This is a genomic window from Kutzneria sp. NPDC052558 (assembly GCF_044547355.1).
In the GTDB taxonomy this organism is placed as follows: Bacteria; Actinomycetota; Actinomycetes; order Mycobacteriales; family Pseudonocardiaceae; genus Kutzneria.
On record NZ_JBIUAG010000001.1, the window covers coordinates 1 to 56,032 of the forward strand.

The 56,032-nt window shown below is 70.3% G+C and carries 47 protein-coding genes, 1 tRNA gene and 1 pseudogene (1 of these 49 cut by a window edge); 22 read left to right on the top strand and 27 right to left on the bottom strand.

All coding sequences use genetic code 11. The features are described from left to right. Positions 1 to 18: 18 nt before the first annotated feature. Both ACIG5F_RS00005 and ACIG5F_RS00010 read left to right on the top strand, forming a co-directional pair. The gene (locus ACIG5F_RS00005) at positions 19 to 1,221 is read left to right on the top strand and encodes a hypothetical protein (RefSeq protein WP_396514930.1); all 1,203 of its coding nucleotides are present in this window, start codon (positions 19 to 21) and stop codon (positions 1,219 to 1,221) included. A gap of 739 nt (positions 1,222 to 1,960) precedes the next feature. After that, complete coding sequence (locus ACIG5F_RS00010) at positions 1,961 to 3,661, top strand: recombinase family protein (protein WP_396515672.1); 1,701 nt, start codon at positions 1,961 to 1,963, stop codon at positions 3,659 to 3,661. Here the strand turns inward: ACIG5F_RS00010 and ACIG5F_RS00015 are convergent. From ACIG5F_RS00015 to ACIG5F_RS00025, 3 genes are all read right to left on the bottom strand, one after another. Continuing rightward, positions 3,618 to 3,700: transfer RNA gene (locus tag ACIG5F_RS00015), tRNA-Leu, on the bottom strand. The genes ACIG5F_RS00010 and ACIG5F_RS00015 overlap by 44 nt on opposite strands. 194 nt (positions 3,701 to 3,894) lie before the next feature. After that, the gene (locus ACIG5F_RS00020) at positions 3,895 to 4,353 is read right to left on the bottom strand and encodes a hypothetical protein (protein ID WP_396514932.1); all 459 of its coding nucleotides are present in this window, start codon (positions 4,351 to 4,353) and stop codon (positions 3,895 to 3,897) included. Between the two features lie 85 nt (positions 4,354 to 4,438). Continuing rightward, complete coding sequence (locus tag ACIG5F_RS00025) at positions 4,439 to 4,747, bottom strand: hypothetical protein (RefSeq protein ID WP_396514934.1); 309 nt, start codon at positions 4,745 to 4,747, stop codon at positions 4,439 to 4,441. Between the two features lie 117 nt (positions 4,748 to 4,864). Between ACIG5F_RS00025 and ACIG5F_RS00030 the strand changes: the two genes are divergently transcribed. Further along, a complete protein-coding gene (locus ACIG5F_RS00030; RefSeq protein ID WP_396515673.1) occupies positions 4,865 to 5,119 on the top strand; it encodes an amidohydrolase family protein in 255 nt (84 codons plus the stop codon). Between the two features lie 39 nt (positions 5,120 to 5,158). Here ACIG5F_RS00030 and ACIG5F_RS00035 read toward each other — a convergent pair whose 3' ends face one another. Beyond that, positions 5,159 to 7,345 (bottom strand): discoidin domain-containing protein, encoded by a 2,187-nt coding sequence (locus tag ACIG5F_RS00035; RefSeq protein WP_396514935.1) that lies wholly within the window; start codon positions 7,343 to 7,345, stop codon positions 5,159 to 5,161. Between the two features lie 487 nt (positions 7,346 to 7,832). On the opposite strand from ACIG5F_RS00035, the gene ACIG5F_RS00040 reads away from it, so the two are divergent. Together ACIG5F_RS00040 and ACIG5F_RS00045 are read left to right on the top strand one after the other, a co-directional pair. Continuing rightward, positions 7,833 to 8,606, top strand: a complete 774-nt coding sequence (locus ACIG5F_RS00040; RefSeq protein WP_396514937.1) for an SDR family NAD(P)-dependent oxidoreductase — start codon at positions 7,833 to 7,835, stop codon at positions 8,604 to 8,606. A 24-nt stretch (positions 8,607 to 8,630) separates the two neighbouring features. Continuing rightward, positions 8,631 to 9,437, top strand: coding sequence for an Fpg/Nei family DNA glycosylase (locus ACIG5F_RS00045; RefSeq protein WP_396514938.1), 807 nt, complete (start codon positions 8,631 to 8,633; stop codon positions 9,435 to 9,437). A 77-nt stretch (positions 9,438 to 9,514) separates the two neighbouring features. Here ACIG5F_RS00045 and ACIG5F_RS00050 read toward each other — a convergent pair whose 3' ends face one another. Then, entirely contained in the window at positions 9,515 to 10,291 is a 777-nt protein-coding gene (locus ACIG5F_RS00050) for an SDR family NAD(P)-dependent oxidoreductase (protein WP_396514940.1), read from the bottom strand. 112 nt (positions 10,292 to 10,403) lie between these two features. Here ACIG5F_RS00050 and ACIG5F_RS00055 point away from each other — a divergent pair, with 112 nt between their 5' ends. After that, the gene (locus tag ACIG5F_RS00055) at positions 10,404 to 11,729 is read left to right on the top strand and encodes a PQQ-dependent sugar dehydrogenase (RefSeq protein WP_396514941.1); all 1,326 of its coding nucleotides are present in this window, start codon (positions 10,404 to 10,406) and stop codon (positions 11,727 to 11,729) included. 12 nt (positions 11,730 to 11,741) lie between these two features. Here ACIG5F_RS00055 and ACIG5F_RS00060 read toward each other — a convergent pair whose 3' ends face one another. Then, entirely contained in the window at positions 11,742 to 13,124 is a 1,383-nt protein-coding gene (locus tag ACIG5F_RS00060) for a sugar porter family MFS transporter (RefSeq protein ID WP_396514943.1), read from the bottom strand. A gap of 847 nt (positions 13,125 to 13,971) precedes the next feature. Here ACIG5F_RS00060 and ACIG5F_RS00065 point away from each other — a divergent pair. Further along, positions 13,972 to 15,606 carry a GMC family oxidoreductase gene (locus ACIG5F_RS00065; RefSeq protein WP_396514945.1) on the top strand — a complete coding sequence of 545 codons (1,635 nt, stop codon included), beginning with the start codon at positions 13,972 to 13,974 and terminating at the stop codon, positions 15,604 to 15,606. Continuing rightward, positions 15,603 to 17,177, top strand: a complete 1,575-nt coding sequence (locus tag ACIG5F_RS00070) for a succinic semialdehyde dehydrogenase (RefSeq protein ID WP_396514946.1) — start codon at positions 15,603 to 15,605, stop codon at positions 17,175 to 17,177. The genes ACIG5F_RS00065 and ACIG5F_RS00070 overlap by 4 nt, the downstream gene beginning before the upstream one ends. A 42-nt stretch (positions 17,178 to 17,219) precedes the next feature. Here the strand turns inward: ACIG5F_RS00070 and ACIG5F_RS00075 are convergent, their stop codons facing one another. Continuing rightward, positions 17,220 to 17,975 (bottom strand): IclR family transcriptional regulator, encoded by a 756-nt coding sequence (locus ACIG5F_RS00075; protein WP_396514948.1) that lies wholly within the window; start codon positions 17,973 to 17,975, stop codon positions 17,220 to 17,222. Positions 17,976 to 18,061: 86 nt separating this feature from the next. On the opposite strand from ACIG5F_RS00075, the gene ACIG5F_RS00080 reads away from it, so the two are divergent. Further along, positions 18,062 to 19,642 (top strand): thiamine pyrophosphate-binding protein, encoded by a 1,581-nt coding sequence (locus ACIG5F_RS00080; RefSeq protein WP_396514950.1) that lies wholly within the window; start codon positions 18,062 to 18,064, stop codon positions 19,640 to 19,642. On the opposite strand, the gene ACIG5F_RS00085 is transcribed toward ACIG5F_RS00080, so the two are convergent. The 8 genes from ACIG5F_RS00085 to wecB form a co-directional block, all read right to left on the bottom strand. Beyond that, a complete protein-coding gene (locus ACIG5F_RS00085) occupies positions 19,639 to 20,265 on the bottom strand; it encodes a rhomboid family intramembrane serine protease (protein ID WP_396514952.1) in 627 nt (208 codons plus the stop codon). The two genes, ACIG5F_RS00080 and ACIG5F_RS00085, sit on opposite strands and share 4 nt — an antisense overlap. A 14-nt stretch (positions 20,266 to 20,279) precedes the next feature. Continuing rightward, positions 20,280 to 20,945 carry a gamma-glutamyl-gamma-aminobutyrate hydrolase family protein gene (locus tag ACIG5F_RS00090; RefSeq protein ID WP_396514954.1) on the bottom strand — a complete coding sequence of 222 codons (666 nt, stop codon included), beginning with the start codon at positions 20,943 to 20,945 and terminating at the stop codon, positions 20,280 to 20,282. Further along, entirely contained in the window at positions 20,942 to 22,408 is a 1,467-nt protein-coding gene (locus ACIG5F_RS00095; RefSeq protein WP_396514956.1) for an aldehyde dehydrogenase, read from the bottom strand. Before ACIG5F_RS00095 ends, ACIG5F_RS00090 begins: the two co-directional genes overlap by 4 nt. Further along, positions 22,408 to 23,205 carry an acetoacetate decarboxylase family protein gene (locus ACIG5F_RS00100; protein WP_396514958.1) on the bottom strand — a complete coding sequence of 266 codons (798 nt, stop codon included), beginning with the start codon at positions 23,203 to 23,205 and terminating at the stop codon, positions 22,408 to 22,410. Before ACIG5F_RS00100 ends, ACIG5F_RS00095 begins: the two co-directional genes overlap by 1 nt. Positions 23,206 to 23,209: 4 nt before the next feature. Next, complete coding sequence (locus ACIG5F_RS00105; protein ID WP_396514959.1) at positions 23,210 to 24,103, bottom strand: 3,4-dihydroxyphenylacetate 2,3-dioxygenase; 894 nt, start codon at positions 24,101 to 24,103, stop codon at positions 23,210 to 23,212. Next, a complete protein-coding gene (locus ACIG5F_RS00110; protein WP_396514961.1) occupies positions 24,096 to 25,562 on the bottom strand; it encodes an aldehyde dehydrogenase in 1,467 nt (488 codons plus the stop codon). The genes ACIG5F_RS00105 and ACIG5F_RS00110 overlap by 8 nt, the downstream gene beginning before the upstream one ends. A 169-nt stretch (positions 25,563 to 25,731) precedes the next feature. Then, positions 25,732 to 27,039: a glycosyltransferase family 2 protein gene (locus ACIG5F_RS00115; protein ID WP_396514963.1), complete on the bottom strand. Its 1,308-nt coding sequence runs from the start codon at positions 27,037 to 27,039 to the stop codon at positions 25,732 to 25,734. Positions 27,040 to 27,041: 2 nt separating this feature from the next. Continuing rightward, positions 27,042 to 28,178, bottom strand: a complete 1,137-nt coding sequence (wecB, locus tag ACIG5F_RS00120; RefSeq protein WP_396514964.1) for a non-hydrolyzing UDP-N-acetylglucosamine 2-epimerase — start codon at positions 28,176 to 28,178, stop codon at positions 27,042 to 27,044. A 207-nt stretch (positions 28,179 to 28,385) separates the two neighbouring features. On the opposite strand from wecB, the gene ACIG5F_RS00125 reads away from it, so the two are divergent. The 3 genes and pseudogenes from ACIG5F_RS00125 (at position 28,386) to ACIG5F_RS00135 (ending at position 30,348) form a co-directional block, all read left to right on the top strand. After that, complete coding sequence (locus tag ACIG5F_RS00125; protein ID WP_396514966.1) at positions 28,386 to 28,988, top strand: hypothetical protein; 603 nt, start codon at positions 28,386 to 28,388, stop codon at positions 28,986 to 28,988. A 780-nt stretch (positions 28,989 to 29,768) separates the two neighbouring features. After that, positions 29,769 to 29,876, top strand: a pseudogene (locus tag ACIG5F_RS00130) (SDR family NAD(P)-dependent oxidoreductase); the annotation flags it as partial. 22 nt (positions 29,877 to 29,898) lie between these two features. After that, positions 29,899 to 30,348 (top strand): SDR family NAD(P)-dependent oxidoreductase, encoded by a 450-nt coding sequence (locus ACIG5F_RS00135; protein ID WP_396514968.1) that lies wholly within the window; start codon positions 29,899 to 29,901, stop codon positions 30,346 to 30,348. On the opposite strand, the gene ACIG5F_RS00140 is transcribed toward ACIG5F_RS00135, so the two are convergent. From ACIG5F_RS00140 to ACIG5F_RS00155, 4 genes are all read right to left on the bottom strand, one after another. Next, positions 30,349 to 31,290: a chitinase gene (locus ACIG5F_RS00140; protein WP_396514970.1), complete on the bottom strand. Its 942-nt coding sequence runs from the start codon at positions 31,288 to 31,290 to the stop codon at positions 30,349 to 30,351. It abuts the gene before it with no gap. Beyond that, positions 31,287 to 32,213 (bottom strand): glycosyl hydrolase family 18 protein, encoded by a 927-nt coding sequence (locus tag ACIG5F_RS00145; RefSeq protein ID WP_396514972.1) that lies wholly within the window; start codon positions 32,211 to 32,213, stop codon positions 31,287 to 31,289. The genes ACIG5F_RS00140 and ACIG5F_RS00145 overlap by 4 nt, the downstream gene beginning before the upstream one ends. A gap of 42 nt (positions 32,214 to 32,255) precedes the next feature. Continuing rightward, positions 32,256 to 33,113: a family 16 glycosylhydrolase gene (locus tag ACIG5F_RS00150; RefSeq protein ID WP_396514974.1), complete on the bottom strand. Its 858-nt coding sequence runs from the start codon at positions 33,111 to 33,113 to the stop codon at positions 32,256 to 32,258. Between the two features lie 153 nt (positions 33,114 to 33,266). Continuing rightward, positions 33,267 to 33,569 carry a LysR substrate-binding domain-containing protein gene (locus ACIG5F_RS00155; RefSeq protein ID WP_396514976.1) on the bottom strand — a complete coding sequence of 101 codons (303 nt, stop codon included), beginning with the start codon at positions 33,567 to 33,569 and terminating at the stop codon, positions 33,267 to 33,269. Between the two features lie 25 nt (positions 33,570 to 33,594). On the opposite strand from ACIG5F_RS00155, the gene ACIG5F_RS00160 reads away from it, so the two are divergent. Continuing rightward, positions 33,595 to 33,753, top strand: a complete 159-nt coding sequence (locus ACIG5F_RS00160) for a hypothetical protein (protein ID WP_396514977.1) — start codon at positions 33,595 to 33,597, stop codon at positions 33,751 to 33,753. Between the two features lie 166 nt (positions 33,754 to 33,919). Here ACIG5F_RS00160 and ACIG5F_RS00165 read toward each other — a convergent pair whose 3' ends face one another. Then, positions 33,920 to 34,930, bottom strand: a complete 1,011-nt coding sequence (locus ACIG5F_RS00165) for a hypothetical protein (protein ID WP_396514979.1) — start codon at positions 34,928 to 34,930, stop codon at positions 33,920 to 33,922. 224 nt (positions 34,931 to 35,154) lie between these two features. On the opposite strand from ACIG5F_RS00165, the gene ACIG5F_RS00170 reads away from it, so the two are divergent. After that, entirely contained in the window at positions 35,155 to 35,868 is a 714-nt protein-coding gene (locus ACIG5F_RS00170; RefSeq protein ID WP_396514981.1) for a 2OG-Fe(II) oxygenase, read from the top strand. 14 nt (positions 35,869 to 35,882) lie between these two features. Here the strand turns inward: ACIG5F_RS00170 and ACIG5F_RS00175 are convergent, their stop codons facing one another. From ACIG5F_RS00175 to ACIG5F_RS00185, 3 genes are all read right to left on the bottom strand, one after another. Next, entirely contained in the window at positions 35,883 to 36,692 is an 810-nt protein-coding gene (locus ACIG5F_RS00175; protein ID WP_396514983.1) for a DsbA family protein, read from the bottom strand. 70 nt (positions 36,693 to 36,762) lie between these two features. Then, complete coding sequence (locus tag ACIG5F_RS00180; protein ID WP_396514985.1) at positions 36,763 to 37,995, bottom strand: erythromycin esterase family protein; 1,233 nt, start codon at positions 37,993 to 37,995, stop codon at positions 36,763 to 36,765. Positions 37,996 to 38,135: 140 nt separating this feature from the next. Beyond that, on the bottom strand, positions 38,136 to 38,672 hold the full coding sequence (locus ACIG5F_RS00185; RefSeq protein WP_396514987.1) for a TetR/AcrR family transcriptional regulator: 537 nt from the start codon (positions 38,670 to 38,672) through the stop codon (positions 38,136 to 38,138). Positions 38,673 to 38,760: 88 nt separating this feature from the next. Here ACIG5F_RS00185 and ACIG5F_RS00190 point away from each other — a divergent pair, with 88 nt between their 5' ends. From ACIG5F_RS00190 to ACIG5F_RS00205, 4 genes are all read left to right on the top strand, one after another. Beyond that, a complete protein-coding gene (locus tag ACIG5F_RS00190) occupies positions 38,761 to 39,891 on the top strand; it encodes an agmatine deiminase family protein (protein ID WP_396514989.1) in 1,131 nt (376 codons plus the stop codon). A 28-nt stretch (positions 39,892 to 39,919) separates the two neighbouring features. Then, entirely contained in the window at positions 39,920 to 40,759 is an 840-nt protein-coding gene (locus ACIG5F_RS00195; protein ID WP_396514991.1) for an IclR family transcriptional regulator, read from the top strand. 193 nt (positions 40,760 to 40,952) lie between these two features. After that, positions 40,953 to 44,249: a BTAD domain-containing putative transcriptional regulator gene (locus ACIG5F_RS00200; protein WP_396514993.1), complete on the top strand. Its 3,297-nt coding sequence runs from the start codon at positions 40,953 to 40,955 to the stop codon at positions 44,247 to 44,249. A 3-nt stretch (positions 44,250 to 44,252) separates the two neighbouring features. Continuing rightward, complete coding sequence (locus ACIG5F_RS00205) at positions 44,253 to 47,537, top strand: BTAD domain-containing putative transcriptional regulator (RefSeq protein ID WP_396514995.1); 3,285 nt, start codon at positions 44,253 to 44,255, stop codon at positions 47,535 to 47,537. Here ACIG5F_RS00205 and ACIG5F_RS00210 read toward each other — a convergent pair. Genes ACIG5F_RS00210 through ACIG5F_RS00220 form a run of 3 tightly spaced genes read right to left on the bottom strand, consistent with a single transcriptional unit; the run spans position 47,534 to position 49,647 of the window. Then, positions 47,534 to 48,406, bottom strand: coding sequence for an NAD-dependent epimerase/dehydratase family protein (locus ACIG5F_RS00210; RefSeq protein ID WP_396514997.1), 873 nt, complete (start codon positions 48,404 to 48,406; stop codon positions 47,534 to 47,536). The two genes, ACIG5F_RS00205 and ACIG5F_RS00210, sit on opposite strands and share 4 nt — an antisense overlap. Positions 48,407 to 48,433: 27 nt before the next feature. After that, complete coding sequence (locus ACIG5F_RS00215; protein WP_396514999.1) at positions 48,434 to 49,129, bottom strand: SDR family NAD(P)-dependent oxidoreductase; 696 nt, start codon at positions 49,127 to 49,129, stop codon at positions 48,434 to 48,436. A gap of 35 nt (positions 49,130 to 49,164) precedes the next feature. Next, positions 49,165 to 49,647: a GNAT family N-acetyltransferase gene (locus ACIG5F_RS00220; protein ID WP_396515001.1), complete on the bottom strand. Its 483-nt coding sequence runs from the start codon at positions 49,645 to 49,647 to the stop codon at positions 49,165 to 49,167. A gap of 61 nt (positions 49,648 to 49,708) precedes the next feature. On the opposite strand from ACIG5F_RS00220, the gene ACIG5F_RS00225 reads away from it, so the two are divergent. Then, positions 49,709 to 50,086, top strand: a complete 378-nt coding sequence (locus tag ACIG5F_RS00225) for a hypothetical protein (protein ID WP_396515003.1) — start codon at positions 49,709 to 49,711, stop codon at positions 50,084 to 50,086. 69 nt (positions 50,087 to 50,155) lie between these two features. Continuing rightward, positions 50,156 to 50,497: a hypothetical protein gene (locus tag ACIG5F_RS00230; RefSeq protein ID WP_396515005.1), complete on the top strand. Its 342-nt coding sequence runs from the start codon at positions 50,156 to 50,158 to the stop codon at positions 50,495 to 50,497. Here the strand turns inward: ACIG5F_RS00230 and ACIG5F_RS00235 are convergent. Next, a complete protein-coding gene (locus tag ACIG5F_RS00235; protein ID WP_396515007.1) occupies positions 50,494 to 53,616 on the bottom strand; it encodes a TIM-barrel domain-containing protein in 3,123 nt (1,040 codons plus the stop codon). The two genes, ACIG5F_RS00230 and ACIG5F_RS00235, sit on opposite strands and share 4 nt — an antisense overlap. 394 nt (positions 53,617 to 54,010) lie before the next feature. Here ACIG5F_RS00235 and ACIG5F_RS00240 point away from each other — a divergent pair, with 394 nt between their 5' ends. After that, complete coding sequence (locus tag ACIG5F_RS00240; protein WP_396515009.1) at positions 54,011 to 55,354, top strand: M20/M25/M40 family metallo-hydrolase; 1,344 nt, start codon at positions 54,011 to 54,013, stop codon at positions 55,352 to 55,354. A gap of 102 nt (positions 55,355 to 55,456) precedes the next feature. Then, positions 55,457 to 56,032, top strand: the 5' portion of a protein-coding gene (locus ACIG5F_RS00245; RefSeq protein WP_396515011.1) for an alpha/beta fold hydrolase. The gene runs 321 nt beyond the window's last position; the window shows 576 of its 897 coding nt (coding positions 1-576); its start codon is at positions 55,457 to 55,459; its stop codon lies beyond the right edge, outside the window.

Genomic DNA, 56,032 nt, shown 5'->3' on the forward strand with positions numbered 1-56,032 from the left:
CCGGCCGATCAGATGCGGGTGCTGGGCTACGCCGAGCTGCACGACCGGATGCGACGCGTCCAACATGGCCACGGCGACCGAACCTTGGTGTGCCCCGACTTCCCGACCACCCTGCCGCCCTACTTCCTGGACGGCAAGCCGGTGACCTTGCTCGGCCACGTCCTGGCCGAGCTCGGCGTGGACCCGACCCGTGCCGGAGCAGTCGTCCACTACAACGACCGTCCTCCCGGGCAGATGTTTCCCGCCGCCGGCTTCCGGCTGACCGAGCAGGCCGAGGCGACCGCCGACCTGGTGTGGCAAGCCGAGGTGCGTAGGCAGTCGTGGCGCGCGTGCATCGACAGCACCGTCCCGGGGCCGAAGGTCGACCAGGTGGTGCCGGACGACTGGACGACCCTCGCCGAGATCGAGTACCACCAGCGCGAGCGTGAACGCGCCGCGCGTGACGCCGCCGCCGTCGAAAACCCTATGCCGGACAAGGTTATTCGCCCGCTGGGCTTCACCGAGCTAGTGGCACGATTGCGACACGTCCTGATCTTCGAGGGCGACACCGCCATCTACGGATGGGACAACGAGTTCGAGCCCCCGCCGGGCTACTTCAACGAGAACGACGGCACGCCGGACGGCCTATTCGGTCACGTCCTGGCCGGGCTCGGCGTTCGCCCCGAGCAGGTGCTGACCGACCTGATGCCCTACAACAACGATCCGCCCGACGTGATCTTCGCCAAGGCGGGCTACCCGCTCACGCCGCTCGCGACGGCGGAGGCGGAGAGCGTGTGGGTGTACGAGATTCGCGGCGTGTGGTGGAGCAACTGCATGACCAAGCCCGAGGATCTTTTCCGCCCTGGCCACGAAGGCTGGTTGCCGCAGGACTCCGTGCCGCTGACCGATCCGATTCGGCCGCCATTGGTCGCGTCGTTCGCCCCGGTGGACGTCGCCATGATCATGGGGATCACCGCCACGATCCCGGTCGAGTTGCCGGAGCGTTTGAAGGACGAGCCGATCTTTGTGATCGGCTACACCCTATGGATGCAAGCCGCCGAGAAGGCGGGCATGAACGACACGTGGATGGTCTCCCACTCCACCTTTGACGTGGCCAGTGTGCCTGTCGACGCTGACGGCGAGGACCCGAACTGCTGTGCCGCTGTGTTCGTGGACTGCAAGTGGTACGCGATCGAACTCGACGGCGATACTGTCCGTGCCCGTCTCGCCCCGCTCGACTGACCGGTCTTGACGTGGTGTTCCTCTGCGGGGGTCTTCTCCAAGCCTCGATGGCGCAGTGCGGACCTCACGTGGTCGGCTACCCGGAGTCTTCCGTGGTAGGCGTCGCTGAAGGGACGGCTGGCCGTTGAGCCGTGCTTGGCGGAAGGGAGTCGCGGCCAGCGAGTCCAAAGAGCGGTCCGGAGTCGGAGTTCAGGGGTGTACGAGCGCACTGCACCTACCTCTCGGGGGACCCGCGTGGCTAGCACGGCAGACGAATCCCGTTCGACCGAGTCCTGTGGTTGGCAAGCGTGCCTGTCCGGACGAGGTCACGAACGGGACTCGTGTGTGTGGCTCGGCTGCGCCGCTCGGCGAGCAGGTCGTTGGCGGGCGCCCGAGTCTGGGTCCGGACTCGGACTTCTGCTACAGCTGGGAACGGTGAGAAGCGCTATGGGGCTCATTTGGAGTGTTGGAGCGTGCCCATGCGTGCTGGAGATGATCGAGATGGGCCAGCGGGTAAGGTGATATCGGACACCGGTGAATGGAACCGGGTCCGGACTGAATTCGACGGCCGGATCCGGCCTGAAGACAGGTCGGACCGGCCGGTGAAGGTGTTCTTGCCTAGCGACCCGCCGGCGCTCAACCCTAGTAGTGCGCTAGCGTTGCTACGGTTGCTGCGTCGGATCCAGCAACAGAAGATGGCGTGCGCGAGCAATGCCCGCGACCCACGAACCGGCATGGGTAGCTCCAGTAAGGAAGCGGCATGATCGATAGTTCTCAAATCAACTTCGCGTTCTACGGTCGTGTGTCGACCGAGGACCAGCAGGATCCTGAGGCGTCCCGGAACTGGCAGTTTTCCCGGGCGCGGAGCCTGATCGAGCCGTATGGCAAGGTGGTCACGGAGTTCTTCGACGTGGGACAGTCGCGGTCGATCCCGTGGAAGAGGCGGCCGAAGGCGGCTCTTCTTCTGGAAGCGTTGAAGGACCCTGACCGCGGGTTCACCGGCGTGGTGATCGGCGAGCCGCAGCGTGCGTTCTACGGCAACCAGTACGGACTGACCCTTCCAGTCCTCCAGCACTATGGGGTTCAGCTGTGGGTGCCGGAGGTCGGTGGTGCGATCGATCCGGAGTCCGAGGCGCATGACATGGTGATGTCGGTCTTCGGCGGGATGAGCAAGGGGGAGCGGACCAGGATCAAGGTTCGGGTGCGGACCGCGATGGCCGCCCAAGCCCAGATCGAGGGTCGCTACCTGGGCGGGAGACCGCCGTACGGCTACCGGCTCGTCGACGCCGGCCCGCACCCCAACCCGAGCAAGGCGGCCGAGGGAAAACGGCTCCACCGACTGGAGCCGGATCCAATCGCCGGGCCCGTGGTGCAACGCATCTTCAGCGAGTACCTCTCGGGGATTGGGATGTTCGCGATCGCGCAGCGGCTGACCGCGGACAGCATCGCGTGTCCGTCGCTGCACGACCGGGCGCGCAACCTGCATCGGTCAGGAGTGGCTTGGTCGAAGGGGGCGATCCGGGGGATTCTCGCCAATCCTCGGTACACCGGGTATGAGGTGTGGAACAAGCAGCGGAAGCAGGAGCTGCTGATCGATGTTGAGGATGTCGCCTTGGGGCATGAGACCAAGATGGCATGGAACCCGCGAGAGAAATGGATTCTCTCAGATCATCCGGTTCATGCTGCGCTTATAGGGATGGATGTGTTCGAGCAGGTGCGGTTGCGTCTGGCGTCCCGTGGTCCGCAATCGACCGGGCGAGTGACTGTCCGACGGCAGCACGGGTATGCGCTGAAGGGCTTGTTGTTTCACGACACGTGTGGGCGACGTATGCAGGGCAACTGGAATCATGGCATGGCGCACTACAGGTGTCGGTTTCCCAATGAGTACGCTATCGCTAACAAGATCGATCATCCGCTGACCGTCTATGTGCGGGAAGATGCGATTCTCGGCGAGCTGGATGGCTGGTTGGCGCGGGCGTTCGATCCTGAACGGGTGAACCGGTCGTTGGCGGCGTTGGAGGCAGCCCAGCCTGATGCCGAGCCCGCACGCGAGGAGATTCGTCGCGGGCTTGTGGCGTGCGATCGCAAGCTGGCCCGGCACCGGGCGGCGGTGGAAGCCGGCGCAGATCCCACATTGGTGGCGACCTGGACTCGTGAAGTGCAGCGCGAACGTGCGGTGCTGGAAGCGAAACTCGCGGCGTGCGGCGGTCCAGCGGCCGGTGGCCGGCGGATGAGCAGTGAGGAGATTCGAGCCTTGGTCGATGCGTTTGGCGGGCTGCTGGCCGTCCTTGGGCGGGCTGAGCCTGAGGACAAACTTGAGGTCTATCGGCAACTAGGAGTGAAGTTGACCTACAACCACGAAAAACGGGTGATCATGGCTGAAATTCAGCCTCAACCACCCGTGTGCGTATTGGATGTGTCCGAGGGGGGACTTGAACCCCCACGCCCTTGCGGGCACTAGCACCTCAAGCTAGCGCGTCTGCCATTCCGCCACCCGGACCGGGTTGTCAGCCTCGCTGACAGAACAGAGAGTACATGATCGTCTCGGTGGATTCCAAATCGGGGGTGGGGTTGAGGGTTTACGCAGGTCAGGGGCGGTGTGGGGGTGGGGTTGGCGGTGACGTGGCGTAGGGGGGAGCCGGCCGGCGGGAGGGGAGGCCGCCGGCCGGGGAGGGGGAAACGCGACCGGGCGGGTCAGGAGGGGCGGCGGGTGGCGGAGATGTGCCAGATGGGGAGGAGCGAGCGGCCACGGCCGTCGTCGGTGGCGAGGGACATGGCGGCGGTGGGGACGATGGAGAACAGCGCCGAGGGAGGGAGGTTGGTGGTGTAGTGGCGCAGGGTCATCTGGTCGATGTCCCAGAGGGCGCTGATGTCGCGGCGGAGGCTGGCCTCGTCGATGTCGCCGATCACGCCGGCGATCAACAGCGGACCGTCCACGGCGGCCAGCCGCAGGACGTCGTTGAACAGGCCGACGTCCTCGTGCAGGTCGAACTGCGTGGTGTGCACGCCGACGGCCAGCCCGTCGGCCCCGGCAGCGATGTGGTACCTGGTCAGCGCCCGCTGCGCAGTCTCGTCGAAGTCGCCGTCCGGGCCGAGTGCCAGCGGATGGGCCGGGACCGCGACCCCGGACAGGAGACGTTCCCGTGCGGACATCAGTACTTCCCCTGTCGCTGCCCGAACTTGGTCGCCTTGGCGAGCTGGAGGCCGCCGCCTCCGACCCACCGTGCCGTCCAGTCGATCAGGGTTCGGGCCGGGAGGCTGGGATAGCCGAAGCGGGCGAAGCAGTCGCCGGCGTCGTTGAGCAGGGCGTCGGCGACTGCTTCGCGATGCGACGCACGGGCATGGTCTCGGGACCGATGACATTAAGCACTGTGACTTCAGTGTGAACTGAAAGTATACCCCGAAGGGCCCACGCGCTGACGTCCCGCTGCCACACCACATTGACGGCCGGCATCGTCACGTCCACCGGCCGGCCATCGGCGATCCTGGTCGCGATGTCCGCCACCACGCCGTAGCGCTGCTCGCAGGCGTAGTTCAGGCGGAACATCAGGGTCGGCGTGCCCCAGCGCTCGGACGCCCCGACGAAGATCCGCTCGCGGGCGAGGCAGGACTGGGCGTACTCGCCGCCGTCGGCTCGCTCGTCGAACTCGACCCCTCGCAGCGGCTGTCCGAGGTCGGCAGCGATCTTCTTGCCGGCGCTGCCGCCACCCTGCTCGACGGCGTCCGCAACATCGCCGCCCGGACCTCGTTTTCGCTCAGCGAAGCCCTTTCCCTGGCGACCGCGGTCCCGGCCCGGCTCCTCTCGGGGATTCGGCCCGGCACCGGGCAGTTCCGGTTAGGCGGCCCGGCCGACCTCGTCCTCCTTGACGACAGCTGCGGTTTGCTCGACGTCGTTCAGTCCGGCCGCTGGCTCGACTGATGTGGCCCCGGCCGGGGATGGCCAGCCGGGGCGTCGGAGTTACCGGGTCAGCTCCAGGTAGTCGAGGTTGGCGGTGCCGCCGGCATCGGTGGAGGTGAGGCGGACGGTGTTCGCCCCACTGGTCACCGGGACGGTGACGGTGGCGTCGGCCCAGGTGTCCCAGTTCGTGGTGGGCGGAAAGGACAGGGAGCCGGCGGCCACGCCGTTCACGGTCAGCGCGGCGGGGCGGTTGGTGGTGGTTCCGTTGGCGTAGTGGAACTTCAGGGTGGCATTGCCGGTGGTGTCGGCCTGCACACCGGTCCATTCGGCGTAGGAGCCGGTGGTGTTGGTGGTGTTGCAGAAGCCGGCGCCGGAGTAGCCGGCGTGGTTGGCGTCGACGGTGCCCTGGCAGGTGCCGGACTCGGCCTCGTAGCGGTTGCCGGCCGGCGGCGGGGTGGTGGCGCCGACGTAGTCGGAGCCGATCCACGAGTCGTCGATGCGCAGCAGCTTGTAGTGGGTGGAATCGCTGGAGGCGGCCCAGGTGCTGTCGATCTCCAGCTTCACGTAGCGGGACGTGCTGGCGGGCAGGTCGATGAACTGCACACCCCGGTGGCTGGGCATCGTGCCGCTGGTGACCGGGTTGCCCCAGTCGGTGCCGTTGGTGGACACGAACACCTTGTAGCCCTTGACGCGGGCCGACTGCTCGGTGCTCGACCGGGCGTAGCTGACCGAGTCCTCGCGCTGGTTGATGCCGAGGTACTGGACCCGCTTGGCCGAGCCGAGGTCGTAGGTCAGCGACACCGGCAGGGTCTTCTTGTTGTCCCAGTACGTGAGGTAGTCGCCGTCGGCCGCGGCCGAGGCGGCGTGGCCGCTGGCCGACGCGGTGGCGCTCATGGTGTACGTGGCCGCCGGGTAGACGCCGGTGCGGCCGTTGGTGTTGACCTGGAACACGGTGTCGTACGGGTCCCAGCTGGAGATCCCGGTGAGCGTCAGATACCCGTTGCCCTGGGTGAAGCCGACGGCCGCGCCGGTGCGGAAGTTGGTCACCTTGGTAACGCGGTAGCCGTTGTCGCGCAGTTTCAGGGTCGAGCCCGACGGCTTGGTGATCGCGTGGACGAACTGGAGGTTCGGATCGGTCTTGCTGATCGTGGTGACGCCCTGCGCGCCGTCGTTCCAGAAGCCGGGTTGCAGGCCGCCGTACAGGTAGCCGCCGCCCTCGGTGCCGTTGATCGAACCCCAGATCTGGTCCAGGTAGCCGTTGAGGAAGTTGTTGTAGTCCAGCTGATGGCTCGGGAACTTCCCGTTGACCATGGCGGTCTCGTCCATCAGGGACTTGATCGACGAGCCCGAGTTGGCGATGTAGCGCCCGACGTTGAGCCGAGTGTCCACTGTGGAGTCGGTGCCGGTGTACCACCAGGAGCCGCTGTCGGGCAGCTTGTAGTCGGCCTCCACCAGCCGCGGCGCGGCCGTCCACACCGCCTGCGGGTAGTCGTAGGACGGGGTCATGCCGGTCTTCTGCTCGTTGCTGACCATGTCCATGATCGGCGTGTCTTCGTTGTTGTTGCTGAGCGTGTAGTTCGGCCGCTTGGCGCGGATCTGCTCGTAGAGGTTGTGGTCCAGCCAGTACTGGCTGTCGTTGTCGATCCAGAAGCCGCCCAGGTCCGGGTAGCGGTCCATGACCTCGAAGAAGTTGTCGTAGCTGAACTCGCCGAACCCGTTGGCGCTGGTCAGATCGACGGTGTGGCCGGCGTAGGAGGAGAACGCCTTGGAGTCCAGCCAGTCCTTGCCCGAGGGCAGGCCCTCGTTGTGCCACTGCGGGTCGTTGGTCATGTAGAGGATGGTCTTCATGCCGGCCTTCTTGGTGGCGGCGATCAGCTCGCCCAGGAAGTCCCGCTTGGTGTGGCAGCTGCCGGGAATGGCCGACGGCCACGGCCGGGCGTAGCCGAGTCTACTGTGGAACGTCGCCAGCACGATGTACTGCGTGTGCAGCTTCTTGGCCTCGTTGACCCAGTAGTCGGCGCTCCAGCTGCCCTTGGTGACGTCGTTCTCCCAGGCGGCGCAGTCCGTGTGGGCGGGGGCGGTGCGCTCGCCCCAGTGCAGGAACAGGCCGGCCTGGGAGGCCCGCAGGAAGTCCTGCCGGGGGTTCTCCAGTTCGGCGTGCGCGGTCGACGGCACCGCCGCCAGGCCGGCCGCGACGAGCATCGCGGCCCCGTAGGCGACCAGTCGCCCGACCCAGCTTCTACGCATGGCTTCCTCTCGTCGCAGGTTGTCCGAAGGGCCGTGCCTGCGTCGAAAGCGGGTCGCCGATAAACGGGGTCGCCGATGTCGCCATCGGTCGCGCCGATGGTCTCGCCGGGCGGGGGACCGCCATGGTGACCTCCCGCGATCACGCGTCAGCCAGCCCTGCGCCGACGCCAGGAGGCGTCGGCGACCACCACGGCGGAAGTGGTCTACACATCGGAGGTATCCAGCACCGCTGGCCAGCGTCGACTGCCGCCATCCACCGCCCGTCCCGGCGAGATGGCCTGTGGCCTCAGTGTTGTTGACCTCCGGCGTCGGGTACTCAAACGCGGCGAGCGTAGGAGTGATCGGACCTTCATGTCAATCGATCCGCGCCAAGCGGCCCGACGGATGCGCCTTCCGTGGGGCGTTTCACCGTGTGAGGTTGTCTCGGCGAACGCGGTGACCGTGCCGAAAGCGGGCGGACCATGACGTTGCGACTAGCCTCGTGCGAATGAACAACGGGGCGAGGGGCGTGCTGGTCACCGGCGCGTCGAGGGGCATCGGCCGAGCTGTGGCGGAGGCGTTCGCCGCGCGGGGTGACCGTGTCGCCGTGCATTACGGCAATGGCACTGCCGACGCCGAGAAGACCCTGCGCGGACTGTCCGGTGAGGGACACGTGGTGGTGCAAGGGGACCTTGCCGACCCGGCGACCGCGACGCGGGTCGTGGCCGAGGCGGTGGACGGGCTCGGCGCGGTGGACGTCCTGGTCAACAACGCGGCCCTGGCGCCGACCGCCGACTCCCGCCACGCCATCGCCGAGGTCGGCTACGAGGACTGGGTGAGCATTTGGCGGCGGGCCTTCGAGGTCAACCTGTTCGGCTCGGCCAACGTCACCTGGGCCGTGGCCCGGCACCTGCTGGAGCGCTCGGCGCCGGGCAGCGTGGTCAACGTCGGCTCCCGGGGCGCGTTCCGCGGCGAGCCGGAGCACCCGGCCTACGGTGCGAGCAAGGCGGCCTTGCATGCCATGGGGCAGTCCCTGGCGATCGCCCTCGCCCCACACGGCATCGCCGTCAGCACCGTCGCGCCGGGCTTCGTCGCCACCGAACGGCAAGCCGTCAAACTCGCCGGCGACGAGGGCGACGCCGTCCGCCGCCAGAGCCCCTTCGGTCGCGTCGGCACCCCCGAGGAAGTCGCCGCCGCCGTCGTCTACCTGGCCTCGCCCGAGGCGGCCTGGAGCTCGGGGACCATCCTGGACGTCAACGGGGCGTCGTATCTGCGACCGTGACCCGCGGTGGCATGATCGGGTGCCGTGCCTGAACTTCCCGAGGTCGAGTCGGCGCGGTCGGTGATCGAACGGGCCGCGCTGGGGCGGCTGATCGTGGCCGTGGACGACACCGACTCGTACGTGTGCCGACCACGGCCGCCCGGCGAGATCCGGTCCGCCCTTGAGGGCCGGCGGCTGGTGGCCGCGCACCGCCGGGGCAAGTCGCTGTGGTGCGACACCTCGGACGGCGGCCCGGTGCTGGGCATCCACCTCGGCATGTCCGGCAAGATCGTCATCGCCGACGCCGACGGCGGCGAGATCGACGGCGGCGACTACTGGGAGGGCCGCCGGGTGGCCGGGGACTACCGGTGGTCGCGGTTCGCCCTGACCTTCGACGACGGCGGCCGGATGATGCTGGTCGACCCCCGCCGCCTTGGCCGTATCACGCTCGACCCGCCGGTCGACCGCCTCGGCCCCGACGCCGCCACCATCACCCCCGCAGCGTTCCGGGCCGCCCTGACCGGCGGCACCGCCCCGGTCAAGGCCCGGCTGCTCGACCAGCACGCCATCGCCGGCATCGGCAACCTGCTGGCCGACGAGATCCTGTGGCGGGCCCGCGTGCATCCGGCCCGGCCGGTCGACGAGCTGGCCTCCGGTGAGATCGGCAAGCTCCAGCGGGCCACCCGAGGGGCGGTCACCGCCGCCCTGGCCGACGGCGGCGTCCACACCCTCACGGTCATCCCCTTCCGGCGGCCCGGCGCCCTGTGCCCCCGTGACCAGGGTCCCATGGCCAAGGGCACCGTCGGCGGTCGTACCACGTGGTGGTGCGGCACCGAGCAGATCCTCGATTGACTGCTCGAAGTGCATGCTCTCCACGGCCCCGGGACCAGCTGCACACCTCATGACCGTAGGAGGATGCGCGCCACCGCTCAGGCGTGCCAGCCGCCGTCGGCCGTGATCACCGCGCCGGTCAGGTAGCTGGACAGCGGGCTGGCCAGGTAGGCGATCAGGCTGGTGTACTCCTCGGGCCGGCCGATGCGGCCGATGTCGTTGGGCGCCAAGGCTTCGACCAGGCGGGGCTCGATCTCCTCCCAGTCCTGGCCCCAGCCCTGCTGCCGGCCGAGGTCGACCAGGGGAGCGATGCTCGCCGGGGTGAGGATGCCGCCGGCGGCGACGGCGTTGGAGGTGACGCCGGAGTGCCGCAGTTCCCGGGCCAGCGACTTGACCAGGGAGTTGCGGGCCCCGTTGGTGGCGGCGTAGTGGGGCTGGGACGCGGAGGGGCTGGCGCCGGTGACGCTGCTGATCTGGATCACGCGCCCCCACCCGCGCTCCCGCATGCCGGGCACGAGGCGCTGGATCATGCGCACGGCGGTGAGGACGTTGACGTTGTAGAGGTCGGCCCAGTCCTGCGCCGAGGTGGTGGTCCAGCCGGCGGTCATGTCGTACGCGCCGACGTTGTTGACCAGGATGTCGACGGGCTCGTCCTGAACCGCGGAGTACACCTCGTCGGCCCCGCGGTCGGTGCCCAGGTCGCCGAGCACGTACGCGGCGTCGATCGTCTTGGCCACCGCGACCGTCCGGGCGTGATCACGGCCGTGCACCACAACCGAGGCTCCCTCGGCGGCCAGCCGGGTCGCGATCGCCTCGCCCAGGCCGGAACTGGCCCCGGTGACGAGCGCGCGCTTGCCGTGAAGCTGTAGATCCATCGGAGTTTCCTCTCATCGGGCCTGCTCCCGAGGTTGCCGAAGAGAAAATGGACCGGCAAGTACAGAAAAATGGGGCAGAATCGGGGAGATCCGTCCGAGTTGAAGGGCCGGCATGACTATTCGACGCATCGCCGCACTGGCCGCGGTCACTCTCCTGGCCGCCTCCGCATGCAGTTCGCAGGGCCCGGCGCCCGCGGCCGCCACACCGGCCGATCTGGTCCCGGTGTCCCTGACCGTGCCGGCGGGCCTGGACGCGTCACCGCTGAACGAGCCGCGGCAGGTGCTGGCGCCCCGAGGCTGGACGATCTCGGTGTACGCGCGAGTACAGTCGGCGCGGCTGGAGGCGTGGACGCCGGACGGCGCGCTGCTGGTGTCGGTGCCGGCCAAGGGCACGGTGGTGCGGCTGGCGCCGGACGGCCACGGCACGGCGTCACAATCGGTGCTGCTCCAGGGTTTGAACCAGCCGCACGGCCTCACCTTCGTCGGCTCGACCCTGTATGTCGCCCAGAGCGACCGGGTCGACTCCTACTCCTACGCCGACGGCAAAGCGACCGACCCGAAGCCCGTCCTCACCGGCCTGCCCGACGCCAAGAGCCCGGAGTTGGGCGGCACCTACGCCCACGCCCTGAAGAGCGTCGCCGTCGGCCCGGACGGCTCGGTGTACGTGTCGGTCGGATCGACGGGCAACGTCTCCGTCGACGACCTCAAGGCGACCCCGCCGCGCGCCTCGATCCTGCGGGTTCCGCCGGGCGGCGGGAAGGCCGAGCCGTTCGCCGTGGGCGTCCGCAACGGCACCGGGCTGGCCATCGCCCCCGACGGTGCCGTGTGGACCGCCGTGAACAGCCGGGACAACATCGCGTACCCCTTCGACCGCGCCTATGACGGTTCCGGCTCATCGCAAGGGCAGGTGATCCCCGAGTACGTGCGTGACCACCCCGTTGAACCGCTGGCCAAGCTCACCGCCGGCCGCAATCTGGGCTGGCCGTACTGTAACCCGGATCCCGACACCAATCCCGGCGCGAAGGGCAGCAAGCAGGATCTGTCCAACGTGCCGTTCACCCGGGACGTGCAGATGAATCCCGACGGCAAGGCCCTCGACTGCGCCACCCTGCCCAAGGTCGAGCAGGCCCTCGGCGGCCATTCCGCCCCGCTGGGCCTGTCGTTCGTCGACGGCGGTCTGCCCGGCGACTACGCCCACGGCGCGCTCGTCGGCGTGCACGGCTCGTGGAACGCCCAGCCGCCACGTGCGCCCGAGGTCTCGTTCTTCCCTTGGGCCAACGGGGAACTCGGCAAGCAGCAGACCCTCGTCGGCGGCTTCCAGGCCACCGACGGCTCCCGCTGGGGCCGCCCCGTCGCCGCCGTCCTCGGCCCCGACCACGCCGTCTACATCAGCGACGACTCCGCCGGCGCCGTCTACCGCCTCACCCCACCCCAGTAACCCGCCGGGGTGTTACTTGTCGTAGACGAGGTCGTTGCCGATGTCCTCCAGGCTGCGGCCCTTGGTCTCGGGCATCAGGCGGGAGACGAACAGGAACGCCAGGCCGGTCATGACCGCGAAGAACAGGAAGTTCAGCCCGGCGCCGAACGTGGCCAGCAGTGACGGGAAGGCCAGCGCCACCAACAGGTTGAACAGCCAGTTGAAGACCACGCAGACGCCGACGGCGCCGGCCCGCACCTTGAGCGGGAACAGCTCCGGCAGGGCGACCCACTGCACCGGCCCCCAGGAGATGGAGAACGAGGCGATGTAGACGATGATGCCGACCAGGGTCAGCGCCAGCAGCAGGGGACCGGTGCTCAGGCCGGAGAGGTTGACCACGGCCAGCAGGATCATGGCCACGCACATGCCCAACGCCCCGTACAGCAGCAGCGGCCGGCGGCCGGCGACGTCGATCAGGCGCATGGCCGGCAGCGTCATGAGCATGTTGACCGCGCCGATGCCGACGTTGGCCAGGATCGCCCCGGACGCCCCGAAACCGACGTTGGTCAGCAGGGTCGGCGCGTAGTAAATGATCGTGTTGATGCCGACGAAGTTCTGGAAGAACACCAGCAGCATGCCGACGACGAAGATGGGGCGCAGCCGGCCGCTGGTGAGCATGCGCAGCCGCAGCGGCTCGGCCTGCTCGGCCTCCTTGCGGGCGCTGGCCTCGATCTCCCGCAGCTCGGCGACGGCCGCCTCCCGGTCGCCGCGCAGCGCGACGAGCACCTTCTCGGCGTCGCCGCTTTCCTTGTGGTGCACGGCAAGCCAGCGCGGACTCTCCGGCTGCGTGTAGATGCCGAACATCAACAGCACCGCGGGAACCACCCCGAGGCCGATCATCCAACGCCAATCGCCGCCGGCCGACAGCGCGAAGTCCACAATGTAGGCGACCAGGATGCCCACCGTCACCAGCAACTGCATCAGCGAAGTGAGCTTTCCTCGCACCTCCTTGGGAGCGAGCTCGGACAGGTACATCGGGACCACGACCGACGCGACACCCACGCCGACGCCCATGATGAACCGGAACCCGACCAGGAACGGGGCGTTGCCGGCCAGCGCGGCCCCGAGCGTGCCGACCACGAAGACCGCGCCGGAACCGAGGATCATTCTGCGCCGGCCCCAGGAGTCGGCCAGCCGGCCGGCCAGTCCCGCGCCCAGCATCGAACCGGCCAGCAGGCCGGACACGACCAGCCCCTGTTCGAGTGGACTGAGCGGAATGTCCTTGTCGATGTACAACAAGGCGCCGGAGATCACGCCGGTGTCGTAGCCCCACAGGATGCCGCCGAGCGCGCCGAAGAACCAGATTCCGTAGTTCCGGACACTGCGCCGTGACGTCGATGTCGTGGCAGAGGTCATCGTTGTCCCTTCTCCCAGGCCTGACACCATAGAGGTGCGGGGAAGATGAGGCACGGTCAGGCGATTCCGAACGGGCACCGTGGAAAAGGGCTTCAGATCCGGCGAAAGAGTGAACCCCGGTAAGAAAAGGCAGTGATATCCGGCCCATCTGGCTCTTCGAGCCGAGCAGCCCTCGGCGAAACGGGCAACGCTCGGTCGCGAGGAAGAGGTATTCGGGCAGCGATCCTCAGCCCAGGTGGGCCAGTCGGGGCCACAACCGGGCCCGGTCCTGCTGCCGGTCCGTGCCCACGACGAAGGGCTCGTGCTGAATCTGGTTGACGCTGTCGGCGCCCAGTTCGACCGTGTCGACCGCGCTGACCTGACGGGCCGGCCGGGGCTGTCCTGGGCCTCCACATCGGCCGTCGGGATCGGGGTCCGGACCGGTAGTAGCCGTACCGCGCCGCGAGGGCGATCAGCGCCACGCCGCCCGCCACCGCCAGCACACTCCGCCACTCCACCCGCAGCCCCGCGCCCCCGATCGACCCGGGGTTTCGCGCCGGGCGCGCCTCCTGAAGGATCGTGCGATCGGCTGTACGCAAAGTGTATAGACGCATTGCCGCAGGTCAGGCGCTGGAAGGGGTGGAGTGGCGGTGCCGGGTAGGTCATCGGGCGACGGCGTTGGCCCCCGGCTGGGGCGCTGAACGTTGTGATGGGGTCCTTCATGACGTTGAACGAGAGGGATGGTCCCTTGATCTTGAGGTGGGGGTGAGGTTGGAGTTCGGCGTTGCGGATCGGGGTGGGGAGCCAATACGGTTGGCCGTGAACTAGAACACGTTCCAGTTTTCTGGTGGCGGGGCTAGGAGCGACGATGGCGAAGCGGGCGGGGCGGCGGGGCGTTGAGGCCGACTACGTGGTGGTCGGGTCGGGCAGCTCGGGGGCCGCGCTCGCGGGCCGGCTGGCCCAGGCCGGGGCCAGCGTGATCGTGCTCGAGGCGGGCAAGAGCGACGAGCAGCTGCTGATCAGGAAGCCGGGCCTGGTGGGTCCGATGCACGCGGTGCCGCAGCTGAAGCGGCTGGTGGACTGGGGCTACTACTCCGTGCCGCAGAAACACGTTCTCGATCGGCGCATGCCGGTGCCGCGGGGCAAGGTGGTCGGCGGCTCGAGCTCGGTCAACGGCATGGTGTACGTGCGGGGCAACCGGGCCAACTTCGACGCCTGGGCGGCGGAGGGCAACCCGGGCTGGGACGCGGACAGCGTGAACGCGGCCTACAAGCGGCTGGAGGACTTCGAGGACGGGGAGAACGCCTTCCGCGGCGCGGGCGGGCCGATCAAGGTCACCCGGTCCACGACCCCGCAGGAGGGATCGCTCCAGTTCATCGAGGCCACGGCCGACGCGATCGGCTGCGAGATCATCGACGACTACAACGCCGCGCGGCAGGAGGGCGTCAGCCGGATGCAGCAGAGCGCGGCCGGCGGCCTGCGCTACAGCGCCTCCCGCGGCTACCTCCACCACCTCGCGCCCCCGACCCTGGAGTTGCAGTCCGAGGTCCTGGTCACGAAGGTGCTCATCGAGAACGGCCGGGCGGCGGGCGTCGAGGTCGTCGACGCGGACGGCACGCGGCGCACGGTGCGGGCGGGCAAGGAGGTGATCCTGTCGGCGGGGTTCATCGGCTCGGCCCAGTTGCTGATGCTGTCCGGGATCGGTCCGGCCGAACACCTGCGAGAGCACGGCATCGACGTGCTGGCCGACTTACCGGTCGGCGACAACCTGCACGACCACCTCTTCCACGCCCTGACCTTCCACGTCTCGACCAGCCGCAACAAGGGCTCGGCGGCGTACTTCGCGCGCGGCCTGGTCCAGGAGGTGTTCCGGCCCGGCAGCTCCTTCCTGGCCAACTCGGTGTTCGAGGCGGTCGCGTTCCTCAAGACCTCCCACGCCGACGGCATCCCCGACCTCCAGCTGCACCTGCTGCCCTGGGCCTACGTCTCGCCCAACCAGGACGCGCCGATCCGCCACGACGTCGACAAGCGCCCAGCGCTCACGGCGCTGGCGACGCTGATCTACCCGCGCAGCCGCGGCACGCTGCGGCTGGCCTCGGCCGATCCCACGGCGACGCCGCTGATCGACTTCCAGTACCTGGCCGACCCGGCCGACCTGGAGGTGCTGGCCGAGGGCACGGAGATGGTGCGGCAGATCTTCGCCTCGCCGGCGTTCAAGGGCGCGGTCAAGTCGGAGATCCATCCGGGCGCGCGGCTGCGCGGCCAGGAGCTGCGGGACGCGATGCTGAACCGGGCGACCTCGGTCTACCACGGCGTCGGCACCTGCCGGATGGGCGTCGACGAGCTGGCGGTCGTCGGCCCGGACCTCAAGGTCCGCGGCGTCGACGGGCTGCGCGTGTGCGACGCCTCGATCATGCCGTCGATCACCGGCGGCAACACCAACGCGCCCTGCCTGATGATCGGCGAGATGGGCGCGCAGCTCGTCCTCGGGAGCCGGACATGACCCTCACCCCGCTCGGACTCACCCGCCCGGCATCGACGACCGACGCGTTCCTGCGGCAACTGGTCGGCCGAGTACAGGGCGCGTCCCGCCCACCCTGGCCGCTGACCGAGGTCTACACCGGCGAGCTGCTGGTCGAGCTGCCGCAGTCCAGCCCGGCCGACGTGGAGCAGGCCTTCGCCGCCGCGCGGGCGGCCCAGCGGGCCTGGGCGGCCACGCCGGTGAAGCAGCGGCTGGCCGTGTTCAAGCGGGCCCACACGATCTTCGTCGACAACGCCCGCACGGTCGCCGACCTGATCCAGGTGGAGAGCGGCAAGAACCGGCAGATGGCGATCGAGGAGACCTGCGATCCGCCGATGGTGATGAGCCACTACCTCAAGCGGGCGGCCAAGTTGCTGGCCCCGGTGCGGCGCGGCGGGCCGGTGCCGATGCTGTCCTCCTCGACCGAGATCCGCCAGCCCAAGGGCGTGGTCGGCATCATCGCGCCGTGGAACTTTCCTTTCGCCACCGGCATTTCCGACGCGCTGCCGGCGTTGATGGCCGGCAATGCCGTGGTGCTCAAGCCCGACAACAAGACGGCGCTCTCGCCGCTCTACGGCGTGCAGATGCTGGAGGAGGCCGGCCTGCCCAAGGGCCTGTTCCAGGTCGTCTGCGGCGAGGGGCCCGACGTCGGCCCCACACTGATCGACAACGCCGACTACGTGATGTTCACCGGTTCCACCGCCACCGGGCGGGTGATCGGCGAGCGGGCCGGCAGGAACCTCATCGGCTGCTGCCTCGAACTCGGCGGCAAGAACCCGATGATCGTGCTCGACGACGCCGACATGGCCGAGGTCGTGTCCGGGGCGGTGTTCGGGGCCTTCGGCAACACCGGCCAGATCTGCATGCACATCGAGCGGATCTACCTGCCGGAGTCCCGCTACGACGAATTCAAGGCGGCCTTCGTTGCCCGGGCCCAGGGCCTGGACGTGCGCGCCGCCTACGAGTTCGGCCCCGAGATGGGCTCGCTCGTCTCCGTCGACCACATGCGGCGGGTCAAGTCCCATGTGGACGATGCCGTGGCCAAGGGCGCCACCGTGCTCTGCGGCGGCCAGCCCCGCCCCGACCTCGGGCCGGCCTTCTTCGAGCCCACCGTCCTCGAAGGCGTCACCACGGACATGCTGTGCGGCGTCACGGAGACCTTTGGCCCCGTGGTGGCGCTGCACAGGTACCGGTCGCTCGACGAGGCCATCGCGCTGGCCAACGACACCGACTACGGACTGAACGCCTCGGTGTGGAGTCGCAACGTGGAAGCCGCCCGTGCGGTGGCCGCCCGCCTCGAATCCGGCAACGTCAACATCAACGACATCCTCGCCACCTCCTTCGCGTCCAAGGCCACGCCCTCCGGCGGCTTCAAGAACTCTGGCGTCGGCGTCCGCCACGGCGACCCCGGCCTGCTCAAGTACACCGACGCCCAGAACGTGGCCGTGCTGAAGAAGCAGGTCATGGGGGCCAAACCCGGCCAGGACCCGGAGAAGTACGTGACCGGCATGCTCTCCTCGCTCAAGCTGATGCGCAAGCTCCGCATCCGCTAGCCCCCTCTTTCTGCCACATGTGGGAAAGGGCGGGCTGAATGGTCATCGGAGGTCGGTGGCGATGGCGGCGGCGGCTTCGAACAGCGGCGGCAGGAAGCGGTCGATGTCGGCGGGGTCGAAGCGGGTGCCGGGGGCGGCGATGGTGACGGCCGCGACGGGGTGGCCGGCGGCGGAACGGACGGGGACGCCGACGGCGCGGACCTCGGCGACGGACTCGTCGAGGTTGAGGGCGTAGCCCTGCGCGCGGCAGGCGGCGAGGTCGGCGAGCAGGGCGTCGATGTCGGGCAAAGTGTTGGCAGTCAAGGGGATCAGGCCGGCGGGGTAGTGGGAGCGCACGGTCGCGGCGGGCAGTTCGGCGAGCAGGGCTTTGCCGCCGGCAGCGCTGTAGGCGGGCACGTGGTCGCCGGTGCGGGGCCCGACCCGGAGGGTGTGCCGGCTCTCGACGCCGTCGAGGAAGAAGGCGTCGGCCCCGTCCAGCACCAGCAGGTTCGCCGTCTCCCCGGTGGCGTCGCGGAGGGCCTCCAGGTGCGGCCGGGCGATGCGGATGAGGGCGCGCTCGTCGGCGACGCCGCGGGCCAGAGCCAGCAGGGTGGGCCCGAGCCGGTAGCGCTTCCCGTCGATCTCCTGCGCCACGAAGCCGTAGGCACGCAGCGTGGACAGCAGGCGGTGGGCGGTGGAGCGGGCGATGCCGAGGTGGTCGCTGACGTCGGTGAGCCGCACGGCCTCGCGCCCACGCAGGTAGAGCAGCGTGCGCAGCGCGTTGCCGACGGAGGCGGCACCGTACGGATCGTTCGACATAGCAGAAATTCTACCTCCAACCGTTCCGCACTATGGGAGGAATCTCTACGGTGGAGGAGACCGAGTCGCCACAGGAGGGCCCGCCCATGCGCACCGTGCGAGATGCCGCGTTCGACGTCCTACGCCAACACGGCCTGACCACGATGTTCGCCAACCCGGGCTCGACCGAGATCCCGCTGCTCGCCGACCTGCCCGACGACCTGCGCTTCGTGCTGGCCCTGCACGAGGGCTCGGTGGTCGGCGCGGCCACCGGCTGGGCCATCGCCCGCCGCGAGCCGGCCCTGGTCCTGCTGCACACCACCGCCGGCCTGGGCAACGCCGTCGGCGCGCTGGCCACGGCCCGGGTGAACCGTGCCCCGCTGGTGGTGCTGGTCGGCCAGCAGGACCGCCGGCATCTGGTGCAGGAGCCGTTCCTGGCCGGCCATCTGGAGGGCCTGGCCGGCGACTATCCGGTACGGGTGGAGACGCCGGCACGGGCCCAGGATCTGCCCGGGGCCATCGGCCGGGCCATCCACGCGGCGCAGCTGGCACGAGGGCCGGCGCTGATCATCGTGCCGATGGACGACTGGGCCCAGCCGGCCGAGGATCTCCCGATCACCGCGCCGACAAGGCTTCGCCGGGCGATCGGCGTCGACCCCGAGGCCGTCGCGGAGCTGGCGGCGCTGGTGGACGCGGCCGAGGCCCCGGCTCTGGTCGTCGGGGCCGGGGCGGACGAGCCGGAGACCTGGCGGGCCCTCACCGCGTTGGCGCAGCGGCTGCGGTGCCCGGTGTGGCAGGAGTCGTTCGGCGGCCGCGCGGGCTTCCCTCAGGACCACCCCCAGTTCGCCGGCCACCTGCCGCCCGGGCGCAGCCGGCTGCGCGAGGTGCTCGCCCCGTACGACCTGGTCGTGACGATCGGGGCTCCGGTGTTCCGCCAGAGCGGTTACGAAGCGGGTCCGCTGGTTGACGACGGCACGCGGCTGGCCATGGTCACCGACGACCCCGCCGAGGCCCAGCGCGCCCCGGTGGGGTTGGCGATCGTGGCTCCACTGCGGGCATTCTGCGACCAGCTGGCCGGAACTGTACGGCCCCGTTCAGAAGGCCCAGTCATCCCCGCCGGCCGCGAAGCGCCGGAACCGCCGGCCGACGGCGAGCAGCTGCGGGCGACCCAGGTCCTGGCGGCGATCGCCGAGCGGCTGCCCGCGAATGCCGTTCTGGTCGAGGAAACCCCGTCCAGCCGCCCGGATCTGCACGCCCTGGTGCCGGCCCGGCAGTCGCTGGGCTTCATCAGCGCCGCCATGGGCGGACTTGGTTTCGCCCTGCCCGCGGCCATCGGCCTCCGCATGGCCGACCCGGATCGACCCGTGGTCGCGATCGTCGGCGACGGCTCGTCGATCTACCAGATCCAGGCCCTGTGGACCGCCGCCCACTACAGCGTCGGCGCGCTGTTCGTCATCATGGCCAACGGTCGCTACGCGGTCATGGACGAGCTCACCGACAAGCACGGCGGCAAGCCGTCGTGGCCGGCGTTCGAGGAGGTCAGCGTCAGCGGCCTGGCCCACTCCCTCGGCTGCCCGAGCCGCCGTGTCGCCGACTGGCCCACGCTGCTCGACGAACTCGACACGTTGCTGCCCACGTTGGCGCAGCGCACCCAGCCGTTGCTGCTGGAGGTGGTCGTGCAGCCTTAGGCCCGCGTGGTGAGCAGGCCCAGCAGAACGCCGATCACCAGGGCGCCGCCGTGGATGTTGGTCAACGCGGACAGGACCACGGCGGTGAACACGACGGCGATCCCGGCGGGCCGGACGGCCCAGGGGCGATCTCGGACGATCCACACAGCGACGACCCCGGTGAAGGCCAGCGGCCACCACAGCGAGCCGAACAGGGCTCCACACCACAGGAAGGTCGCGCCGGCGGCCCATCGCGGGAGCCGGGCATCGCGCTGCCACAAGGCGACGGCGACGATGCCGGTGAGGCCGCAGATGGCGATGGAGCTGCCGCCGCCGACCGGCTGCCACAGGTAGCCGACGAACTCGCTGACCAGCCCGACGCCGAAGTAGTGCAGCAGCCAGCGGGGCCGGCTGGCGACCTGCTCGGCGATGGCGCCGATGAGCGCCAGGAACAGCAGGTTGGACACGATGCCGGCGACGCCGTTGTCCTGCACGAACAGCGAGGTCACAGTCCGCCACCACTCGCCGTGCAGGCCGGCGGGGGTCCGCCCGAACCGTTCGAACGTGCCGGGAACGGTCAGCTGCACGATGTTGGTCGCCGCGGTCACGACCGTCACGCCGATGGTCAGCACGGGCAGGCGCATGGCCCGATCCTGCCCTAGGAAGCCATGCGCACCAATGTGTCGAACAGGTTCTGTTGCAACGGATCGGTAGCGGCGGTGTCCTCGGGATGCCACTGGACGGCGGCGAACCAGCCGCGGGCGGCGGGGAGTTCGATGGCCTCGACGGTGCCGTCCGATGCGGTGGCGGCGACGGACAGTCCTTCGCCCAGGCGGTCGACGCGCTGGTGGTGGAAGCAGGAGGCGTCGATCTTCTCGGCGTCGATGAACGTTCCGGAGTGTACGGTCACGGCGTGCCGGAGGTGCCGGTGCCCGGGGTCCATGTCCTGCTGGAGAGTGCCGCCGAGCGCGACATTGACGACATGCAGCCCTCGGCAGACGGCCAGCAGCGGCAGCCCGGAATCCAGGGCCACTCGGGCGATGGACAGGTCGAAGGAATCCTGGAGGTCGTCGACGTCGTAGACGCTGGCATGGGTGTCGACGGCGCCGTAGCGGTGCGGGGCGAGATCACCGCCGCCGGGCAGCAGGACGCCGTCGAACCGGGCCAGGCGGTCGCCGACCTCGGCCGTGGGGTGGATGGTCGTGGGCTCGCCGCCGGCCCGCCAGACGGCCTCGACCAGCGCCCGGGCGTTGACCTCGGCCGCGTGCCGCAGCGCGGATGCCGAGGCCGAGAACCGCGCGGGGATGGCGATCAGCGGTCTCAAAGCTGGATCCACGTGGTCTTGAGCTCGGTGTACTTCTCCAGGGCGTGCGCCGACTTGTCGCGACCGTTGCCGGACTGCTTCATGCCGCCGAACGGGACGGTGAGGTCGCCCTCCTCGTAGCAGTTGACCCAGACCGTGCCGGCCCGCAGCGCGCGAGAGACCTTGTGCGCGGTGGACAGATCGGCGGTCCACACGGCGGCGGCCAGGCCGTACTCGGTGTTGTTGGCCACCTGAACCGCGTCGTCCAGTTCACGGAAGGTCAGCACCGACAGCACCGGGCCGAAGATCTCCTCGCGGGCCAGCCGCATGCCCGGGTCGACTTGGTCGAAGACGGTGGGCTCCAGGAAGTTCTCCCGGTGCTCGCCGCCGACGCGCAGCCGAGCGCCCTCGGCCTGCCCGACAGTGACGTGGTCGAGGACCCGGTCCCGGTGGGCCGTCGAGACCAGGGGTCCCATTTCCGTTGCCGGGTCGAGGGGATCGCCGACCCGCAGCTCCCGGGCCCGCCGGATGACGGCCTCGGTGACCTGCTCGGCGACGTCGGCGTGCACGAGCAGCCGGGACGGGGCCGTGCACATCTCGCCCTGGTTGAAGAAGATTCCCCAGGCCGCGGTGGCGGCGGCCCGGTCGAGGTCGGGGGCATCGGGCAGGATGATGTTGGGGGACTTGCCGCCGAGCTCCAGCCACACCCGCTTGAGGTTGGAATCGGCGGCATAGCGCAGGAAATGCCGGCCGACGGCGGTGGAACCGGTGAACGCCACCACATCCACGCCCGGGTGCAGGCCCAGCGCCCGGCCGGCGGTCGGGCCGTCCCCGGTGACGACGTTGAGCACGCCGGGCGGCAAGCCGGCCTCGGCGCCGATCCGGCCCAGCAGCAAGGCGGACAGCGGCGAGGACTCCGACGGCTTCAGCACGACGGTGCAGCCGGCGGCCAGCGCCGGGGCGATCTTCCAACTGGCCAGCGTGAGCGGGAAGTTCCATGGCACCACCGCCCCGACCACTCCCGCCGGCTCCCGGGTGACCAGCGCCAACGCGTCGGGGGCGGTGTGCGGGGACTCGTCGGTGAGCTTGTCGGCCAGCTGCCCGTACCAGCGGAAGGTGTTGATGGCGGCGCGCAGCTCGATGTCGTGCGCGTCGGTGATCGGCTTGCCCATCTCCAACGTGACCGTGAGGGCGAGCTGTTCCCGTTGCTGCTCAAGGAGTTCGGCCATCCGCAGCAGGACGCGGCCGCGGTCGCCGGGGGACAGGCGCGGCCACGGGCCGGAGTCGAAGGCCCGGCGGGCGGCCCGCACGGCCAAGTCGATCTCGGCCTCGCCGGCGTCGGCGACCTGCGCGAGGACCTGCCCGTCCCGCGGCGAGACCACCGGGAACGACCGGCTGCCGCCCTCGGCGACTCCATCGATGTGGTGCTGCGTAAGGAAATCCAGCTCCTTGGCCTTGGTCAGCCACTCCGCGTGATCACGCATCACCGCACCCCCGAGGTGTCGCGCTCCAGCAGCCGGCCGCCGTCCCACACCACGCCGACCTGCCGGTAGTACGCGGCGATCGGCTCCCGGATCTCCAACCGTGCCAACTCTTCCGTCGGCGACTCGAACAGCTCCAGCGAAGCCTCGCCGACCCACGGCTGCCCGCCATCGAACGACGCCGCCCCGGACTCGATCAGCTCGTCCAGCGCGAGGCCGCCGTCCTTCTCGATCGACGGCAGCCAGCGGTGGTGGGCCATCGGGTGGGCGTTGACGAAACCGTTGGTGTCAGAGGGTTCCCGCAAGGTCACCACGGCCTGGGCCAGCCGCCGGTCGGCGGCCGCGAGAGTGGCGCCGAAGCGGGCCCCGGCCTCGATCCGGGGGGCCGGGCCGTAAGGATGCGGGCGGGTCTGGTGGATGGATCCGAACTTCTTCGGGTAGCCCTGGTGCAGGCCGCGGGCGATGGCGAAGTCCTTGTCCACCCAGATGTAGACGCAGCGCGTGTAGGTGCGGTCCCGGTACTTGCAGCGTACGACCGCGAACGCCTCCTTGTACTGGGCGCGCACGGGATCCAGCAGCTCTTCGCCGGTGCTGCCGCAGGACTGCCAGTCGGCCCAGATCAGCGCCACCGCGCCGGGATCCTCGTCGGCCAGTTCCAGCGGCTCCGGCAGCAGCTCGCGGACCCGGGCCGGATCCGTGCGGTATTCGACGGTCAGCAGGTCGCCGGAGTAGCGCCACGGCGGGGCCGGGATCAGCGAGGACGCGCCGGTCGCGGTCTTGGGATGGAAGTAGCCGCGCATGTGCTCACGCTCCAACGAGATCGGCCCACCCGTGGGCGGGACGGTCGAACCAGAGGTGGGCCTGGCCGGTGCCGACCGAGTTCTCGTACTCCCCGTACTGCCGGGCCGGCGCCGCGCAGGCCCGCTCGCCCAGGGCCCCGGCCAGCATCAGGTAGTGGAAGAACTTGGCTTCGGGCTTGAACTTCCAGAACTCGTCCATGGTGTCCAAGACCCGGTCGTGCCGGCCCTGCTTGAACCACGCGATGCGCTCCTCGTCGGCGGCGCGGGCCTCGGGCGTGCGGATGTGGATCGGGTCGCTGGCCTCGTGATCACGCAGCTGGCGCAGCGGCCAGAACGTGTGCGAGAGGGCGCCGGAGGCGATCAGCAGCACCCGCCGGCCGGGCGTGGCCGCGATGCCGTCGGCGAGGGCGCGGCCCAGGCGCAGGTGGTCCTCCATGTCGCCGGTCTGGCAGACGCCGATGCTGACCCACCGCTTGTCCGGCCGTCCCAGGTACGTCCAGAGGTTGATGGTGGCGTAGTAGATCGGCAGGTGGTCGTCGTCGATCGCGGTGATCCAGGTGCCGTGCTTGTCGGCGAACCTCTCCACGTTGCGGGCCAGCTCGGGGTCGCCGGGGAAGTCGTACGGCATCCGGCACATGCCCCGCGGCAGCTCCTCGGAGGTGAACAGCCCGGCCCGCCGCGACTGGGCGGTGACGACGAACTCCACGGTGGTGGCCCAGTGCGAGTCCAGCACCACCACGGTGTCGTAGTCGTCCCGGTCGAAGACGTCCCGTCGCAGCTCGCGCAGGCCGGTGACGAGGGTGATCTCCTTGCCCTCGTTGAGTTCCCGCCGGTCGGCCTCGGGCAGCACGATGGTCGGCACGTGGGCCAGCAGGCCGGCCCCGACGATCTCACCCATGGCTGTGCCATCCCTTCGGGGCGGTGACGGTGTTCTTGACGTCGCAGTAGAAGTCGAAGCTCCAGTCGCCGCCCTCGCGGCCGACCCCGGACTCGCGGGAGCCGCCGAACGGGGCCTTGAGGTCGCGGACGAAGAAGCAGTTGACCCAGACCGTGCCGGCCACCAGCTGCGCGCTCACGCGCTCGGCCCGGTCCGGATCGCCGGTGACCAGGGTCGCGGCCAGCCCGAAGCGGGTGTCGTTGGCCAGCGTGACGGCCTCGTCCTCGCTGGTGAAGGTCTGTAGCGTCAGCACCGGGCCGAAGACCTCCTCCTGCACGATCTCCGAGTCCTGGGCGACGTCGGTGAGCAGCGTCGGCGCGTAGTACAGGCCGTCCTTGCGGTGGCCGCCGATCACCGCCCGCGCGCCGGTGTCGACGGCCCGCCGCACGAAGCCGTCGATCTTGTCCAGCTGCTTGGCGTGGATGTTGGGCCCGATGTCGGTCGCCTCGTCACGAGGGTCGCCTTGGTTCAGCGCGGCGGCCCGCTCGACGAAGCGGCGGGTGAACTCCTCGGCGACCGATTCCTCGACCAGCAGCCGGGTGGCGGCCAGGCAGACCTGGCCGGCGTTGTCGTACTGCTCGACGGCCAACTGAACCGCCAGGTCCAGATCGGCGTCGGCGAACACCAGCAGCGGCGACTTGCCGCCCAGTTCGAGGCTGAGCGGGGTGAGGTTGGCGGCGGCCGAGGCGGCGATGCGCTTGGCGGTGGGGACCGAGCCGGTGAAGCTGATCCGCCGCACGTCCGGGTTCGAGGTCAGGGCGTCGCCGATCTCCGCGCCGTAGCCCTGCACGACGTTGAACACGCCCGCCGGCAGGCCGGCCTCGGCGGCGATGTCGGCCAGCAGGGAAGCGGTCAGCGGGGACCATTCGGCCGGCTTGAGCACCACGGTGTCGCCGGCGGCGAGGGCGGGGGCGATCTTCCAGGTGGCCAGCATCAGCGGCGCGTTCCAGGGCGTGATCAGCACGCTCGGGCCGGCTGGGTCCCAGCTGACGTGGTTGCGGTGGCCGCGGGTCTCGAAGTCCTCGTGGCCGAGGCCGAGCAGCCAGTCGGCGAAGAACCGGAAGTTGTGCGCCACCCGGGGCATCACGCCTCTTCGGTGCGAGCGCAGCAGGGCCCCGTTGTCGAGGGTCTCGACCTGGGCCAGCTCTTCGAGGCGTTTCTCCACGCCGTCGGCGATGGCGTGCAGGAGCCGGGCCCGCTCGGCCGTCGGGGTCGCCGCCCAGGCCGGGAAGGCCGCCTTCGCGGCGGCCACCGCCGCTGCCGCCTCCCGAGCGGTGCCCCGCGCGATCTCGGCCAGCACCCGGCCGTCGACGGGGGACAGGTCGGCGAAGGTCTCGGCGGAGTCGACCCGCTCGCCGCCGATCCAGTGCCGGGTGTCGACGGCCACCCCGTCGATGACTGCTTCGGGCTCGCGGGCCATGTCACCTCCAGGTCGTTTGAGGCCAAATAAACACCGCTGACCAGGGGTGTGTCAAGGCGTGAACGAGGTTGTTTGGATACAAACGATTGGGCGGAGGGGGCGGCGAACGTCTCGGCCGGACGCGGGTGGCCAGGGGGGCGGAGGTGAAAGCCGGGCGTGGTCCCGGGGCTCACCGCTCCAGCGCGGTGGCGCCTTCGGCGGGCTCGGCGTTGCGCCTGGTCTTGAGCCAGGTGTCGCGGCCACGGACGATGCGGATGAAGGCACGCCAGGAGCTGACGTAGAAGAGCAGGACGTACAGGGCGTACAGGACGCCGTAGCCGAGCGCGCGCCACAGGGGGATGCCCGGCTCGCAGCGGGCATAGAGCGGGCCCCAGCTGGCCAGCGGGACCAAACCCAGCAGCACCAACAGGATCGACGGCAGCGTGCCGCCGTAGTAGAGGCTGGCGATGAACGGGATCGGGTAGACGAACGTGCCGAGCAGGTACAGCCACGGCAGGACCAGGTAGTAGCTGACCTCCAGGACGCCCCGGCGGGGCAGGTGGCCGCAGGTCCAGATCCGCGGGAGGTAGCGGCCGCACTGCATGGTGCCCTGACCCCACCGGGTCCGCTGGGCCAGCAGCCGGTCGAGCCGGGGCAGGCCCTCCTGGTCGATGATCGCCTCGGGGGCGTACTCGATGCGGTGGCCGGTGGTCAGCAGGTGCAGGCTGAGCTCGTAGTCCTCCAACAGCGCGCAATGCCATGGCCGGCCATGGTGATCGCGGACGGTGTCCAAAGCGGACAGTCGGGTGAACTGGCCGTTGCCGCCGAGGGCGGCGGTCCGGGTGTGGTGGCGGGTCAGCTGGATGGCGGCGATCGCCGCCCGGAACTCGATGTCCTGCATGCGGACCAGCATCCGGCCGGCGAGGTTGGCCAGCCGGCCGCGCCGGGGGAACGGCCGCCGGTGGTCGCGGTTGATCATGCGCACGGTCACCTGCACCGCGCCGACCCGGTTGTCCCCGAACAGATGCGGTGAGGCGCAGATGTCCAAACAGGACTGTGACGGTCGGCCGTCGGCGTCGACGACGCCGACGATCACCCGATGGCGGTCGGTTCCCGGCGGCAGCCACTCGTCCAGGGCGTCGTACGCCGAGTTCAGCGCCTCGCCCTTGCCCTTGCGGGCCTCCGGCCGGTAGCGGGACACCAGGTGGACTCGGCCGTCGTCCCCGGCGTGCCGGCTGACCTCCGTCGCGGTGTTGTCCTCGCTGGCGTCGTCGATGACCCAGATGTGCGCATGGGGAAAGTGCCGGCGCAGGTAGACCAGGGTCGTGCCGATCACGGCGTCCTCGTCCCGGCACGGCACGAACAGGTGCCAGCGGAAGTCGGCGGCGTCGCCGTGGGGACGCCGGCGTTGCCGCAGGTACGGCACGGTGATCACGACGACGTACAGCAGGAAGACCAGGCTCATGACCAGCGCGGTCGTCTGGATGACGGCGAGCATCGCTACTCCCCGGCGCGGAACTCGGCCGGCCGCCCGCCGCGTCCCAACAGCCAGGCGCAGGCCTCCACCACCCGCCGCCCGGCCAGGCCGTCGCCGTACGGGTTCGGCCCGCCGTTCATCGCCGACCGGGCGGCCGGGTCGGTCAGCAATTCGTCAGCCGCGCTGACGATCGTGTCCTCGTCGGTGCCGACCAGCCGGGCCCGCCCGGCGTCCACGCTTTCCGTGCGCTCGGTCGACTCCCGGGTCACCAGCACCGGCACGCCGAAGGTCGGGGCCTCCTCCTGGATCCCGCCCGAGTCGGTCAGCACCAGCCGGGCCCGGGCCAGCAGGCCCAGGAACTGCCCGTACGCCATCGGTCCGGCGACATGGACGTTGGCGCAGCCCGCCACCGCCGTCTCGATTTCCGCTCGTACCAAGGGATTCATGTGCGCGGCCACCACGAACAACGCCTCCGGGCGCCGACGGGCCAGCCGCGCCACCGCACGCCCGATGCGCCGCAGCGGTTCGCCCCAGGACTCCCGCCGGTGCGCCGTCACGACCACCACCGGACGATCGTCCAACAGCACCTCGTCGAGCGGGTCCCGCCGAGCCGACAGCAGCGCGTCCACCACCGTGTTTCCCGTCAGCACAACGCGTTCCGCCGGCACGCCCTCGTGCAGGAGGTTGTCCCGGGCACGGGAGGTCGGGGCCAGGTGCAGGGAGCTGACCTGGCCCACCAGCCGGCGGTTGCCCTCCTCGGGGAACGGCGCGTCCAGGTCGTGGGTCCGCATGCCGGCCTCCAGATGGGCCACCGGGATGCGGCGGAAGAACCCGGCCAGGCCGCCGGCCAGCGTCGTCGCGGTGTCGCCCTGCACCAGCACCAGACCGACCGGATGACGGCCCAGCACGGCGTCGATCTCCACCAGCAGGCGGGCGCTCAGCTCCGCCACCGAGTGCTCGTCGCGGGCGATCTCCAGCTCGTGGCTGATCTTCAGGTCGAACAGGTCGAAGACCTCGCGCACCACGTCCCCGTGCTGCCCGGTGGCGATCAGGATCGGGTGGGCCCAGCCGCTCTCGTCGAGCGCCCGCGCCACCGGCGCCATCTTCACCGCCTCCGGGCGGGTGCCCACCACCAGGGCGACGTCGACCTTGGCCGGCATGAACACCTCACAGACCAGTCGGAATCGCGGCCTCCGGACCGTATCCGCGCACGTCAGGGCGCGGCCAGCCGAGCCGACGGAGGTGACCCGACCCGGTGACGGGGACGGGCCCAAACCTGATTCCCCACATCGGGTGAGTGTGCGGACGGGCAAACCCTGGCCGCGAAGATCACTGCCGGCACCCTGGTTCTGCTAGCTTGCGGGCCCATGAGCGGTGGTCGGGTGTTAGCGGCGGCCTTCACGGTCGCGTTGTCCCTTGTCGGCACGGCAGCTGAGGCCCCGGCGGCGGTGGCCGGTGTGAGTTGCGAGTGCACGACACCGTCGATCGACCGGTACCAGCAGTGGCTGGCCTCGGGCGAGGGCACCACCGTGCCGGCGACGGGCAGCCTGCTGGTGCCCGAGGGCCACGGGTACGCGGCCAAGGTGGCGTTCCTGAACGCCGAGTGGCATGTGGTCGTGCTGTGGCTGGGAAACCAGTTCGAGGCGCAAGCGGATCTGAGCGGGTCCGGCGGTTTCTGGCTGACCTACAGCGCCACCGATGACCTGTACGTGCAGCTGCGGCCGGCGTCGCACTGGAGCGGCGGCGACAAGTGGCTGACGAAGGTGCCCGCCACCGGCGGCAAGATCGTGCGACGGTTCTTCAGCTTCGCCCCGAGCCAGTGGACGTGGCTGCCGGAACTGGGCCAGCCGGCGTACTCGCTGGCGTCCGCGCTGACCGAGGCCCGTGGCCTGGTGTTCGTCGGCAAGACGGCCAACACGCTGGACTTCCGCGGTCTGAAGGTCGACGGCTACACGCCGCCGTGCCTATGACACCGGGGTGTTCGCGGCCCGCTTGAGGGTCCGGATCACCGGGGCCGACTCGATGTGCGTGATGGCCGGCAGCGCGGCGATCCGCGTTGTCAGTAGCGGTAGACGCCCGCTGGTCGGCCACCAGCACGCTGGCCACCAGGTTCGTCGGCCCAGTGGTGGCCGCGGCGCAAGGGACTGACGCCGAGCCGATGCCGGCGACGTGGTCGAGCTGGAACCGGCGCTGGCCCGCTGGTACGGCGAGCCCCGCTGGAGGGTCCGAGCCCGGCTCACAGAAAGGGACGGGCCCCGCCACCCTTGGGGTAGAGGGCGGCGGGGCCCGCTCCGGCGGCGGGGGAGTCCGCCGGATCGCACGCGGCATAGGGGAGTAGCCGCTTGAAGTCACGGGTTCGCGGCGCGCGACCGCCGCGAACGAAGTTCGGTGGGGATACTGTGAGTAGTTCTTCGCGGGCCACGGTACGGCCCTCGTGCTGGCATTCCCCCAATTCACCGGTCTGGCGGTGAACACCCCCCGGTGTCACAGCTGTATTAGCCTCCTATGCAGGCCAGGTCGAGGTCAAGCGCTTCAGTGAATCCAAGGTCGTGACTTCTCGATCCATTGGTGACACCCCTACTCCGCCGATAGTTCAGCCCTTACGACGCCGTCGAGAGATTCGAGCAGGATGTGCGTGGGCGTCGGCTCCGAGCCGGCCTCCGTGACGTTCTGGAGCACAGAGGCGCCCATGCTCACCGCCATCAGGGCGCGGGCGCCGGGTGTTGACATGACAACAAGCGACGTCGCCCCTGGTCACGGGCGGCGGGACCGGGATCGGCCGCGCCACGGCCCGGCGACTGGCCGACAGCGGCTGGCAGGTGATCGTCGCCGGTCGCCGCGAGGAGCCGCTGGCCGCGCTCGCCGCCGAACGGCCACCGCGTGGCCGACCGGGCCCAGGCCCAACGCCTGGTCGAGCAGGTTGTCGACACGCACGGCCGGCTGGACCCGCTGATCAACAACGCCGGCCTGTTCCGGCACATCCCCGTCGCCGATGCCACCCCCGAGGCGCTGACCGAGCTGTTCTCGGTCGGGGTCTTCGGGCCGTCCTACCTGATCGGCGCGGCGGTCAAGCACCTGGCGGTCGCCGGCGGCAGCGTCGTGAACGTCAGCAGCGCGACCGCCCAGCGCCGAAGGGCGGCTTCCACGGCGCGTCGAAGGCCGCCCTCGATCACCTCACCCGATCCTGGCCACGGCGCTGCCGGCGGACAAGGTCGCCGAGATCAACGCGGCCGAGGTGGCGGCCCTGCCGCTCAAGCGGCACGGCACCGCCGAGTCGGCCAGCCCACGGCGGCACTTGATTTCCGCGTGCTGGCCGACATTCGGGGCTGATCAGGCGAACGCGTCGGCGAACGCCAGCTGGCCCTGGCTCACGCCGCTGCACGTCGGCGACGCGTGCGGGGCGAAGGCCGAGCAGGACTGGTCGCGGTTGATCGACCAGAACGCCAGCCGCCCGATTCCGTTGCTGGCGGCCCAGTTCTTCACCGTCGCAGCGTCGGCGAGGGTGAAGGTGGAGTTGTCGTCGTTGGTGCCGATCATGGGCGTGATGCCGACGTCGGCGTAGGTGTAGCCGCCGTCGACCGCCTTGATCTGGCCCAGGGTGGCCTGCGCCGCCTGGATGGCGGCCTGGCCCATGTCCTGGGTCCCGTTGTAGTAGTCCATGGCCATGATGTTGACGTTGTCGATCTTGACGCCGGCGTTCTTGGCCGCGGTCACCACGTTGACACCGTCCTGGGTCAGGCCGGTGGGCAGCACCGCCAGCGTGACCGAGAAGGTCAGGGTGGAGTTGCGCGCCTTCAGGTCCTTCATCGCGGTCATCTGCCGCGCGGCCGCGGCCTGGTCGGCCACGGCCGCGCCCTCGATGTCGAAGTCGAGCGAGGTCACGCCGTACGAGTCGATGATCTTCTGGTAGCCATCCTCGATCTTCCCTTGGTCGGTGCAGGTCCAGGCCAGCGGCTCGCCGGCGGCGCCGCCGGAGGAGACGATCACCGAGGCACCCTCGGATTTCGCCTTGCTGATCGCCGCGTCGGTGTTGGGGTCGTTGCCCACCGGCAGCGTGTCGCCCCAGATCTCGTCGCAGCCGCTGCCGATCACGAACGCGGCGGTGAACGACGTGACGCCGTGCTGGGTGATGGCGGTGTCCAACAGGGACGCCGAGTTGGACATGTCGTTGTACGGCGCGAATTCGCCGGCGGTGACCGCCTGCGCGGGCACGGCGGTCACCGCCAGCGCGCCGGCCGTCACCGCGGTCAGGGTCAGGGCTCGCAGCCTCACGCGGCACCGCCGATCTGGTTGAAGATCTTCGAGTAGGCGTAGCCGGTCGCCTTGTCGTAGCTGGCGACCTCCCAGAAGGCCAGCAGCTGCACGCCGTTCGCGGCGGCGAACTGCTCCAGCTGCTGGGCGTCGTCCTGGCTGAACGTCTCGTTGTCGTCGTTCTTGCCGGCGATCGGGGTGATGCCGAGCTTGCCGTAGGCCTGCTCGTTCGAGATGCCGTACAGGGCGGCCAGCTGGCCGTCGGCCGCCTTCGAGGCCGACAGGGCGTCGTTGAGGGCGTTCTCCCCGTCGCCGAAGTCCATGGCCATGATGTTGACTGCGGTCACGTCGACCCCCTTGGACTTCGCGTCCTGGAGCACGCCCATCTCCTGACCGGGCAAGCCATCCGGGGCCACCGCCAGCGTGTAGTCCACCTGCACGGCCGGATTCTGCTGTTGCAGCGCCGCCAGCGCCTGGTTGCGGCGCTCGTTGGCGGCCGAGTCGCCCAACACACCGCCTTCGATGTCGAAGTCCAGCCGCGTGATGCCGTAGGTGTTGACCACGTTGGCGTAGGCCGCGGTCAGGTCCTGGACCGAGGTGCAGGTCTGGGCCAGCTCGCCGCCCTCGGCCCCGCCGAAGGAGATGATCACGTCACCGCCCTGGGACTTGAGGTCGTTGATCTGCGAGGTGTAGGAGCCGACCGGCGTGCCACCGGCCTCCCACTGGGCGGTGCAGCCGTTCTGCGGGATGAGGAAGGCCAGCGTGTAGAACTTGTCGCCGCTGGCCTGCATGTCCTCGTTCATCAGGCCGGCGCTGGAGTCGCTGAGTTCGAGATAGGGCGCGGCGAAGTGCGCCGGCACGGCGGCGTGGGCCGGTGTCGCGAGGCCGACCAGCGCGACCGCGAGCGCGCCGGTGAGCAGGGAAGTGGTGCGAGTGCAGGGCATGGCTCTCCGTGGGGAGTGGGGAACGGTTGCGGCAGAACGAAGTCAGCCGGTCGTCACGTGCACGTAGTCGACGACGAGCTGCTGCGGGAAGGACGTGCTGCCGTCCGGGTCGCCGGGCCAGTAGCCGCCCACGGCGAGGTTGAGGATGATGTAGAAGGGGTGGTCGAACACCCACTGGTTGCCGTTGAGGTCAGCCGGCGTGCGGGTCTCGTACACGTTCCCGTCCACCGACCACTGGATCTGGTTCGGCGACCAGTCCACCGCGTAGGTGTGGAAGTCGTCGGCCAGGACAGGGCCGTTGTAGGCGGCGCCGATGCCGGCCGAGCCGGAGTAGCCGGGGCCGTGGATGGTGCCGTGCGCGGTGTTCGGCTCGCTGCCGATATTCTCCATGATGTCGATCTCGCCGCACTGCGGCCAGCCGGCGCTGCCGATGTTGTCGCCCAGCAGCCAGAACGCCGGCCACATGCCCTGGCCCCGGGGGATCTTCATGCGGGCCTCGAAATGCCCGTAGGCCTGGGTGAACGTGCTCGCGGTGGACAGTCGGGCCGAGGTGTACTCGCAGGGCCCGTACCAGCACTGGTAGTTGCCGGGATTTTCCTTTTTGGCGGTGATGACCAGGTTGCCCTGGCCGTCCAGCGTGGCGTTGTCGGTGCCGGACGTGTACCACTCGCGTTCGTGGTTGTTGACGTTGTCGCCGGTCTCGAACTGCCACTTTCCGGTGTCCACCCCGGATCCGGCCGGGCCGTCGAAATCGTCGGTGAAGCCGGCCGACGGCGCCGCGACGGCGGCGGTGGCGGGCAGGGCGGCCGCCGTGCCGACCAGCGTGGTGGCGAACAGGGCGGCGAGGCACGCTCGGGTGCGGATTCGGTGTGAGCGCCGCAGGGTTGGCGTCACGGTCATGGTCACCTCTCGGGTCCTGGTTTGCGATGCTCCCTCATGATCGGACTCTGTGGCGGCACCCAGGAGTATGCGAGGTCTAGACCAGCAGGGCAAGGTGTCGGCCCCGGTTTATGAGGATCTTAGATTAAGTTCTGCGGGAATCGTGCTCATCCACTACGGTCGGAAAGCATGTGCGTCCGGCGAAGCTGAGACCACAGGCGGTAGGCCCGGCGGGATCAGGGCCGGTCCGGCGGTGAGCACGTGCTCATGGAACGAACGGGACGAACTCGGCAGTGTTCGGTCGCCCAGCCACGCCAGGCCGATGTCCCGGGCCGCGTCGACATCGGCAACCTCCAGGTGCCTCGCGGGGACCATATCGTCCACTGTGGACTGAACCGCGTGCGGCGGCGGCAGCAGGGCCACCCCGAGGCCGGCGGCGACCAGGCCGCGGAGGGTCTCGACTTCCTCGCCCGCCACGACCAGCGCGTGGGTCGCGGCCCTGGTGCTGATCCTGTTCGGCGTGCACACGATGGTGTGGGGCTCGATCGCCTCGACGATCTACCAGCAGGAGGTCCCGGACGAGCTGCGCGGCCGGGTCGGCAGCGCCCGCCTGCTGTTCGATCTGGGCGGGGCGGCCTCGTCGCGCAGGAAACCGAGTTGACCACGCCGTTCTGGCTCGCCGGGGCGGTGATGGTCGTGGTCGCCGCCCTTGCCTGGCGGCCACTCGGCCCGGCCCGGATCGACTAGCCGGCGGGCTGGTCAACGCGTGAGGGCGATGACCTCAACCGGGCCAGCACGCAGATTCCCCTTGCGCGGAGCCGGCCGGCTCAGGCCTTGGCCATCAGCGGCCGGTTCGAGCGCCGCTCGTGCAACGCCACCACGGCCAGTGCGAACAGGCCGACCGCGACCCCGGCCAGGCCGGCGAACTCCTGCCGGGCCAGGTCGAAGATCTGGGTGAACAGCACCGTCACCAGCGCCGAGTACCGGGTCAGCTGAAGCACGAGGGCCCGGTCACCCGACCACTGCACGATCAGCGCCGCCACCGCGATCAGGCCGGCCACGATGCCGCCGGTCAGCTGTCCGATGCCGGAGAACATGCCCGGGCCGGATGGCTGGTCGGGGATGGCCAGCAGCGAGTCGACGACCGCCGTCGCCGCTTGGCCGATCAGCAGGATGTTGGTCAGCCACACCAGGATCCAGTTCTGCGGCAGCAGCGCCATCAGCCGGTGCCGCAGGGTGTGGAACACCGGCGGACCGGTGCGGCGGTCGGGGCAGGCGGCGACCACTGTGGACAGTGCCGAGGTCAGGCCCTCGTCCGCGCCCCCCTTGGCCGCCAGCACCAGCAGCCGGTTGGCCACCGCCCTGCGGGACTTGGACAGCCCCACCGCCGCCCCCTCGGCGGCGATCGCCGCGGCGTTGGCCAGCTGCTCGGCCGGGCCCCTCGACCGCCGGTCGTGCAACAGCCGGCCGGCCAGCACGATCACCACGAACACGACGTACATGATCGCCACGGCCGGCCGGTAGAAGTAGTTGTTGTCGGCCGTGACGAACTTGCCCACCTCGTCGATGAACAGCCCGAAGCCCACACCCCCGAGCACCGCCGCCAGGGGCTTGGTGAACGGTCCCAGATAGGACAACGTCAGCAGCTGCGCGACCAGCAGCAACAGGCCGCCCCACAGCATGTGCGCGATGTGCAGGCCGCCGCTGCCGATCTTCGGAAATCCGGTGGCGCTCAGGAAGGTCCGGGTGATCAGGATCGTCACGACCGCGCACACGACGAAGGCTTCCACGTGTTGCCACGCCTGACGGTCACGCACGAACACCGGTCCACCACGCATCCGCCGACCTTACCGGGCGGCCACCTGGGCCACTCACGTTGCCCAACGCCGCGAAGGCCGCCCCGCGTGCGTCCTGGGCGGCCTTCGCCGACGCTGCCGCCGAGGCGCTTGACGGCGCCGTCGGTGAGGTCGAGGCGCTTGGGCGCCGATGCGGTCACTTGTAGGTGAACGCGGCGGCCGATTCCCGCCAGCCTCGGCGGTGGCCGGCGGGGCAGGCTGGTGCCGTGACCAAGTACCTCAAGCGGGTCGCCGGGGCCGACTGGTCCGCGGTGGCCACCGAGCTCGACGACCTCGGCTGCGCGCTGCTGCCGCAGCTGCTCACGCCGGCCGAGTGCGCCAGGATCGTCGCCCTGTGGGACCGGACCGAGCGCTTCCGGGCCACGGTGAACCTTCGGCGGCACCGGTTCGGCGATCACGGCGACTACCGCTACTTCGCCGAGCCGTTCCCGGACGCCGTGCGCGAACTGCGGCAGGCGCTGTACCCGCGGTTGCTGCCCATCGCCCGCGACTGGCACACCCGGCTCGGCCGGCCGTGCGAGTGGCCCGACAGCCTCGACGAGTGGCTGCGCGTCTGCCACGACGCCGGCCAGACCCGCCCGACGCCGATCCTGCTGCGCTACGAGACCGGCGGCTGGAACGCGCTGCACCGGGATCTCTACGGGGACAAGGTGTTCCCGCTCCAGGTCGTGATCAACCTGAACGAGCCCGGCGTCGACCACACCGGCGGCGAGTTCCTGCTCGTCGAGCAACGGCCCCGGGCCCAGTCACGCGGCGCCGCCACCCTCGTTCCCCAGGGGCACGGCCTGGTCTTCACCACCCGCGACCGCCCGGTCCAGGGCGCTCGCGGGTGGTCCGCTTCGCCCGTGCGCCACGGTGTCTCACCCGTCCGCTCCGGCCGGCGACACACCCTCGGGCTGGTCTTCCACGACGCCACCTAGCATCCGAGGGATGCTCAGCTGGTGCCGGCGATGACCTTGTCGATCCAGTTCGGGTCGGCGACGCTCACGGCCTTGCCGTTGAAGGCGATCGTGGGCGTGCCGAAGGTCTTGGAGCCGTCCTGGCCGGCCTGCCACAGGTTCTGGTCCTGTTCGGCGGTGGTCAGGTTCTGCTGGATCTGCTGGTTGTACGTCTTGTTCCGCACCAGGTCGTCGAACTGGGCGCCGGTGGCGCCGAGGCGGTGGGCCAGGTCGGTGAGCTGGTCCTGGGTCCAGCCGGCCTTGCCCTCGGTGGGCTGCTTCTGGTACAGGCTGAGGTGGAAGTCCATGAACTTGTCGGGCGCGGCGGTGGCCACGGCCAGCGCGGTGTTGGCGGAGATCATGGAGTAGCCGGCCGGCTTGGAGCTGTTGTCCAGCAGGTTGAGCAGGTGGTAGCGGATCTTGAGATCGCCGGCGGCGAGGTGCTTGTCCAACTGCGGGAAGTAGACCTTCTCGAACTGCCCGCAGACCGGGCAGAGGAAGTCCTCGTAGGCGTCGATGGTGGTCTTGGCGTCGTCCTTGCCGACGGTGACGGTCGCGGCGGTCTTGTCCACGGCGGTCGGATAGGTGGCCGACGCGTGGGCCGCCGGGATCGGCGCCTGCTGGGCCTGGGCGTTGGCCTGAGCGATGCTCTGCTGCTGGTAGATGACGCCGCCGATCACGCCGCCGGCCAGCAGCACCACCGCGACGATGCCGATGATGATCCAGCGCCGGTCGTTGCCGGCGCCGCCCCGGGCCGACTTCATCGCCTTCTGGGCTTGTCGGCGCCTGTCGTCGGCGTTCGCCATGGTCTCGCCTTCCGCTCGGTGTCGGGCGGCCCGGCCGGCCCGACTGGCGGCCATGATGCCGGAAACGCCGTCAAGCGGAGGCGAAAGCGTGCCAGGGCGTGACCGTTTCGATGTACACCATGGCGTCGAACGAGGTGACCGCGTCGATGGGCTGGGACTGAGCACCATTCATCATTTTGGCGGCGGTTGTGGGCGCGGCCTTGCGGAGGTCGGTGAGGTGCAGCGGAAAGCCGGCGGTGGACAGCACGGCGTCGATGGTCTCCGGCTCGGGCCGGGCGACCTCGATGGTGTACGGCTCGGCGTTGCCGGGCGGGCCGTCGGGCAGGAGCCGGTGCGTGGGCAGCGCGCCGCCGCCGAACGCGCTGCCGATGACCACCAGGTCGGGGCCGAGCTTGGCGGCGAGGTGCTCGCCGAGCGTGGTCAGCTTGTCGTTGATGACCGGCGGGGCCCACAGCGGTTCGCGCTGGATGTGGCCGTTGTGCGCGCCGACGATCACGCGCTGCTCGCGGTCGAGGATCCAGTCCATGTTCTCGGCCATGGCGGCGTCGCGGATGTTCGCGCCCGGGTAGGTGCGGGTGCTCCCGTCGGCCATGGCGTTGAGGAAGCCGTCGGTGTGCCGGGCGGTGGCGGCGCAGCGGATTGCTTTGTCGACCTGATCGTCAGCGCCGTAGACGATCCGCATGGCTGACAGTCGGTCGGACAGCGCCGCGATCCGGGCGGTGATCTCACGCCGGCGGGCGATGTCGAGCGCCATGTACGCGTGCAGCGCCGGGACGACCCAGAGCAGGGTGGACCGGTCGGGCGGCAGGTAGTCGAACAGCGGCAACAACTGTTCGCGCACCACCTTGGCGTAGCCGGCATCGACCCAATCCAGCAGCGGCATGCACGCCTCGATCGCCGGCTCGGGGGTGGCGCTCGACCCGGGCACGTCCATGCCGTAGAAGTGAACTCGGCCGTTCAGTGACCGCATCCACTCCAGTTGCCCGCGTGCCTCGTCGCACTGGCCGAACCGGTAGGTGACGCCGTCGCGCAGCAGCGTGCCGAGGTCGCCGGGGCCGCCCCGCACCCAGTCGTCCACGGCCAGTCCCTCGGGAAAGCCGGACTCCAGCGCCACGGCCGAGAAACCCAGCTCCCGCACCAGGAACCGGGTCAGCCGATGTCTGAGCTGGAAGAACTCGTGGACCTTGTGGGCGCTCTCGCCGATGGCCACCACGCGGGCGTCGCCGACGATGTCCCGCAGGGGTTCCAGGTCGCTGAAGTCCTCGTCGTCGGGGTCGAGGGTGCGCAGCGGATACGTGCCCATGCGTCAACCGTAGGTTGACTCAAACGACATTGTCAACCAAAGGTTGACGCACTACCGGGCCAGCTCCCACACTGTCATCGCCAACTCCTCCTACAGTCCCGCCGTCGACCATCCAGCGGCAGTCCCGACGCGGCGAGGGGTCAGCGGTCGGGAAGCTCCAGGGCGATGGCGCCGCGCAGCAGGTCGCGGGCGCGGTCCAGGGTGATGGAGCCGCTCAGCCAGCGTTCGCTGAGGCCCTCGACCAAGGCGGTGAGGCGCTCGGCGACGTCGGTGGCGGGGGCGTCGGGGTGGGCGCGGCGGATGGCGTCGGCGATCTCGGCGACCCAGACGCGGGTTGAGTCGGCCAGGGGCTCGCGGAGTTCCTCGTTGAAGACGGCGGTGGCGCGCAGCTCACCCCAGGCCGTGCTGTTCACGCGGACGGCCTCGGTGTCCTGAAGTTCTTGCAGCAGAAGGAGATCGAGCTCGACCCCGGTGGACTGGGTGTAGTCGGCGGCCCGGTCGTTGATGTGCTCCAGGGTCCGGCGCAGCAGCCCGGCGCGGTCGCCGAAGTGGTAGTAGATCAGCGCGGTCGAGATGCCGGCCTCGGCCGCCAGTTGCTCGACCCGCAGCCCCCGGACCCCGGTCCGGGCGATCACCCGCACCGCGGCGTCGAGGATCGACTTCTGCCGTTCGGACATCCCCACCTCGCGATTCTTCCTGACTGACTGGTCAGCCTAGCGCGTCGGACGAGTTGACTGAAATTTCAGTCAGGCTCATGATGGGGGCATGTTCGACTTCCTCCAGAGCCGCCGGCACGCGTTGCGAACCATCGCGGGGCTCGGCGCGGCGACCCTCGGCGCCGGCGCGTGCGCCCGCCCGGACGACCTGGCGCCGCCGACCCCGCTGGCGGTGACCAGCAGCCCGCGGATCGGGGCCGAATGGGACCGCCATGCGCGCACGCTCATGTCCTGGCCGACGGCGACGATCTGGGGCCGGGACGTCGGCGTGATCCGTCAGGACATCGCCGGTCTGGCCCGCGCGGTCGCGGACTACGAATCGGTGGTGCTGCTGGCCCGTCCCGAGGACGTGGACGGCGCGAGCCGGGCCTGCGGCAGCGGGGTCGAGGTGGTGCCGATCCCCGTCGACGACCTGTGGGCCCGCGACACCGCGCCGGTGTTCGTGGCGGACGGCGGCAAGATCGCGGGTGTCGACTTCAACTTCAACGGCTGGGGTTCGAAACAGCAGCACGCCAACGATGCCGGTGTGGCGCGGGCGGTTCTGGCCCGGTACGGCCTGAGCAGGGTCGAGACCTCGTTGGTCGCCGAGGGTGGCGCGCTGGAGACCGACGGCCAGGGCACGCTGCTGGTCACCGAGAGCTCGCTGGTCAACAAGAACCGCAATCCGGGGCTGAGCCGCGACCAGATCGAGGCCGAGCTCAAGCGGGTGCTCGGCGTGACGAAGGTGATCTGGTTCGCCGGCGTGCGGAACAAGGACATCACCGACGCGCACGTCGACTGCCTGGCGCGGTTCGTGGGCCCGGGGGTCGTGCTGCTGGACCAGGCCGCCGCCGGTTCGCCGCCGGACGTCTGGTCCCGGGCGGCCGACCAGGCCCGGACCGTGCTCGCCGGCGCGACCGACGCCGCCGGCAAGCCGTTGCAGGTTGTCGACCTGCCGCAGCCGGATCCGTACGAGGTCACCGTCCGCGGCGCCAAGAGCGTCATCTCGTACGCGAACTTCTACATCGGCAACGGCGCGGTGTTCCTGCCGAAGTTCGGCGACGCCCAGGCCGACGACCGGGCCGGGCAGATCCTGCGGGACCACCTGCCCGGGCGGGACATCGTGCCGGTCCGGATCGACCACATCGCCGAGGGCGGGGGCGGCATCCACTGCTCGACCCACGACCAGCCGACCGGATAGGCCGAGGAGCGATCGCTATCATCGCGGCGTGACCAGGGATTTCGACGACCAGGACGATGTCGATCTCGGCGAGGATCCAGGGTCGGCGGGCGAGGAGGACGGCCCGCGCGCGTTGCCGAGGGGGATTCGGCCGCTGCTGGTGCTGGGCAAGATCCGGCAGATCATCGAGGTGTTCGCGCCGGACCGGCCGGAGCTGACGTTCCTGGAGATCCGCAAGGCCACCGGGCTGCCGGCCAGCACCTGCCAGCGGCTGGTCGCGAACATGGTGGCCGAGCAGTTCCTGGACCGGCACGGCGACCGGTACCGGATCGGCCTGCGGTTCGGCTACTGGGCCTCGCCGGCCGGGGCGGGCATGGACGTCAGCGAGGTGGTGCGGCCGGCGCTGGAGTGGCTGCGCGACGCCACCGGGGAGACATCGTGTCTTTATCGCCGGGAGGGGGACGTGCGGGTGTGCGTGGCGATGGCCGAGACGTACCAGGCCATCCGTCGCGAGATGTATGTCGGCAAGCTGATGCCGCTGCACGCCGGCTCGGCCAGCCGGGTGCTGCTGGCCTGGGACGAGTCCATAGTGGACGATGTGCTGGACCGGCCCCTTGAGCGGTTCACCACGACCACCGTGACCGACTCGGCCCTGCTGCGGGCGCTGCTGGCCCAGACCCGGCAGCAGGGCTACGCGGTGACGTTCGAGGAGCGCGACCCGGGGGCGGCCTCGGTGTCGGCCCCGGTCTTCGGGCCGGCGAAGGTGCTGGTCGGGGCGCTGGGGATCAGCGGTCCGACGCAGCGGATCTCCACCCCGCACAGCGCCGAGTGGGCCCCGCTGGTGGTGCGGGCGGCCCAACAGGCCACCCGCCTCCTCGGCGGCCAATAGCTGTCGCATGTGCCGTTGCTGAGCTCGATGAGGTTTCCGTCGGGGTCGCGGAGATAGCTGCTGCGGATGGGGCCGGTGGCGCCTTGTTTGCCACATGTGGGGAAAAACCGGGGGTAGGGCGGTGCTCGGCCCGCGCGCCTCGGGCCGGTCGGTGGAGGCGATCAATCCTCGCTGACAGTGATAGACATGCCAGGTGCAGATCCGGGTGCTGGGCGCGGTCGAGGCCCAGGTTGGCGACGAGCTCGTGGCGCTCGGACCACGGCAGCGGCGGCTGGTGCTGGGCGTGCTGGCCTGGGAGGCCAACCGGACGGTGCCGATCGAGCGGCTGATCGCCCTGGTCTGGCCGGACGATCCGCCGCGGTCGGCCTCGCACGCGGTGCGGGTGGCGGTCTCCGACCTGCGATCTAGGCTTCGCGACATAGACCTGGAGGCGCAGGGCAGCGGCTATGTCCTGCGGTGCGATCCGATGGCGGTCGACGTGCACCGGTTTCTGGCCCTGGTGGCGCGGGCCCGCAAGGCCGACGACCCGACAAGGCTTCAGCTTCTTGACGAGGCGCTGGGTTTGTGGCGGGGACCGGTGATGGCGGACGTGGCCGAGGACCGGACCCGGGACCTGTTGGCGGCCGGCGTCGAGGAGACCCGGTTGGTGGCGGTCGAGGACCGGATCGACGTGCTGATCCGGCTGGGTCACCACCGGGACGTGGTCGAGGAGCTGCTGGGTCTGGTCGACGCCCATCCGACGAGGGAACGGCTGGTCGGGCAGCTGATGCTGGCGCTGTACCGGGGCGGTCGGGCCGGGCAGGCGCTGGACGTCTTCCGCCGCACGAGGGCGTATCTGGCCGAGGAGCTGGGCATCGATCCCAGCGGCGAGCTGCGGCGGCTGGAGCTGGCGATCCTGCGCGACGAGCTGGAGCAGCCGGTGGCCGAACCGACCGCGCCGGTGTTGGTCGGCCGGCGGCCGGAGTTGGCGCAGCTGGCGGAGTGGCGGGCCAAGGCGATGTCCGGCCGGCCGATGGTCGTGTTGCTGGAGGGGGCCGCCGGCATCGGGAAGAGCACGTTGCTGGACGAGTTCGGCCGGGGCGTGCGGGTCCTGCGCGGTCAGGGCGTGGCGGAGGAAGGCGCGCCGGCGTATTGGCCGTGGCGGCAGGTGTTTCGGCAGTGGTTGGCGGAGACGGAGCCGACGGAAGCGGCTTCGCTGCTGGGGGACGACGCCGACAAGATCGCTCGCATCGTGCCGGAGATCCGCCGGCTCGGCGGTCGGTCGGCCGAGTTGCCGGCCACGGCCGAGGAGCGGTTCGTGCTGTTCGACCAGGTGACGGAGTTCGTCACGCGGATGGCCGCCGGCGGGCTGGTGATCGTGATCGACGATCTGCACTGGGCGGATCCGGCGTCGCTGCTGCTGTTCGGGCATCTGGCCCGTGGTGTGGTCGGGGCGCCGTTGTTGCTGGTGGGGGCGTTTCGTCCGTACGAGCTGCGGCAGGCCCCGCGCGGGGAGGACATGCTGGTCGAGGTCACGCGCCTGGCCGGGGCCGCCAGGCTGGAATTGTCGGGACTGTCCACGGAGGAGGTGGCGCAGCAGCTCAGCGCGGAGCTGGGGCGGCCGTGTGAGCCCGAGGAAGCGGCGGCGGTGGCCCGGCGGACCGGTGGGAACCCCTTGTTCGTCAGGGAAATCGGCCGGCTGCGGACCGATATGGACGATGTGCCCACAGGCGCTCGCGACGCGATCCGGCAGCACCTGAGCGCGTTGACGTCCTCATGTCGGGCGATGCTGATGACGGCGTCGGCGCTCGCGGTGGACATCGATCCGGTGTCGTTGGCGGCGGTGTCCGGGGCGTCTATTGAGGACACTCTGACCGCGTTGGACGAGGCGGTCGCGGCTTCGGTGGTGCTGCCGGGTTTCCGCTTCGCGCATGATCTCGTGCGGGAGAGTCTGGCGCTGGATCTCCCGCCGGCCGACCGGGCCCGGATCCACCTGCGGGCGGCCGAACACCTTGAGGCCCGTAATGGACAGCTCGTCCAGATCGCCCATCACCGCCTGGCGGCCCTGCCGCTGGGTGATCCCGCGACGGCGGTCCGGGTCGCGGCCAAGGCGGCCGAGCAGGCCGTGGCGCAGCTGGCCTACGAGGACGCCGTCCGGCTCTACGACCAGGCGCTGGCCGTGGACGGTCCGAACGTCGATCTCCTCATCGGCAAGGCCGACGCGCTGTTCCTGGCCTTCGACCTCGACCGGGCCCGCCGCACCGTCGAGGAGGCGGCAGGGGTGGCGCGGCGCAACGGCGATGCGGAAGGCCTCGCGCGGGCCACACTCGTGCGGCTGGACCACTCCGAAGTGATGTGGCTGGACACCGTCGTGCCATGGTGCGAGCAGGCCCTGGCCGAGCTGCCGCCGGAGGACAGCGTGCTCCGGGCGCGGCTACTGGCGCTGCGGGCGACCGTGTTCGTCTCGGCCGGCGATCAGGACGCGGCCCGGCGGGCCGCCGACGCCGCCCTGGCGATGGCCGAACGCCTGGGCGAGCCCGAACCGTGGGTCGACGTGCTGTGGGCACGGCAGCACCTGAACTCCGGACCGGAAGGCAACGTCGAACGGCTGGCGAACGGCAACCGCATGATCGCCCTCGCGCCGACCGTGGGCGAGTGGATCGGGCTGTGGGGCCACCGTTGGCGGTTCGACGCGCTGATGCAGCTCGGCCGCGTGCGGGAGGCCGAACTGGAGCTGGACCTGGTCGAACCGGTCGTCGCCCGGCTCGACCAGCCCATCGCCCGCTGGCACCTGAAACGCGGGCGGGCGGCCGTCCTCGAAGGCCGCGGCCAATTCGCCGCGGCCGACGCCGTCCTCGTCGATGCGGCCCGGCTGGCCGAACGCGGCCGCGACCCGTACGGCATGGCCAACGTGGATATCGCCCGCCTCCACATCGAGTCCGAGACCACTACCGAGTTCGCCATGCCGTCGATCGAGATGTTGGAACGCGGTCTGGGCACCGTGGTCATGGCCCGGATCGTGCTGGCCTATCTGCACGCCCACACCGGGCAGTTGGCGCGGGCCCGGGAGATCTACCGGGGGCTGCCGCCGCTGGCCGAGCTGCCCAAGCCCGCCTGGTACCGGTTGCTGATGCTCGATCAGTACGCTCGGATCAGCAGCGCCCTCGGCGACGTCGAGACGGCCGAGGCCGTCTACCGGGAGCTGCTGCCGCATGCCGATCTGCACGCCACCGCGGGGTCCCGGGTGGTGCTGACCCACGGGTCCGTTCGGTACAGCCTCGGTCTCACCGCCTTGGTCTGCGGTCGCGTCGACGACGCCGTCGAACACCTGCGGGCCGCGGTCGCCGTCAACGCCGAAGCCGGCCTCACCCCGCGGGAGGCGGAATCCCGCTACCAGCTCTCCCTCGCGCTCCGGGAACGGGGCGACGAGGCTGAGGCGGCGACGCGGGCGGCCGAGGCCAAGGCGATCGCCGTCCGGCTGGGCATGGCCCCGCTGGCCGCGAAGCTGTGATAAATGGACAGTGTGGAGATACGGCTGCTGGGCACGGTGGAGGCGCGCGCCGGCGACGAGCTCGTGCCGCTGGGACCGCGACAGCAGCGGCTGGTGCTGGGTCTGCTGGCGTGGGAGGCCAACCGGCCGGTGTCGCTGGACCGGCTGATCGCGCACGTGTGGACGGACCCGCCCCGCTCGGCCGCGCACGCGATCCGGGTCGCCGTCTCGGGTCTGCGGGCCCGGCTGGACGGCATGGAACTGGCGGCGCAGGGCACCGGCTACCTGTTGCGCTGCGACCCGATGGCGATCGACGTGCACCGGTTCCTGGCCCTGGTGGCGCAGGCGCGGGAGACCACTGACGACCCGGCCCGGCTCAAGCTGCTCGACGAGGCCCTGGGCCTGTGGCGCGGGCCGGTGATGGCCGATGTCGCGCCGGCCCAGGCGTTCGGGGCCGGGCTTGAGGAGGCCCGGCTGGTCGCCGTGGAGGACCGGGCCGACGTGCTGCTGCGGCTGGGCCGGCATCGGGACGTCGTGGCCGAGCTGGTCGGTCTCGTCGACGCCCATCCGACCCGGGAGCGCCTGGTCGGGACGCTGATGCTGGCGCTCTACCGGGGCGGCCGGGCCAGCCAGGCGCTGGAGGTGTTCCGGCGCACGCGGCAGTACCTGGCCGACGAGCTGGGCATCGATCCCGGGGCCGAGCTGCGGCGGCTGGAGCTGGCGATTCTCCGCAACGACGCCGAGCTGGACCCGCCGGCCGCCGAGGAGCCGGCGCTGATCGGCCGGCGGGACGAGCTGGCCCAGCTCGCCGAGTGGCAGGCCAAAGCGGCGTCGGGCCGGCCGATGGTGGTGTTGCTGGAGGGCGCTGCCGGCATCGGGAAGAGCACGTTGCTGGACGAGTTCGGTCGCGGTGGGCGGGTGCTATGTGGACACGGTGTCTCCGAGGAGGGGGCGCCGGCGTATTGGCCGTGGCGCCAGGTCATTCGGCAGTGGCTGGCGGAGACGGAGCCGACCGAAGCGGCGTCGCTGCTCGGCGACGACGCCGACAAGATCGCCCGCATCGTGCCGGAGATCCGGCGGCTGGCCGGCGCGGAACGGGTGGCCGAGCCGACGGCCGAGGAGCGGTTCGCGCTTTTCGACGCCGTCACGGAGTTCGTCACCAGGATCGCGACCGGCGGGCTGGTGATCGTGATCGACGATCTGCACTGGGCGGATCCGGCGTCGCTACTGCTGTTCAGCCACCTGGCCCGAGGGGTCGCCGGGGCGCCGCTGTTGCTGGTGGGGGCGTATCGCCCGTACGAGCTGCGGCAGGCCCCGCGCGGCGACGACGTGCTGGCCGAGGTGACCCGGCTGGCCGGCGCCACCAGGTTGGAGCTGTCCGGGCTGTCGGTGGACGAGGTGGGGCAGCAACTCAGCGCCGAGCTGGGGCGGCCGTGTGAGCCGGACGAGGCGGCGGCCGTGGCCCGGCGGACCGGCGGGAATCCCTTGTTCGTCAGGGAAATCGGGCGGCTGCGCCGGATCGACCTGGACGAGGTGCCGACCGGCGCCCGGGATGCCATCCGCCAGTACCTGAGCGTGCTGTCGCCGTCTTGTCGAGGGCTGCTCACTTCTGCCTCGGTGTTGTCGGTGGACATCGATCCCGTCGCGCTGGCCGCGGTCGCGGAACTGAGCATCGACGAGGTGCTGCGGTCGCTGGACGAAGCCGTGGCCGCTTCGGTTGTGCTGCCGGGATTCCGCTTCGCCCACGACCTGGTGCGAGACAGCCTGATGTTGGACCTCGGCGAGGCCGACCGGGCCCGGATCCACCTGCGCGCGGCGGAACACCTCGAAAGTGTTGGCAGGAATGGGTATCTGGCCCAGATCGCGTACCACCGCCTGGCGGCCTGGCCGCTCGGCGACTCCGCCGCCGTCACCCGAGCCGCCGCGCGGGCCGGCGAGCAGGCCCTGAGCCGATTCGCCTACGAGGACGCCGTCCGGCTCTACGACCAGGCGCTGACCGTGAACGGCCCGGACGGTGACCTGCTGATCGGCAAGGCGACCGCGCAGTACCTCGCCAACGACGTCGCGCCGGCCTCGCGAACGCTGGAGGAGGCGGCGGAGCTGGCCATGGCCACCGGCGACGCGGTCGGGTTGGGCCGGGCCGCGCTGGTCATGCCCGAGCCGTCCAACATGGCGTGGCTGTCGACGATCCGGCCGTGGTGCGAGCGGGCGCTGGCCGACCTGCCGCGCGAGGACGACGTGCTGCGCGCGAATCTCCTGTCGCTGCGGGTGATCCTCGAAACCTTCGCCGGCGCGGCCGAGAGCGCCAAGCGCACCAGCGACGAGGCGCTGGCCATGGCCGAGCGGCTGGCCGATCCGGTCACGGTGTTCGCCGCCCTGCAGGCCCGCCGGCACGCCTACTCCGGCCCGGACGGCGTCGTCGTGCGCCTCGAACTCGGGGACCGCGGCGGCGACTCGACCCGGGCGCACCTGTGGCGGTTCGACGCGCTGATGCAACTGGGCCGCGTGCACGAGGCCGAAGCCGAGCTGGAGTTGCTCGAACCCGCCGTGGCCAAGCTCAACCAGCCGGTCGCCCACTGGCATCTGGCCCTGTCCCAGGCCGCGATCCACCAGGCCCGTGGCCGCTTCCCGGACGCCCTGGCCGCCCTGGACCGGGCAACGCGGGCGGCCGAACGCGGCGACAACCCGTCCGGGATCGTGGCCACCGAGGTCATCCGGGCCTTCTACTCGACCCTGTCGGCCGCCGGCATCAGCGATGCCGTCGCCGACATCCTCCGCCGCGGTTTCGTGTCGTCGGTGGTGGCCCGCCTGTCGCTGACCACCCTGTGCATCGCGGTCGATGACCTCGACCAGGCCCGAGAGCACTACCTGGCCCTGCCGCCGGTGGCGGAAGCACAGGTGCAGGAGTGGTACCGGCTCGTCGTGCACGGCCAGTACGCCCAGATCGGTTCGGTCTTCGGCGACGCCGCCATGTGCTCCGCCGCGTACGACCGGCTCCTCCCGTACGCGGAACTCCACATGGTCAACGGCGTCAGCGTCAACCTGACCGGCGGGTCCGTGCACCACTACCTCGGCCTGGCCTGCGGCGACCTCGACACCGCCGTCGACCACTTCCGCCGGGCCGTCGCCGCCAACGCCGCAGCCGGCATCGTGCCGCGGGTGGCCGAGTCGCGCTACCACCTGGCCCGGGCCTTGCTGAGCCGGGGCGAGCGCGCCGAGGCGGTGACGCATGCCAGGGAGGCCAACGCCATCGCCGGCCGCCTCGGCATGCGCCGCCTGTTCGCCCGCAGCGCCAAGCTGCTGGCCTAGTCCACTGTGGACCGCCAGCTGTGCTCGGGCTCGTAGCCCAGCAGCCGGCGGGCCTTGTCGATGGACAGCAGCGTCTCGAACCGGCCGAGCTCGTGTCGCACCGGCACCTCGGGGTGGACGCGGGCGGCCAGCTCGGCGCTGGTTGTCGTGGCCATCACGGTGTCGGCGTTGGCGATGATGAAGATCTCCAGGCCGGTTCCTTTGTACTCCAGGGCTTTGCGCACGGCCTGCGCGCCGTCACGGGCGTCGATGTAGCCCCACAGGTTCCACTTGCGCAGCGCCGGATCGGCGTCGAAGCCGGGGAAGGCGGCGTAGTCGGCCGGCTCCATCACGTTGGAGAACCGCAGCCCGATCATCTTCAGCTCGGGGTCCCATCGGCAGAACTGGGCGGCGACCTGCTCGTCGACGTGCTTGCCCAGTGAGTACGAGGAATTCGGCCGGGCCGGGTACTCCTCGTCCACCGGCAGGTAGGGCGGCGGCTCGTCGAACGGCAGCCCCAGGACCGTCTCGCTGGAGGCCCACACGACGTTGCGGATGCCGGTCTGCCGGGCGGCGGCGAACACGTTGTACGAGGCGGTGACGTTGTTGGCGTAGATGACGGGATTGGGCGCGAGGCCGGGCGCCGGGATGGCGGCGAGGTGGACCACCGCGTCGACCCGGTCGTAGCGGTCGTCGACGGCGGACAGCGCCGACACCGTCTGGCCGTAGTCGGTCAGATCGACGTGCACGTACGGCGCGATCGGATCCGCCGATGGGATCCGATCCACGTTGATCACGTCCCAATTGGACTCGACCAGATGGCGAACGACCGCCCGGCCGAGCTTTCCGCTGCCGCCGGTGACAACGACGCGGCCCACAGATTCATCCATGCGGCCCATTATCCGACTCGCGGGGGTTCACCAGGGGATCGGGGCGGTGGCGTCGAAGTAGGTGCCGGTGGGGCCGTCGGGGCCGAGCAAGGCGGCGTTGACGATCACCCGCGCGCCTTCCTCGACGGACTGGACGCCCAGGTGGTGGTTGAGGTCGGTGGCGGTGAAGCCCGGTTCGACGGAGTTGATCCGCATGGCCGGGAAGGCCTTGGCGAACTGGATGGTGACCATGTTCAGCGCGGCCTTGGAGGTCGGGTAGGCGACCATGGGGTAGTCGTGGGAGCTCATCCGGCTCAGCGAGGCCAGGCCGCTGCTGACGTTCACGACGACCGGGGCCGCCGAGCGCTGGAGCAACGGCAGGAAGGCGTGCAGCACCCGGACCGCGCCGACGACGTTGGTGTCGAGGGTGGTGCGCATCATCTCGGCGGTCAGGTCGGCGGCCCCGGCCACGCCGCCCTCGCCGTCCATCTCGGTCTGGATGCCGGCGTTGTTCACCAGCACGTCCAGACCTCCCGCCGCGGCAACGGTTTCCGCCGCCGCGGTCACCGACCGGTCGTCGGTGACGTCGAGCTGCACCGCGGTCCCGCCGACCTCCTCGGCCGCACGCTTGCCTCGTTCCGCGTCCCGACTGCCCAGCCAGACCTGGTGTCCGGCGGCCACGAGCTGCCGCGCCGCCTCCAGGCCGAGCCCCTTGTTCGCACCGGTGATCAGGATGGTCGTCATGCCGCCCGACCATAACGGCTGGAGCGCGGACCAGGTCAACTCGGCTGGATGTGTTTGCGCATGGCCATCGAGGTCACGTCGTAGCCGCTGCGGCGGTACAGGGCGATGGCCGCCTCGTTGTCGCCGACGACGTTGAGTCCCAGCGCGGTTTTGCCCTCGGCGGCGATGAGCTTCTCGGCGGCGGCGAGGATCGCGGAGCCGTAGCCCTGGCGCTGGTGCTGGGGAAAGACGTTGATGTCGTACAGCCACGCGGCGCCCGCGGTCTGGCCCGGGTCGGGGCCGACCCACGCGTTGCCGACGGCCTCGCCCCGGGCGTTCTCGGCCGTCAGCAGGTGGTGGCCGGCGGTGTCGAGGCCGTCGGGGAGGAAGCGGGCGGTGCCGTTGCGGACTCGTTCGCGCGCGGCCTCCTCCGGCATCAGCCGGCTGAGCGCCCGCACCGACTCGGCTTCGCGATGCTCGGTCGCGGACTCGTACTCCGCCGCGGTCATCGTCCGCAGTGTCACCTGTTGCCCGGCCATGCCGTCATCCTCGATCAACTTCCGGCCTCGGCGCCACTCGGTTTTCCGGCCGAGTCATCAGATGAATGCCGGCTCCAGGGCGACAGAACGGGCAGCAAGTCGCCTGGCCCAGCAGGTCGCGCACTCGGTGGAGAACCTGCGGCCCCGGGCAGTTCAGCCGATCCACGACATCAGCATCTCGGGAATCACCTCCACCGGCACCACCTGGACGCTGCCGTTCGCACGTCGGCTACATCGACAACCAGGCCGGCGCGCAGGCCCCCCGCACAACCTGATCCGCCCGCTGGCCGCGCTGGAATTCCAGCGGGCCAAGGACATCACTGTCACTGGCGACACCTTCACCCATCTCGGCGGCGTCGGCGTGGCCTTCGCCGACGGCACGCAGGAGTCGTCCATCACGCGTAACACCATCACCGACACCGGCGGCCCGGGTGATTGACGGCGTCGGGGCCGAGACACCAGGTCACCTGGGACCCGTCCCGGACCTGCCGGCGCATCATGCGTGGTTATGGACGAGGCGGAGCACCGGCGGCGGTTGACCGGCCTGAACAAGCGGGTCGACGTCGCCGGTGAGCGGATCTTCGACGCCAGCGAGCGGCTGCTCGGCGAGATCGCCATGGCCGAGCGGCGCTCGCTCAAGACGGACGTGCCGGAGCGTCGCTTGCGGGCGCTGGGCGATTACGTCGAGGCGGTGACGGCGACGAGCGCCTCCTGGGGACAGGAGGCGCTGCGCGTGTACGCCGGTCGGCCCACGTCCGCCTGGGCCCGGTTCCGGCAGCGCCGGCGGCTGCGGACCATCGCCCGGACCCTCGAACGCGTGGCCAGGGGAGCGGAGCGTGTGCGGTCCTAGCGGTAGGCCACGGTCAGCCCCTGGGTCGTCGACTGCGTTGGTGTTGTCACGACAACAGTTCGGGTCGTGGCGTTCCAGGTCCAGGTGGAGACCGTGCTGCCGTTGACGGTGACCGAGGTCGGGGCCGACGCGTTGGTGAAGGCGATGGTCCACTGCCGCTGGCTGACCTGGCCGGCGAAGCTCCCCACGGCGGGGCCGATCGTCACGGTGTGGCTGGCGTTGTCGTAGCGGATCGGGGTGGAGGTGCTCTGCCGGAGGTCGGTGGTGGTGCCGTTGTCCTCGTACAGCGAGGTCTGGCCGCTGGCGCCGCCGGCCACGGTGACGGTGGCCTTGGTCAGCGGGTTCTGGACGTCATTGGCGACGGTGCCGGTGCGGGTGGTCATGATGCCGCCGGAGCGCAGGAACACCGGCATGGTCCCGAGATCGGTGGCCACGTCCTGGGTGGTGCCGCCGGCGTAGGTCTTGCCGGTGAAGTAGTCGGTCCAGCTGCTGCCCGGCGGGAACCAGACCGAGGTCGTGGCGGTGGTGCCGGGCGTGGTCACCGGGGCGACCAGGACGTCAGGCCCGTACAGGTACTCGGAACCGTCCTGGGCGTAGGCGTCCTGCGAGTCGGGGTACTGGAGGTAGAGCGGCCGCACGACCGGGATGCCGGTGGCGTTGGCCTGCTGCGCCAGCGTGTACGTGTACGGCACGAGGTTTTCCCGCAGGTTCAGGAACTTCTCGGCCGAGTTCTTGGCGTCGGTGCCGTACTGCCAGGGCAGGCGGTCGCTGTGGTTGCCGTGCAGGCGGTCGATCGGCTGGAACGTGCCGAGCTGCACCCACCGGGCGTAGAGGTCGTCGGCGTCCTTGGTGCTGCCGGGCTCGGCCCCGGCGGCCTGGGTGCCGTCGTTGTTGAAGCCGCCGATGTCGTGGCTGACCGCCGACAGCCCGGTCGAGGCGGATTCTCCCGGCGTGTAGCCGACTTCCCACTTCAGCACGGTCCAGTTGGACGTGGTGTCGCCGGTGAAATGGACAGTGGTGCGCTTGTCGGCCCACGGGCCGGTCGGCAGGCCGGCCTGGCCGCTGTAGCCGCCGGCCTGGAGCGAGCCGAACGCCCGGGAGAAGGCGAAGCCGCGGCCGATCTGCTTGGCGGTGTCGGTGGCGTACTGCTGGTTGATCCAGGCGTCGGGAGTGACGCCGTCGAGTGAGGAGTAGGAGTTCTCGCAGCACCAGTCCAGCCACCAGAAGTCCGCGCCCTGCTGCTCCATCTGCTGGTGCAGGTCGAGGTAGGCCTTGAGCTGGTCCGGCTTGCCCCAGTCGAAGACGTAGTTGTCGCCCTGCAAGGTCAGTCCATTGTGGGCGGTCGCCTGGGCCTGGGCGTACTGGGGATCGTTGGGCACGATGCTGGGGTGGATGTTCAGGGTGTTGTGCAGGCCCTGGGCCGCCGACCAGTCGAAGAAGGCCTTGGGATCAGGGAACTTCGCCGGATCCATCTCCCATCCGTCCCATGTGGACGGCGACTTGAAGTCGGTGTCGGTGACCAGCACGTCCAGCGGCACGCCGTCGGCGCGGAACTTCGGCAGGATGGTGTTCTCGTACTGGGCGGCGGTCCGGTCGTAGTACTCGGAGTACCAGACGCCGTAGGCCCAGCGGGGGAGCAGCTCCGAGGATCCGGTCAGCGTGGCCAGGTCGGCCAGGGCGCGCTGGTAGTCGTGGCCGTAGCCGAAGACGTAGCCATCCTGGTAGGGCAGGCCGTTGTGGCTCGGGCGCGGGGAGGCTGTTCCGTTGGCGTACAGGGCGGACGTGGTGTCGTCGAGCAGGCTCCAGCCATCCTGGTAGAGCAGGCCCGGCGTGGTCACGGTGTAGCCGTTCACGCCGTCGAGGCCGCGCCGGTAGCCGCCCAGCGGCGCGTGCGGGGCCAGCAAGGGGGAGCCGGCGGCGGTGACCGCGACCGTGTCGATGTTGAGCTGGCAGCTGGCGGCGTCCGGGCAGGCGATGGTCACGTCGTTCGCGCCGGCGTTGAGCGTGACCGGAGTCGAGATCGTGCGCCAGGCGTCCCAGCTGCTGGTCGTCGGCAGCGAGACGGAAGTGCCCTGCACCGTGATCGGCCGTGGGGCCGGCTGGGCGTTGGAATAGCGCAGCTGCAAGGCATACGTGCCCTGTGACGGCACGCCCGTCACGTGAATCTTGTCGCTGGCGCCGGTGCTCAGGCCGGCCACGAAGCCCGCGCCGGAGTAGTCGTTGTGGTCGGTCGCGGTGGCGGCGGTGGCGCCGAGCGTGCCGACTTCGGCCTCGCACACGCTGCCGTACGCGCAGGTGCTCGCGGCCGGCGGGGGAGGAGCCGGGAAGCCCGCGCCGGGCGTGACCAGCGCCAGGCTGTCGATGTTCACGTTGCCGGAGTCGTTGGGGCCACGGGCAATCGTCACGGTGTGGGCGCCGGCCGTGAGCGTGAACGTCGTCGACACCACCGCCCAGGTGTTCCAGTCCGCGGTGGTGGGGAGGGTGAGCGTGTGGGCAACGCCGTCAGCGGAGGCCGTCAGCGTGCGAGTGGTGTTCTGGCCGTCGCCCCCGGTTGCGTTGGCGTAGCGGGCATCGAGCTGGTAGCTGCCGTCCGACGGCGCCGTCACCTGGAACGACAGCGAGTTGCCGCTGCCCTGGAAGCCCGCCGCGAAGCCCCGACCCGTGTAGCCGGTGTGGTCGTTGGCCACCGCGATGCCGTTCAGCGTCAGGTTTTCCGCCTCGCACAACACGCCGGGGGAGCAGGAGGGCACCACCCACGGCTGCGCCGTGACGCTCTGCGCGCCGGCCTTGAGCTGCACTTGGAGGTTGTCCGCGTTGAACGCGCCCGAGCCCGTCTTGTACCGCAGGGTCAGCGCGCCGGTGTTGATCGTCAGCCAGCCGTCCGCGGTGCTGGTGGTGAACTGCGTGGCGGGGAAGCGGTCCCGGCCGACGGCGTTGAACGTCCCCGCGTCCACGAACTTCGCGTCGCCCGCGTACTCCGTGCGGACCAGGGTGGGTGAGAGGACCTCGAATCTGGCGTTGCCGGAGGTCACGGCATGGGGATGGACGGCCGCGGCGGCCGGCATCCGCACGGTCGCGGCCACCAGCAGCAGGGCAGTGGTCAGGGCGAGTCGGCGCATCGGTCACTCCTCGGCGGCAGGGTTCGAGGTGACGCGGGATCCGGTCTACCGGCGTTGTGACAACGTTGTAAAGTCTTCTGTCCGGTCAGGACAAAGAAGGCACTATGACTTCAGTGACGACTGAAGATAGATTGATGTGAGATCACTACAGAAAACCCGCAGAGAGGGCGGGCGGTAGGCCGGTGACGGTGGTGGGGAAGGGGCGGGAGGAGGAAGCGTCGCTGCGAGGTGGTGGTGAGCGCCGCCGCAGAGCGGCGGGGGTGGAAGGGGAAGCGTCGCGGGCGCGGTAGTGGTGCTGGGAAGGGGCGGCAGGATGGGGGAGAGGCGGCGTCGGGGGCGGGGCGCGCGGTCCCGAGGATCGGGACGATCACTGCCGCAGTGATAGGAATGGCTGGTGAGCGAGCACCAGAGCACGGACGACAACGGGTTGCGGCTGGCCGAGCGGGAAGCGGTGGAGCTGGCCAGTGAGCTGATCCAGATCGACACCACCAACACCGGCGATCCCACGACGTTGGTGGGGGAGCGGGCGGCGGCCGAGTACGTGGCGGCGAAGCTGTCGGAGGTGGGGTACGAGACGACGTACGTGGAGTCGGGGGACCAGGGCCCGGGCCGCGGGAACGTGGTGGTGCGGCTGGCGGGGGAGGACCCGAGCCGCGGGGCGCTGCTGGTGCACGGGCACCTGGACGCGGTGCCGGTGGACGCCTCGGAGTGGTCGGTGCACCCGTTCTCGGGCGCGGTCCAGGACGGCTACGTGTGGGGCCGCGGCGCGGTCGACATGAAGGACATGGTGGCGATGAGCCTGGCGGTGGCCCGCCGGCTCAAGCGGGACGGCATCCGGCCCAAGCGGGACATCGTGTTCGCCTTCCTGGCCGACGAGGAGGCCGGCGGCCAGCAGGGGGCGAGCTGGCTGGTGGACAACCGGCCGGAGCTGTTCGAGGGCTGCACCGAGGCGATCAGCGAGGTCGGCGGCTACTCGATCACGCTCAAGGACGGCGTGCGGGCCTACCTGGTGGAGACGGCGGAGAAGGGCATCGCCTGGCTGAAGCTGCGGGTCCGCGGCCGCGCCGGCCACGGGTCGATGACCAACCAGGACAACGCCGTGACCAAGCTGTCGGAGGCGGTGGCCCGGCTGGGCCGGCACCGGTTCCCGGTGGTGATGACCGACTCGGTGCGGGAGTTCCTGGCCGGTGTGACCGAGCTGACCGGCCTGGAGTTCCCGGAGGACGACCTGGACGGCTCGATCGCCAAGCTGGGCGGCATCTCCCGGCTGATCGGGGCGACGCTGCGGGACACGGCCAACCCGACGATGCTCAACGCCGGCTACAAGGCCAACGTGATCCCGTCGGTGGCCGAGGCCAACGTGGACTGCCGCATCCTGCCCGGCCGCGAGGAGGCGTTCGAGCGGGAGCTGGCCGAGATCCTCGGGCCGGACGTGGAGCGGGAGTGGCTGAGTCTGCCGCCGGTGGAGACGACCTTCGACGGCGCCCTGGTGGACCAGATGCACCGCTCGATCCTGGCCGAGGACCCGGCGGCGAAGCTGCTGCCGTACATGCTCTCGGGCGGCACGGACGCGAAGTCGTTCCAGCGACTGGGGATCCGCAACTTCGGCTTCGCGCCCCTGAAGCTGCCGGCCGACCTGGACTTCACGGCGCTGTTCCACGGCGTGGACGAGCGGGTGCCGGTGGAGGCCCTCGAGTTCGGGACCAGGGTCCTGGACCGCTTCATTCGAGAGGCATAATGTCACTATAGCTTCAGTGAAGACTGAAATTAATACCAAAACCGGTGGTCCAGCATCACCGCAGCCACAAAGCGCCCAGAGCGCACCAGGGGGAGAGAAGACATGGGGAAGATCGAGCCGCCGCTCGGCACGCGCTACGGGACCCGGGACGGGGCGATGCTGGTGCACCGCGACGGACTCGGCGGGCCGGCGGTGGTGTTCCTGGCCGGGGGCGGCATGTTCGGCCTGTACTACTGGAACGCCCACAACCTGGTCGCGGAGTTCACCACGAGTGTGGTGTACGACCGGCTGGGCACGGGCTGGAGCGACGAGGCGGAGCTGCCGCGCAGCGGCACGCAGGTGACGGACGACCTGCGCGAGGTGCTGGGCGCGGCCGGGGTGCCAGGGCCGTACGTGCTGGTCGGGCACTCGCTGGGCGGCCTGTACGCGAGGCTCTACGCGAAGCGGTTCCCAACCGAGGTGGCCGGCCTGGTGCTGCTGGACCCGACGCACGAGGACATCGTCGACCGCCTCCCTGACGAGCAGGCTCAGTGGCTCCGGCGGACCAGCACCGAAGACATGTTCCCGCCGGAGCAGTTGGACGCCATGCGGGGCGCGTACCGGGCCACGTTCGGCCGGGCGTTGGCGGACTGGCCGGCGGAGATCCGGGAACCGTTGCTGGATCAGGGTTTCAGCCCG

Bases quoted from the DNA above. Each gene is read 5' to 3' on its own strand.
- ACIG5F_RS00010 (WP_396515672.1), top strand. From the start codon at position 1,961: ATGATCGATAGTTCTCAAATCAACTTCGCGTTCTACGGTCGTGTGTCG.
- ACIG5F_RS00020 (WP_396514932.1), bottom strand. From the start codon at position 4,353: ATGTCCGCACGGGAACGTCTCCTGTCCGGGGTCGCGGTCCCGGCCCAT.
- ACIG5F_RS00025 (WP_396514934.1), bottom strand. From the start codon at position 4,747: ATGTTCCGCCTGAACTACGCCTGCGAGCAGCGCTACGGCGTGGTGGCG.
- ACIG5F_RS00035 (WP_396514935.1), bottom strand. From the start codon at position 7,345: ATGCGTAGAAGCTGGGTCGGGCGACTGGTCGCCTACGGGGCCGCGATG.
- ACIG5F_RS00040 (WP_396514937.1), top strand. From the start codon at position 7,833: ATGAACAACGGGGCGAGGGGCGTGCTGGTCACCGGCGCGTCGAGGGGC.
- ACIG5F_RS00050 (WP_396514940.1), bottom strand. From the start codon at position 10,291: ATGGATCTACAGCTTCACGGCAAGCGCGCGCTCGTCACCGGGGCCAGT.
- ACIG5F_RS00055 (WP_396514941.1), top strand. From the start codon at position 10,404: ATGACTATTCGACGCATCGCCGCACTGGCCGCGGTCACTCTCCTGGCC.
- ACIG5F_RS00060 (WP_396514943.1), bottom strand. From the start codon at position 13,124: ATGACCTCTGCCACGACATCGACGTCACGGCGCAGTGTCCGGAACTAC.
- ACIG5F_RS00065 (WP_396514945.1), top strand. From the start codon at position 13,972: ATGGCGAAGCGGGCGGGGCGGCGGGGCGTTGAGGCCGACTACGTGGTG.
- ACIG5F_RS00070 (WP_396514946.1), top strand. From the start codon at position 15,603: ATGACCCTCACCCCGCTCGGACTCACCCGCCCGGCATCGACGACCGAC.
- ACIG5F_RS00075 (WP_396514948.1), bottom strand. From the start codon at position 17,975: ATGTCGAACGATCCGTACGGTGCCGCCTCCGTCGGCAACGCGCTGCGC.
- ACIG5F_RS00080 (WP_396514950.1), top strand. From the start codon at position 18,062: ATGCGCACCGTGCGAGATGCCGCGTTCGACGTCCTACGCCAACACGGC.
- ACIG5F_RS00085 (WP_396514952.1), bottom strand. From the start codon at position 20,265: ATGCGCCTGCCCGTGCTGACCATCGGCGTGACGGTCGTGACCGCGGCG.
- ACIG5F_RS00095 (WP_396514956.1), bottom strand. From the start codon at position 22,408: ATGCGTGATCACGCGGAGTGGCTGACCAAGGCCAAGGAGCTGGATTTC.
- ACIG5F_RS00100 (WP_396514958.1), bottom strand. From the start codon at position 23,205: ATGCGCGGCTACTTCCATCCCAAGACCGCGACCGGCGCGTCCTCGCTG.
- ACIG5F_RS00105 (WP_396514959.1), bottom strand. From the start codon at position 24,103: ATGGGTGAGATCGTCGGGGCCGGCCTGCTGGCCCACGTGCCGACCATC.
- ACIG5F_RS00110 (WP_396514961.1), bottom strand. From the start codon at position 25,562: ATGGCCCGCGAGCCCGAAGCAGTCATCGACGGGGTGGCCGTCGACACC.
- ACIG5F_RS00115 (WP_396514963.1), bottom strand. From the start codon at position 27,039: ATGCTCGCCGTCATCCAGACGACCGCGCTGGTCATGAGCCTGGTCTTC.
- wecB (WP_396514964.1), bottom strand. From the start codon at position 28,178: ATGCCGGCCAAGGTCGACGTCGCCCTGGTGGTGGGCACCCGCCCGGAG.
- ACIG5F_RS00125 (WP_396514966.1), top strand. From the start codon at position 28,386: ATGAGCGGTGGTCGGGTGTTAGCGGCGGCCTTCACGGTCGCGTTGTCC.
- ACIG5F_RS00145 (WP_396514972.1), bottom strand. From the start codon at position 32,213: ATGCCCTGCACTCGCACCACTTCCCTGCTCACCGGCGCGCTCGCGGTC.
- ACIG5F_RS00150 (WP_396514974.1), bottom strand. From the start codon at position 33,113: ATGACCGTGACGCCAACCCTGCGGCGCTCACACCGAATCCGCACCCGA.
- ACIG5F_RS00165 (WP_396514979.1), bottom strand. From the start codon at position 34,930: ATGCGTGGTGGACCGGTGTTCGTGCGTGACCGTCAGGCGTGGCAACAC.
- ACIG5F_RS00175 (WP_396514983.1), bottom strand. From the start codon at position 36,692: ATGGCGAACGCCGACGACAGGCGCCGACAAGCCCAGAAGGCGATGAAG.
- ACIG5F_RS00180 (WP_396514985.1), bottom strand. From the start codon at position 37,995: ATGGGCACGTATCCGCTGCGCACCCTCGACCCCGACGACGAGGACTTC.
- ACIG5F_RS00185 (WP_396514987.1), bottom strand. From the start codon at position 38,672: ATGTCCGAACGGCAGAAGTCGATCCTCGACGCCGCGGTGCGGGTGATC.
- ACIG5F_RS00190 (WP_396514989.1), top strand. From the start codon at position 38,761: ATGTTCGACTTCCTCCAGAGCCGCCGGCACGCGTTGCGAACCATCGCG.
- ACIG5F_RS00205 (WP_396514995.1), top strand. From the start codon at position 44,253: ATGGACAGTGTGGAGATACGGCTGCTGGGCACGGTGGAGGCGCGCGCC.
- ACIG5F_RS00210 (WP_396514997.1), bottom strand. From the start codon at position 48,406: ATGGATGAATCTGTGGGCCGCGTCGTTGTCACCGGCGGCAGCGGAAAG.
- ACIG5F_RS00215 (WP_396514999.1), bottom strand. From the start codon at position 49,129: ATGACGACCATCCTGATCACCGGTGCGAACAAGGGGCTCGGCCTGGAG.
- ACIG5F_RS00220 (WP_396515001.1), bottom strand. From the start codon at position 49,647: ATGGCCGGGCAACAGGTGACACTGCGGACGATGACCGCGGCGGAGTAC.
- ACIG5F_RS00225 (WP_396515003.1), top strand. From the start codon at position 49,709: ATGAATGCCGGCTCCAGGGCGACAGAACGGGCAGCAAGTCGCCTGGCC.
- ACIG5F_RS00230 (WP_396515005.1), top strand. From the start codon at position 50,156: ATGGACGAGGCGGAGCACCGGCGGCGGTTGACCGGCCTGAACAAGCGG.
- ACIG5F_RS00235 (WP_396515007.1), bottom strand. From the start codon at position 53,616: ATGCGCCGACTCGCCCTGACCACTGCCCTGCTGCTGGTGGCCGCGACC.